We start from the raw sequence: 57,671 nt of genomic DNA on the forward strand, positions 1-57,671 counted from the left end.
AAGATTTCATGGCTTCGTTTGGTAATAGAGCCCGAAAGTCGAGGATCAAAAAACCGACACCCGCTAGAGCCTAAAACACCATAAAAACTGTTCATAATAATTTTAATGGCTTGTGATAAAGCGGCATTTTTTTGTAATTTAGCTTTATCTCGCTCTAACCAAAGGGTCTCGATGATATCAGGTAAAAAGTGCGCGTCTCTGGAAAAATAAGCGCCATCAAAGCCCTTGATAACATGAAGACGGTTATCTTGATGCCAATGCCCGTCCTTGTCTTTCACTGACTTCAGCGCACGAACCTCTTCAAGACCTTCAATTAAGCCCATGGGATCAATTTTAAAGGTACGTATTATAGAGGGATATAACGACTTGAAATCCAGTACCAAAACATTTTCATACAGGCCCGGTATTGAATCCATAACATAGCCACCAGGAGATACTAGACCAGAGTCACCATCCCCCATATTAGGGGCGATATACCCACTGCGATGCAACTTAGGTAAGTATAGATTGGTAAATGCCGCCACAGAGCCACCTATTCTATCAATGGCTAAACCCGTAAGTTGCGCCCTTAGCTGGGCAAAAGCCAGTAACTGAGTTTTTTCAAAAATAAGCCAAACTAAGCGGCAATCTTCTAAGTTATAAGCGGCCAGTGCTGGTTTGTTATGGTTAAAATTGTCGGTGATCTCTTCTACTCTATTATCAACATCAACCACCTTTTTGCCCAAGCCAAGTAGCTTATGGGCGACATTATCAAGTGAAAAACTAGCAAAACTATAAGTAGCACTTTTCAACAAATCGATACCATCAAGGACAACACGACCTGCTATTTCAATAAAATTTTGCTCAGGGTTATTGGCATTTTTACGCCAATTAGGACTACTACCATCACGGCCAATAGCAAACTCAATACCATATAAGTCACAACGTTTTTGTAATAAGATAAAATCAAAATTGATGACGTTCCAACCAATAAGAATATCGGCATCAAATACATTCACTGCCTCAATAAATTGCTGCAATAGCTGTTTTTCATCTTTTAGCCATTGAATATAATTTTCGCTCGTTGCTTGTGGCTCACCAATCATTAAGACCCGTTTAAATTCATCTTTACTAGCCGAGGTATTAGTATTACAGGCGTACAAACCAATGGAGTATAGCTGCCCTTGCATAGAGCATTCGATATCTATAGAGAGCATAGTAAGGCTAATGTCACTTTGTGCTGTAGCGCGCTTACACCTAGCTTGTGTTATTAATTGGTAACCCTGAGAAGCTTTATCGCTGTCATTACTTGGCTTACCATCAATATAATCACCTAGCCCTTTAGTCATAACATCACTTACATAAGTAATATCTGCAGTAATATGGCGCTCCATTAAGAATCTGTCGTCGGGGCGAATATCATCTTCATAACATTTTATTTGTTTAGCTTTTAAGGCCTCTCTAGCACGGTAAAAACTGCGCAGTGAGTTAAAATACAGGGCAGCAACCTTTTGCTGAGCAAAGGTTTTTAATGATAATTGTTGAGATTTTGCTAAAGGAATATCTTGGGCAGTCAATATACCTTGAGCAATCTCTAATTGATGATGTTCAACAAAAAAAACAGCAAGTTCATGCTTTATTTGCAGTTTAACTGGGCCAGAGCTACTTTTCAGCCAAAGGGTAACTTGCAAACCACTGGCGCTATCTTGCACTTGGCGGGTAAGTAGAAAGCCGCTATTGATATTGATGTTGTTAAAAGTTGCCATTTTATGGTGTTTTTTTCGTGTGAAGCGCTTAAACCTGTTAATATATACAGCAGTGTAACCGATATCCTGTTTTTTGGAAACTAGTAACAATGTTATCTGATAAGTTAAAACAAGCTATTCGTCAGGCCTATAAAGCCATCGGCGAGAACTTACCTCACTTTAATCCTCGTAAACAACAAACTTTACTGATTGCCGAAATAGCTAAAACTCTAGCAGGTGAATACAGTAAAGATAGAAAGATAATTACTATTGAAGCTGGCACAGGTACAGGAAAATCCCTCGCTTATTGCCTAGGCGCAATTCCCCTAGCGCTTGATCGAGATAAAAAGGTTTGTATTTCAACGGCCACTGTCGCCTTACAAGAACAATTAGTCGACAAAGATCTGCCTTTTTTTAAAAAACACTCGGGCTTAAATTTTGAATTTACTTTAGTCAAGGGCAGACAACGCTATGTCTGTCGACAAAAATTAAGCCAAGCGGTGACCACTGGCTCAGATAATGAAGCCGCTCAAGTTGGTTTTACTTTTGCAGAAAAGCCCGATGCAAAAGATGTTCGCACACTCAATGCCATGCACAAGGCCCTTGTTGATGGCTCCTGGTTAGGCGATATTGACTCTTGGAAAACCCAGCTACCTCAACATATTTGGCAGCAGGTACAAAGTGATAAACATAGCTGTTTAAAACATTTAGCTGAGCATAGTCACTGTCCTTTTCACAAAGCACGTGAAACGATGGACCAAGCTCATGTTTTAGTTATCAATCATAGTTTATTATTAGCCGATCTTGAGCTCGGTGGCGGTAGAATACTGTCATCACCAGAAGATACCTATTATATCATTGACGAAGCGCACCACCTAGCCAAGGTAACCCGTGATTTTTCCAGTGCCAGTATTAGCCTAAAAGGCTCAATTGAGTGGTTAACTAAACTCGGAGAAACTGGCGATAAAATGGCTAAATTGATTAAGTCAAAAAGTGCTATTTCTCCGGCAACTAAATTAGGCGATGACTGCCAAGATTTACTCATGGAAATGCAAAAAGTAGTTAATTTCATTGACGCTAATGCCAATACTTATTTTCAAGAAAATGATTCATTATCCCAGAACAATAAATTTACTAAGAAATCTCAACATGATGAACAAGTGTATCGATTTGAAAATGGCATCATCCCACCAACATTAAAAACCTGGGCTGAAGATTTACAAGGCTTAAGTAAAAAATCATTAGCCCATTTAAATAAACTCTATAACGGACTTATTGAATCGGTAAAAGATGGCGATACCCAACTGTATTTAGCCGAGCCATTACTGGCTGAAGCTGGCTTTATGTTGCAACGTTTAGACAATTTACAAGCCCTATGGTTTATGTATGCTAAAACTGATAGTGAAAAAGCAGCCCCTATGGCTCGTTGGTTACAGAAACTGACCTCTAAGCGTCATGATTACCTATTAAGCGCATCCCCTATCGAAGTAGGTTTTGCCTTAGAAGATATGCTGTGGAGCAAATGTGAAGGTGCCGTATTATGCTCAGCAACCTTACGGGCCTTAAATTCCTTCGACCACTTTCGCTTTCAGGTGGGTTTAAAAAATAATGATGGCAGTCAATATCAATACGTTGACTCCCCTTTTGATTACCAGCATAACGCGAAATTAGTTATAGCTAATATGGAAAATGAAGCCAGCGCACAAGAGTTCACTGATGAATTAATTGCTAAATTACCAAAATACCTTGCCCAAGGAAGTGCCAGCTTGGTGCTATTCTCTTCCTATTGGCAAATGAATAAGGTCGCACAAGCACTCAGGGATGAAAGTGATATTGAAATCATGGTGCAAGGCGAATTATCGCGACAACAAATAATAACACAGCATAAAAAACGTTGCGATAATAACAAAGAAAGTATTATTTTTGGTACACAAAGCTTTTCAGAGGGGCTAGATTTACCTGGAAACTACCTTACTAACTTAATTATCACCAAACTGCCGTTTTCGGTGCCAACTTCGCCAGTTGAACAAGCTCAAGCTGAATATGTCACCGCTAAAGGTGGTAACCCGTTTATGACCTTATCTGTACCTGATACAGCGAAAAAATTGGTACAAGCTTGTGGTCGTTTATTACGAAATGAAAGGGATAAAGGTATTATAACCTTACTGGATAAACGTGTAGTAACCAAACGCTATGGTAAGCAAATACTCGACTCTTTGCCGCCTTTTAGCCGAGTGTATGAAAAATAATTTAAGCTGGTTTGACTGTTGCTTTAATAAACTGTCCTGTACGCCATAAAAAGGCTTAAATAAAGTTTTAAGCCTTTAACGGGTATTTAATACGCTTTCTTACCTCGAGCATATTCTAATGCTTTAGCATAAGCCTTTGTTGTCGCTCTAATATCGACTTGTTTAGTAAAGTCAATATTCACTCCCGCTTTAACTAGCTCTTGGTAAAAATCGGCTATAGCACAACTTTTAACTTGTTGACAAACGATGGCATATTTAAATATTGCTGGCTTATAGGCCTGCAAAGAGGCTTTTTTAAACCAAACCAGCGCTGCAGGTAAACTTTTCCGTACCGCTGTGCCGGTAAGGTACATTTGAGCAAGATTGACTTGACCTTGAGCAAAGCCAAGATCTGCAGACTCTTGAACCTTCACTAATGCTATTGCTAGTGCTGATTCACTACCGCTTTCAGCAAACTTTAAATACTCTAAGCCAATAAAGTTTTCTTTTTTACCTGGAATGAATACCGAAGTCGATTCAAAATGTGAATCTGGGACAACTACATTACCGTCAAGTATATTATTTTCTGGGCGACGAGCCAAAAGGATAGCACCTGAAGTGATCATTCCTTGTAATTCTGCAGCATTATAATTATGACGTTTTTCTTGGAAAAAACTTTCGGACCTCAGTAGCGCATAACGTATTGTTTCATTCAACTCATGCTCTTGTGGATAAAAAAAGCTACTAAAGTTAAGCGTGACTACATCGCCGGTAATATCTTTAACTTTTGCCATACGAAATTTCTCCGCGGGGCGAAGGTTATCTTCAATGACTCGGAAATCGATATAATAAATATCATTCAATTGAGGCGCAGCGACAATAGCTTTTGTTTGCTCGCTTAATAGATAGTTTTTATAAAAAATACTAACCGCTAGCGCAACTGCAGCAAAAACAACCACAGCGATTATTTTACTTCTATGCTTGGTCAGCCAAGGATCGGGATCCTTAGTATCTAAAGTATAATGGTAATAGGATTCATCTTGTTTATCTTCTGCGCTTGGAGTATCGGCACTAGCTAATGTTTCTTCAGATTCTGCTTCTGATACAGCCTGTTGCTCAACTTCTGCTTCGGGCAAAGCTCCATCTTCCTCATATTGGCGAACTGCTGCTTGTGGCATAACCGCTCCTTATTTTTATTTTCATAATTAATACCATTTGAACATAAATTAAACAAGCGTTAATTTTATGTTACTTTGATTTAACATTTGTATTGCTACACTAAAACCACTTCAACATGACACTAAGATGCCCAGTAGCAATGGCTTTAATTCACATCGCAAGCATCTGAGTTTATTAAAATTATTTAAATTGTTTAGACGAATATTTTAATGGTTTTAAGTATACATTTTTATAGCAATTAAAACAATCGTTTGATTATTGTGCCAAAAATAGCCTTTTACCTGACAAATTTTCTCTCTTTGTTAACGTAGCGGCTATTATTTTGTATTAGCCTAACTTGACTTATCAGGATAAGATGCCAAGTACCTCACTTGTCTTATTTACAGTTTACACATGAAAAAAACAATTAAAGTTACCTTATTATCATTACTTATATTCCCGGGCGTTGGACATTTACTATTAAAAAAATATGCAATAGCCTTAGGGTTTATCGCTAGCTTTGCCTACCTACTATTGGGTTTTGTCAATGACTTGTTGACTAAGAGTCAACAAGTCATTGACAGTATTATGCGAGGGGACGTTTCTCTTGATGTTGCTGCAATCCGACAAGCATTGATTGAGCAAGGCGTATTAGAAAATCCTCAGCTAACAACTGTAGGTTATGTAATGCTAGCTATCTGGGGACTTTCCGCTTTTGACGCCTATCGAATTGCAAAAAAAAGCAAAGCAGATAATATCAGCGAATAAAACCAGTAAAGTAAATTTCAGCTGCTTTTTACTTTTAAGGTATCAGTAGCGACAAAATGGCCAGTTACAACATCAACGGGTTATTTTGCAGCTAGCAAGTTGTTATTTAGGCTAAATTCTTATCTGCATATTAGAAAAGTGATAAACGCTACACATTTGCCTCAGCATCCCCTCGCGCAAGCGTTAATGTACCCTAGACCATGACTATTATTCGGCCATTGAGACACCTGACAATATGTTACTTTATCTAGCGCTTTTTTATTTCGCTATTGCTGGGTATAATTACCTTGTTTCCCTTTTTGAGTATTGTTAATGAATTACCTGCCACTAGAAAGTTTAAAAAATGCTTGGATTTTCAAGCATAAGAGTTTACCTATTGCTGAATCGGATCTAGCAAAAATAAAACCTCTGAGTATCGAACGTGCCAATATAGTATGGGACACCTTTATTTCTCGCCAAGTAGATCACCCAGACTTTTTCAAAAAAGGCGATTGGCCCTCAGATAATAGCAACTGGTTAGAGCAAGGAAAGTGGGAGGGGCTATGGGACAGCAATGAAGCCGCACTACCTGAGTTAATCGACCAACATCTAGACTGGGATCAAAATACCGTGGTCTACTACTGTAATTCCCGAGATAATGTCATAGAGACAAATTGGTTAATATTCAAACGTTGTTGGAAAAACTTTTTGTTTATGGATGATGGCCCTATTTTGCTGGGTAAAAAACGTCAACAAGTGGTGCAATTTACCAGTAATGGCTATTTTAAAGTTGGCCAAAAACCAAACAATTCTTAAGCAATCCGCTATTCAAATCAACTTTTTATTCTAACGGTCCTACTTTGCATAAAAACAATCGCCATAAACAAGGTTATAACTTTACGGTTTTAGTTAAAAAACATCCTGAATTATCACCTTTTATTATAAAAAATAAATATAATAACCAAGATACCATCGATTTTGCTAATCCATTGGCAATTAAAGTACTTAATGCCGCTTTATTAAAAAGTGACTATCATATCAGCTTCTGGGATATACCTGATGGTTACCTATGTCCCGCTGTCCCGGGAAGAGTTGACTATATTCACCATCTCCATGACTTACTCACGGCAACGGCAACAACACGGTTAGTTGCGAAGAAACCCGTTAAAGTGCTCGATATAGGCACAGGAGCCAGTTGCATTTACCCTATTTTAGGGCAAAGAGCATACGGCTGGCATTTTGTCGCCTCTGATATTGACCCCATTTCAATCAAGGTGGCAAAACAGATAATATCAGCTGATAAAACACTCAACCAAGCGATTAGCTGTCGTTTACAACCCAATAGCAATCATATCTTTAATGGTATTATCGCTGAAGATGAATTTTATCATCTAACCCTATGTAACCCGCCATTTCATCGTTCTTTAGCAGAGGCAAGTCAAGGCACTAGGCGAAAATGGCAAAATTTGAATAAAGCTAGCACCCCCTCGAAAAAGCAAACAGAAAAACTAAATTTTGGCGGACAAAAAGCTGAACTATGGTGTCCAGGTGGTGAATTAGCCTTTATTGATAAAATGATTAAGGAAAGTAAGAATTATCAGCAACAGGTACTTTGGTTTACCTGTTTAGTCTCGAAAAAAGAGCACCTGTCAAAACTAAAATTCTATTTAAAAAAAGCGCAAGTAAAACAAATCAAAGTGATTAAAATGGCTCAAGGGCAAAAGATAAGTCGCTTTATTGCTTGGAGTTTTTATGATATTAGTTAACCTAATAAGACACTTATACCTCTTTTATTAAGTTTTTGGTCTTGTTGTGCACAGGAAAAATAAATCAGGGCAAGACGCTCGATTGAGCAATAGCGAGCTATTGGGATTGAGAGCAACGCTGACATGGAGTATTTTAACCCGCACAAGTGAGCGATAATTTAAGATATGCGGCCATTTAGGGACATTAAAGCCCCTAAGCGTTTTCGTTATCTGTACTAGCAAGACCACCCGTAACCAACTCTCCCAAGCGAAATAACTGCCATTGCCCTGGCGCCATTTTATGCCAGGTTTCATCACCGGTGAGCGGTTTTGTCGCAATAACAGTGACAATATCATTACTGGTGGTTTCTTTTTGAAAATCGACCGCCATTTCTGCATCAATAAGACTTGCTTGACCAAAGGGGGCTTTACGAGTGAGCCAATGCAAGTTAGTAGAGCAATACACGAACATGTATTCACCATCAGTAATAATAATATTGGCAACGCCAAGCTTATCAATTTTTGCCGTAAGTGCCGCGATAAAGCCAAATAATGTTTTAGCCTCTACCTGCTTAGCGCCAAACTCTAAGTGTAATTGATCAAGTATCCAACAAAAAGCATGTTCACTATCCGTGGTACCAATGGGTAAATGAAAGTGAATAGGTAGCTCACTATTAAAGTCTTTTAACTGACCATTATGTGCATAAGTCCAATTTTTACCCCACATTTGACGAACAAACGGGTGGGTATTTTCAAGACATACCGCGCCAGAATTAGCTTGTCTGATATGGCAAACTACCGCTTCACTCTTCATCGGGTATTTAGTAACCAGCTCGGCGATAGGCGAATGTGCACTAGGCATGGGATCTTTAAAGCTTCGACACCCCTTGCCTTCATAAAAGGTAACGCCCCAACCATCACTGTGTGGCCCAGTATTACCACCACGCTGCATTAAACCACTAAAACTAAAACAGATATCTGTTGGCACATTGGCACTCATCGCTAAGAGCTCACACATAAATCAATTAATCCTTTTAAAACAAGTAACTTAATCGAACTGGCAACCTTGGAAATTCAGTGCAGTGTCAGTAAGGGGGTCACTATAGAAAATAAAAAGCTAAACAGATCAAAAATCCGTTTAGCTTTAATTAATATTAAGCTGTAATTGGCGTTAAGTCACTAGATAACTTAACCACACTTTCTTTTAGTGTAGTAAAAGCTGGGGCTTGTTGTGATGGGCCAACACCTAGGTGAGGGTGAGTACTTAAGGTAGGCGGATTAAATACCACCAGCGCCATCATTAGGAGTTACTGCTTCATCTCCCTTTTTTATCGTGAGTTTTTGAGCAGCACGTTGAAGTTTAGTCATGTTTACACTGGATAATTCCAACATCATTGAATCTTTAAAATTTAAAGTTAATTAAAAAAAACAGTTAATAACTTACCGGTTTTAACAAAACCTTCAATTATTAACTGTAAAAACCAGTACATTTGACCTGGTACACTTTAAAAACAAATACAACAATGAAAATTGTAACTCCTTGTTACGAATAAAAACATTACATTACATTACACGCTATTGTATACCGTAGCTTTATCGTGTTGTATGCCACTGTGTTGTTGCATTTATTATATTTTTATTTATTACCTTTTTCATTAAAAATACTATCCACATATTCCCGCCGGCGATTTTCTCACTTACCTAGCTATATCTATCATAATGAATGATTGATACGCCTGATTTAGCATGCGGCTACAATAATGGCGCATATTTCCTTACTAGTACCCGCCGCATCCTTGAAAATTTCACCCGTACACCTAAAGTGACATGGGTAAAAAATGGCCATCTCATATTTTTACAGCAACATTGATATAGACAGCAGGTTACCATTTGATGGTACTAATTCTGATAGTGCTAATTCTGATGGTGCTAAAAAATATTTCTTACATGACAATGTGCCATTGATAGCACTTAATACATAGTTAACCTCTTAACTTAAAAGTAAAATATGCTTGGCTAAAGCAACAATTTATTCTATAAATAGAGTACATCGTTGACAAAAAATTATTTTAAATTCAAATACTTTTTCTTATATTAAGCATCACATCAAAAAACACTAAAAGGGATTCCTGTGGATATTATTATTTGGTTATTTGTCGCATTTTCGCTTACTTGGTTTATGAGCTATGCCAGAACAACATTATCTAGTTTTACCTTAGCCTTTGCCGCACTGATGGCCTTAGGGTCTTTTTTCAACATAATAGGTATAGTATCTTGGTTACTCTTTGCTGTAATCGCACTACCACTGAATATAGATAATATCCGCCAACAGTTTATTAGTATGCCCTTGTTGGCTCTTTTCAAGAAAATAATGCCACGAATGTCCTCAACAGAACAACAAGCCATTGATGCCGGTACCACATGGTTTGATGCTGATTTATTTCGCGGTGACCCTGATTGGGAAAAATTACATAATTACCCTCGACCGCGACTGAGCCCCCAAGAGCAAGCATTCATCGATGGACCTGTTGAGCAGGTTTGCGCCATGGTTAACGATTGGCATATTACTCATGAAATTGCCGATCTACCACCAGAGATATGGAAATTTTTAAAAGAAAACAAATTTTTTGCCATGATCATTAAAAAAAAATATGGCGGCCTAGAGTTCTCCGCTTTTGCCCAATCTCGTGTCTTACAAAAACTTACTGGGGTGAGTTCCGTGCTTGCCAGTACTGTAGGAGTTCCTAACTCATTAGGTCCAGGTGAATTATTACAAGAATATGGTACTAAAGAGCAACAAGACTATTACTTACCACGTTTAGCCTCAGGTAAAGAAATCCCTTGTTTTGCCCTTACCAGTCCAGAGGCAGGATCTGATGCGGGTGCTATTCCAGATTACGGCATTATTTGTCATGGCCAGTTTGAAGGCAAAGATGTCTTAGGTATGAAACTCACTTGGGATAAACGCTATATCACTTTAGCCCCTATTGCGACAGTGTTAGGCTTAGCATTTAAATTACAAGACCCGGACCAACTGCTCTCAGATAAAAAAGAGTGGGGCATCACCTGTGCCCTTATTCCAACCAATTTACCTAATATTATTATTGGCCGTAGACATTTCCCTTTAAATATTCCCTTTCAAAATGGTCCAACACAAGGTACTGATGTTTTTGTGCCACTTGACTTTATCATTGGTGGCTCTGCTATGGCTGGACAAGGCTGGCGTATGGTGGTTGAATGCCTTTCTATAGGTCGTGCTATTACCTTACCGTCAAATAGTGCCGGTGGTATTAAAACCGTGGCTTTAGCTACTGGAGCCTATAGCAGGATAAGACGACAATTTAAAATGCCCATTGGTAAAATGGAGGGTATTGAAGAGCCACTTGCTCGCATAGGCGCAAATGCCTATCTCATGGACGCCGTCACCACGATGTCAACCGGAGCCATAGATCTGGGTGAAAAGCCGTCTGTTATTTCAGCCATAGCCAAATATCACCTAACCGAAAAGATGCGTTCGTCCATTATCGATGCCATGGATATTCACGGTGGTAAAGGTATTTGCCTGGGACCGAACAACTATTTAGCACGCGGCTATCAAGGGGCACCTATCGCCGTCACCGTTGAAGGGGCTAATATTTTAACCCGCAGTCTAATTATTTACGGTCAAGGCGCCATTCGTTGTCATCCCTATGTGCTGGCAGAGTTAGAAGCTGCCAATAATAGTGATAGTGAACAAGCGCTTAATGACTTTGATCATGCGATTTTTGGACATATAGGTTTTACTATCAGTAATATTAGCCGTAGTTTATGGTGCTCAATTACCGGTTCACGCTTCTTGAATAGCCCATTTAATGACGAAACTCACCGTTACTATCAATTACTTACTCGCTTTAGTGCCAACCTAGCGATGCTTTCGGATATTTCCATGCTTATACTGGGTGCGGAGCTTAAACGTAAAGAACGTATTTCTGCGCGGTTAGGAGATGTACTTAGCCAGCTATATTTAGCGAGTGCCACCTTAAAACGATACAATGATGAGGGCCGAAAAACTGCTGATCTGCCCTTTGTTCAGCATGCCGTTGAAGATTGTCTCTATAGTATACAACATGCCATTGACGAGCTTATTAGTAATTTTCCGAACAAGGTGGTGGCAAAACTTTTACGGCTGATAATATTCCCTCTAGGTATGTGGCTGAAAAAACCAAGTGATGAAATAGCGCAAAAGGTAGCAAGAATACTACAAACACCTGGTGCAAGTCGTACTCGCTTAGGTCAAGGGCAATATTTAACTCGCGATGGCAATAATATTTTTGGTAAATTAGAACAAGTACTTGAGGATATTATCAATTGTGAAGCAATTCATGAAAAAATCTGTCGTGCTTTAAATAAAACATTACCATTTTATCAACTAGATAAAGTAGCCGAGCTTGGGCTGTCTGAAAACATTATTTCTAAAGATGAAGCAGAGTTATTAACGACTGCAGAGACTGGGCGACAATGGGTTATTGCCGTAGACGACTTTGATAGTAAAGAATTATCTGCATTTAAGCCCAAAATTTAGATAAATAATGTACTAAAATCCACCTTAGTAACTGTGCTAATTTGTAGTATGGATATATAAAGTGCCTTTTAAATATTATCAGTTGCAAGAAACGATGTTAACATAAGGTAAATATAATGATAAAACTAATACTTTAACTGAGCTGAACATGCCCGTAAAAGAGATAATGCCCCAAGAGCAGACGAATATGCCGGTAAAACGTCGCTCAAAAGGGCAAAGAACACGCGAGAAAATTCTGATTGCTGCGATTGAGGTTTTAGCGCTCAATGGTATAAAAGGGACTACCCACCGTGCCATTGCCAGCCATGCACAACTACAGCTTTCTTTAACGACTTATTATTTTAAAGATATTCAAGAACTTATTAATCAAGCATTTAAATTGAATGCAGAACATATCACCTCGCGTGCTGATACAAACTTAGCCGCCGCTTGTATCCTTATTACTAAAATAGAGAAGAAAGAACTAAGAAAGACAGCAGTTAAGGAAGCATTGTGTCTACAATTGAGTGAAATGACATCTCAGCATTTAATTGACAACATCAAACACCAAGCTATATCTCTTGCTGTCGAACAATTAATGTTAACCGAGATCCAAGTAACGCCAGAGTTACGCTTGCTTGCCCAAGAACATCAATTAGCTCAGTTAGTACCTTATGAGCAGCTATGTCGATTTTTTAACAAAGTGAATCCTGAACTCGATGCTAAAATAATGTACACGGTTTTCTCTCAACTGCAATATGCTCAACTTGCCATGCAAGTAAACATTGATAGCGAGTTAATTGCACAGACAACTCGCAGGATTATTGCTTGGATTATGTCACTAAAATAATTGATAAATGGTTAATAAAAAAGGCCCGCTAACTATAATATATAGTTACCGGGCCTTTTTTTGTACTAAAGACTAAAACTTAGTTTAGTTTACTTTAGTTATGAATTAAAGAAACGACATCAATTCTTGATCAAGTTGCATTATGCTTTTTGGATCTGTCATCATAGTTTTAGCTAAAGACTTAGTTCTAGGTAACATTCTCTCAAAATAAAACTCAGCTGATTTGATTTTTGCTCGGTAGAAGTCACGATTTTCAACATCTCCAGCTAATTTTTCATAAGCAGATTGCGCCATTTGAGCCCAAAAATAAGCCATGACGATATAGCCAGAATACATCAAGAAGTCGACTGATGCTGAGCCAACAATATCACGATTCGATTTAGCCTTGAGTGCTAAGCGTATTGAATACTGTTGCCAGTTAGCGATAGCCTTACCCAATGGCCAGATAAAGCGATTCATTTTACGTTTATGTGGATTACTTGAAATTAAACTGTTGTTTTTACAAAAGCCAAGGACCTCTTTAGAGAAATCATTTAAAGACTTACCACGAGTCATTAATATTTTACGACCTAATAAATCGAGTGCCTGAATACCTGTGGTGCCTTCATAAAGCGTAGAAATTCTTACGTCTCGTACTATTTGTTCCATGCCCCACTCTTTAATATAACCGTGGCCACCAAAAATTTGTAAACCATGATTGGCACTTTCAGTGCCAAGTTCAGTTAAAAAAGCTTTTAAGATAGGCGTGATAAAACCTAAACGATCATCTGCTGCTTGACGCTCTGCTTCGGTTTTTGCCATAGAAATATCATCAACAATTTTAGCTGTATAATAAATCATTGCCCTGCCGCCTTCAGAAATCACTTTTTGTGTCATCAGCATCTTACGCACATCAGGATGAACGATAATAGGGTCAGCAACTTGATCAGGATATTTTTTTCCTGTTAAAGAGCGCATAGATAAACGTTCTTTGGCATAAATTAATGAGTTTTGAAAAGCTAGCTCTGCGGCACAAACGCCTTGTAACGCTGTACCGATACGCGCAGTATTCATAAAGGTGAACATACATTCTAAACCTTTATTCTCTGGACCTATTAGCGTACCAACGGCATTGTCAAAATTAATAACCGCTGTCGCAGAAGCTTTAATACCCATTTTGTCTTCTATTGAGCCACAAGTAACATTATTTGCCTCACCTAGGGTACCGTCTTGATCCGTTTTTATTTTTGGTACAATAAATAAGGAAATGCCACGAGTGCCTTTTGGCGCGTCTGGTAATCTTGCTAGGACGATATGGATAATATTATCCGTCAAGTCATGATCACCTGCAGAAATAAATATTTTAGTGCCGGTGATATTGTAAGTGCCATCGCCATTTGGCTCGGCTTTCGTTGTCACTTGCCCTAAATCAGTACCACATTGCGCCTCGGTTAGACACATGGTACCGGTCCAAGTACCCTGAATTAAGCGTGTTAAATACAACTCTTTTTGCTTATCATTACCATGGGTAGTAATAGTATTCATGGCACCATGGCTAAGGCCTGGATACATTGCCCAAGACCAGTTGGCTGTGCCTGTCAATTCTGATTGCACCATGCCTAATGAAGGTGGTAAACCTTGTCCACCATATTCCAATGAATGCGATAACGAAGACCAGCCGCCATCAATGTACTGTTGATAAGCTGCTTTAAAGCCTTTAGGTGTTGTTACCTTGCCATTATCATAGTGACAACCTTCTTTATCACCACTTTGATACAAAGGCAGTAATTCATTTTCACAAAATTTTGCACATTCTTGCAGAATTGCATCCACTAAGTCAGGCGTTGCTTCTTCAAATTCTTCATATTTTTTATAATGATCATAATAATTGAATACGTCTTCAAGCAAAAATTTAATATCTGCTATGGGTGCTTTATAAGTTAGCATTAACTTTCTCCGACAAATTTAGTGAACTATTTATAATTTTATAGCTAGATTAAAGCACTGGTCGTACCACTAATTCAAGCTTTTTTTAGTTTTTTATTAATAATGACAATAGACAACAAATATTTGCCAGCAAAATAACCCGCTATATAAAAGCATAAACCTAGGCTTAACTACGCAAAGCGCTATAAAAATCAATTATAAAGATGAAGAAATTAAGTGCTAATGCAAATAAAAATAACAAGGTAAGTAATTGATAATCAATTATCTTTGGTAAATGTTTAAGATAAAGCTGCGGCTAGTTAATGCTATAGAAGGAAAATATGGGATGTTATTCCGTATTAGCAGACATTCTGTGTTTAACTGTGTGTTTATATCAAGGGGGGATATGCTAGATGATCAACAAAATTGGTGGCGCGGATGGGACTCGAACCTGGGAAGAACCATTCGGTGTGACAGACCGCCTACCTTATAAAAAGATAACCAACTGAACTGCCGATTCGCTGTATTTCATTTTAAGATTTTAACGACTCTTATGACGCAGCAACTATGATGATTTTAAAAAAATTTGATGGAGTGGACGGGACTCGAACCTGGGAAGAACCATTCGGTGTGACAGACCGCCTACCTTATAAAAAGCTAACCAACTGAACTACCGATTCGCTGTATTTCGTTTTAAGATTTTAATGACTGTTAGATCGCAGTAACTATGATGATTTCAACAAAATTGGCGGAGTGGACGGGACTCGAACCTGGGAAGAACCATTCGGTGTGACAGACCGCCTACCTTATAAAAAGCTAACCAACTGAACTACCGATTCGCTGTATTTCGTTTTAAGATTTTAACGACTCTTATGTCGCTTCAACTATGATGATTTCAACAAAATTGGCGGAGTGGACGGGACTCGAACCCGCGACCCCCGGCGTGACAGGCCGGTATTCTAACCAACTGAACTACCACTCCGCATATCTTGTTATCTCGAGTTTATCACCAGGATAAGTGAACGGTACTCGAACCCGCGAAAGACATCCGCTGTGACAGGCCGCTATCTTATAAAAAGCTAACTGACTGAACTTCCACTGCGCTGTATTTCGTTTTAAGATTTTAACGACTCTTATGTCGCAGCAACTATGATGATTTCAACAAAATTGGCGGAGTGGACGGGACTCGAACCCGCGACCCCCGGCGTGACAGGCCGGTATTCTAACCAACTGAACTACCACTCCGCATATCTTGTTATCTCGAGTTTATCACCAGGGTAAGTGAACGGTACTCGAACCCGCGAAAGACATCCGCTGTGACAGGCCGCTATCTTATAAAAAGCTAACTGACTGAACTTCCACTGCGCTGTATTTCGTTTTAAGATTTTAACGACTCTTATGTCGCAGCAACTATGATGATTTCAACAAAATTGGCGGAGTGGACGGGACTCGAACCCGCGACCCCCGGCGTGACAGGCCGGTATTCTAACCAACTGAACTACCACTCCGCATATCTTGTTATCTCGAGTTTATCACCAGGGTAAGTGAACGGTACTCGAACCCGCGAAAGACATCCGCTGTGACAGGCCGCTATCTTATAAAAAGCTAACTGACTGAACTTCCACTGCGCTGTATTTCGTTTTAAGATTTTAACGACTCTTATGTCGCAGCAACTATGATGATTTCAACAAAATTGGCGGAGTGGACGGGACTCGAACCCGCGACCCCCGGCGTGACAGGCCGGTATTCTAACCAACTGAACTACCACTCCGCATATCTTGTTATCTCGAGTTTATCACCAGGGTAAGTGAACGGTACTCGAACCCGCGAAAGACATCCGCTGTGACAGGCCGCTATCTTATAAAAAGCTAACTGACTGAACTTCCACTGCGCTGTATTTCGTTTTAAGATTTTAACGACTCTTATGTCGCAGCAACTATGATGATTTCAACAAAATTGGCGGAGTGGACGGGACTCGAACCCGCGACCCCCGGCGTGACAGGCCGGTATTCTAACCAACTGAACTACCACTCCGCATATCTTGTTTATCTTGAGTTTTTCACTAGGGGAAGTGAACGGTACTCAAACCCGATAAAAGATCACTGGTCGTAACAGGCCGCTTACCTAATAAAAGTTAACCGACTGAGCTACTACTTTACAATCTTTAGCTATAGCTTACTCAACTGACCTTAATCAATCATTGCAAGCTATGGCCGCATTCAACAACATGTCGTTGAATGCGGCGAGATAATACGGTTATGGCGCGGTGCAGTCAACCACTTTTTTAATAAAATTGACTGCATGTGCATTTGACGAGCAATCTGCTGAAAATCAAAGCATATTCCATCACTATACCCAGTGATAAATTAAAAATCGTCTTAGTTTTGCTTATTTTTTACTTTCTTTCTACGTAAAGAAAAAAATAGTACCACCGCAATAAGTATAATTACCCCATTGCCAGCGACAATAAGTAATATAGTTTCTTGCTCATCTTTCGCTTGTTGCTGGTTTAATAAAGCCAACTCTTTTTCTTGTGCTGTTTTAGCCAGAAAATCTGCGGTAATAGCCTCAGCGCCCTCCGAGTTGGCTTTATCACCAACTCTAACCATCAGCTGGTTAGTTGCCTCAATATTAAAGGTGAACTCTGGCAACACTAAACGAAATTCTCGGCCAGTAATTGTTTTACCAAAAGCACTGACATTGATCCGATAAAGACCAGGTTCAGTATTGGCCATAGTTATACTTCTCGTCTTGCCATGACTTTCCATAATGGAAAAAGGCTCAACTTGACGGTCAGGAAAAGTAAATTTCCCCTGAAAGACAAGGCTATCAGGGTCAACATAACTAGGGTCTATCGTAAGCAGTATCTGGTGGGGTTTATCAGCGACTTGTGATTTAACCACACTCACTGCTACCGGTGTTTTTTGTAATAATATAGTCGATTGTCTTAGCTCTCGCGTTACCATGGGTAATTTGACCAAGTAAACTGGTTGCCATTCTCCTGGAGCAAAATCTAGGATAAACTCACCAGTAAAGATATTGTCATTAGCATATTCATCTAAACCATAACCGTCATCACGAAAGGACGTCACTTTAATGGCATCTGCACCAAAGTTTTCATAGGCAGAGTTATTAGTACTGTAAAAATTAACATCTAATTTAACAACATTTTTAAAATGGAGGCTATCTATTGCCTCGTCACCATTAAATAAGCGCCCTTCTACTTTAAGGGTCTCCCCAGAAAAAGCAATTTCGGGTAATGGCTCTACGACAATTTTAATATCTGAAACAACCAGTATTTGACTATGAGGTAAGATATCGCCTACGGCTTGCCAAGGCCCCGGCATAGGTTTTTTTATCTTAATCATGTCAAAAGTCCGGTCATCAAACCATTGTACTTTTTTATGATCAAAGTCATTAACCCTTATTTTACTGCCATCAGGTCTAATAAGAATAATAGGTTTACTACCACTTTTACGATAAAAAATTAACGTTATTTCATCTAAGTTTGCATCGAGACGAAAACGATTATCAAAATAGGGTACCTGGTTGGTTATATTATCATTTTGATAATATTCAACTTTCGTTTTATTAAGCTTACCTGCTTTTTTGTTTTTTTCTATATCACTCGTCATGAAAGCCCCAGCACTAAAGGAGGCAACCACAAAAAGAAAAACAGCAGACCAGCTTGCTACTTTATTTTTTTTAGGCTTAAAACAATAATGCTTATTTATTTCCAAAGTGGCTCTCCTCCTTTTGTCGCGATGACAGCAATGCGATCTGCATGTGCCTCTAATTCATCGGTCGAAGCCGTTATAACCTTTAATTTATTACGTGAGGCTGATAAACGCCTGATGGCATTCGCGTCAGCATTACTGCCGTCACCTACCGACAAGTTTAAACTAGACTGCTTGCGTGTCATTTCAATATAGACAAAAGCAAGTAGTTGCGCATCAATTAAAGCGCCGTGATAAGTACGGTCTATTAATTTATCTACTCGATAAAAACGTGCTAAATAATCTAAGGTTTTTGGGGAGCCTAATTCATCTTTTGATAGTTTCAAGGTATCGGTAATGGTACAGAACTCTGCCGTCATCGGTACTTTATCTTGGCCCCGCGCTCTGGCATTAAACAATGCAAATTCATGGTCCATAAAGCCAACATCAAATTTTGCATTATGTATAACCAACTCTGCACCGCGGATAAAATCAATAAACTCATGAATAACTTGGGAAAATATAGGTTTGTCATTAAGGAATTCATTGGTTAAACCATGAATATTAATAACCTCTTTATCCATCTCAAATACCTGGCCACGATGATCAAGGGGTTTTACATAGGCATGATAGGTTCGACCTGTTAATTGGCGGTTCACCATTTCAACACAACCAATTTCTACAATTCTGTGCCCTTCCCTAGGGTTGATACCAGTAGTTTCAGTATCCAAAATGATTAAGCGCTGGTCTTTGTCTGAAATTTGCTGATCGGGGACATTATTCACTTGCGGGCCTTATATTTAAAGTTTAATACGATGACTATTTATCTGGTAGTGTTTGGGGAAATTCAATTAAATTAATGTGCATACGTTTACTGGTAAAGCATAGAGTAATTAAAGCAAAGACAATCAATGCTTGGCAAATTAGCCATGGCATTGAAGTCAATTGCCAGTAAAAAAAACTAATAAGGTTAATGGTGAAGTCAAAAATTAGCGCCACTATCAACAATGCTCGGCAATGAGGCCAAAGCATTTTTACCCAGTTTGGCGCATTGGGGCGACGTAGACTAATAATCAGGACCACAAATAAACCAATGACGCCGGAGAGCAAGCTTAGCAAGAATACATTGGTGTCTGGATAAACCCACTGCATGGTTGACACCCTATCTTGCATATTAGTTACCGACATAAGCCAAACGAGATAACCACGTAAAACAAACAGCAAGACCAGATAAAAACGTTTTGATAACTTTAAGCAGTCAAACTTATCAAAATCTTCAATGGAATACTGTTGATATTGTTTAGGCACCAGGTGTTTGCTCATTTTTTAATTGACGCTCTTGATGCAATAAATGTTGAGCGGTAGTAATGGCTTTAACGGCTTTAGATTTAAATTCACGGGTATATAAGGTGTAAACGACCCATAAACTCACCAAGACAAATAAAAACGGGTGAAAAAACCAACATATTGCGGCTAAGGCAAAGTAATACGACCGCAAGCCATAGTTATAAGAATGGGCGGCTTGATCTTGTACTATCGCCATTTGTTTTGCATAAGCCAGTAAATTCTCATTTTTACCCGACTGTTGATAGGGCGTCGCCCCTATCATTACATTCAAAAAACCGTATTGGCGCATAGACCAAGTAAACTGAAAAAAAGAAATAACAAATATAAAGGCTAATAAACTGAGTTTTAATTGTATGGCTAAGTGGTTAACCTCAGCGGCAAAGGGTAATGATGAAATCACTACCCCCAAGGTATCGACTTTGGCAAATAAAGTAAAAATACCGGCAAGAATCAACAAGGTGCTAGAAGCAAAAAAAGCAATATTACGTTCCAAGTTGGCGAGTAAAGCCGCGTCTGATACTCTAATTTCACGGGAAATAAGTTCATACATCCAATGAATTCGGTGTTGATGTAAAGATCTTGCGATACAATCGGTATTTTTCGCCTTTCTTCGTGCAAATACGGTATAACCATACCAAGCGGCAATAAAAACAGATAACGCTAAAATATCGATTAGGGTAAAAGGCAAGATTAATTCCTTAATAGGTAATTGGGATAATAAAAATATGATTATACGTCAACAACTTTTATTGACCAACAACTTCATTTAATAGATAAAAAAGTATTTTCGATTACGACAAGTAATTTGGCCGGCTAAAAAATACCGAATAAAAGTGTTAGTCTGCATAAAAATTGCGCCTTAAAAGCAAGTTGCTCATTTAGTTTTTTATAATGTATGAACTAAACATTTCAATTTTATATATATTACAATCACACTGACGTTATTATAATTCACCGCGTTTTGGCCTTGAAGTACATATAACGCAAGCAAGGAATTTCTATGAAAAACATCAAACGACTGGCCTTATTAGTGGCTATTTCAACTACACTGGCTGCTTGTAATAGCTCCCCTGCCGTGCCTAGCCAAGAAACATTACCTGGCAGCTGGCTCGTTCAGTCAATCCAAGATAAAGCGGTTATGATGCAAAATATTGCTCGCTTAAACTTTGATCAAACAAACGGCTTAAGCGGCTCGGCATCGTGTAATAATATATCATCACGCTATAGTATACAGAACAACTCGCTAAACATTGGCCCTATAGCCACGACTCGGAAAATGTGTGCACCGGCGTTAATGGCACAAGAGTCTCGATTATTACAAGCACTTGCTAAAGTAAAACGCTTTCAATTACATAATGGTGAGCTATTAATGTACGACCAACAAGGCGGCTTACAAATAAAAGCAAAAAGAGCAAAGCCAGAGCCTAGCACTTAATTAATATCAAAAAACAAGCTACCTATACTTTTTTGCTATATAGGAATATAAGTTATAACAAAATATCACTTCTTTTTTTATAACAAAAAGCTACTCTTAGTCAGTTAATATAACTAATTCACAGGATCCAATATGTCTAAAATTTTCAAAGACAACACCACCACCATAGGTAACACTCCTCTGGTGAAGCTAAACCGAGTAATTAATGCTGAAAATAGCGCAAATGTTTACGCTAAAATAGAAGCTAGAAATCCAAGCTTCAGCGTTAAGTGTCGTATCGGCGCGAGTATGGTGTGGGATGCTGAAGAAAAAGGCTTATTAGGCCCAGGAAAAGAAATTGTTGAGCCAACAAGTGGCAATACCGGTATCGCATTAGCGTTTGTTGCTGCAGCGCGTGGCTACGCCATTACCCTAACCATGCCTAGCACCATGAGCTTAGAACGTCGTAAATTACTGATTGCGTTAGGTGCAAAAGTTGAACTTACTGACGGCGCTAAAGGTATGGGTGGCGCAATTGCTAAAGCCCAAGAGATAAAAGATTCTGACCCAGAAAAATATGTATTATTAGGTCAGTTTGATAATCCAGCGAACCCCAAGATTCATGAAGAAACCACTGGACCAGAAATCTGGAATGATACCGAGGGTAATATAGATATCTTTGTTTCTGGTGTTGGTACTGGTGGTACCCTTACCGGTACCAGTCGCTATATTAAACTAACCAAAGGTAAAGCCATTATTACGGTTGCAGTTGAGCCAGTAGACTCCCCGGTAATCACTCAAGCTCTTGCGGGTGAAGAGTTAACACCAGGCCCTCATAAAATTCAAGGTATAGGTGCCGGCTTTATTCCTGGTAACTTAGATCTTGAAATGGTAGATGCCGTTGAACTCGTTTCAAATGAGGATGCTTTTGCTATGACACACCGTTTAATGAAAGAAGAAGGTATTCTTGCTGGTATTTCATCAGGCGCCGCAGTTGTTGCTGCGAAACGTATAGCTGAACGTCCTGAAAATAAAGGTAAAAATATTGTCGTTATTTTACCAAGCTCTGCGGAACGTTATTTATCAAGTGCGCTTTTTAGTGACAGCTTTAGCGATAAAGAACTTGTTCAATAAATAGGACTAGATGAACTTAATGTTGACTAAAGGCACTTCGGTGCCTTTTTCTTTTTAACCATTCACCTAGATATTTCACTTCACTTTAACGAAGTAATTACGTTAGTATTAACCATGATGCTTTTACTTTGACTTACTTTAATGCGCTATCTAAAAACCCTTATATCTGCTTTGTTATTAAGCTCAATCTTTTTATTAACTGCTTGTGATAACAATGACTCAAAAAAAATCACCACGGTTGATGACCCAGAAATTGTTGCCATTGCGTTTTTTGATGCACTTTATAATGAAAAAAATATTGAAAAAGCCGCTTCGGTTTGTAATCCTAAGTTAGCCCGACTTATTCTTCATTATCGCTCACCTCAAGCGGTAGCCCGTCACTTGTTTAATATGTCATACGATAAAGTTACAATTACGCCCGATAGCTCAGGGGTAAAAGTGAGAGAACAATTTAAAGGTAGTGCTAGAATTACCGTATATTTTGATGGCTATTACCAAGAAAACCGAGTTAAAGACATTAAACGCCTCGCGATTGTCCAGCGTGACGGCAAGTGGTTTATTGATAAAATATTAAAAGACCCGTTTTAACACCTCCTCTACAATAATTACCAATAAGATAAAATAATGTTAAAAACAGGTACCTACCAGCACTTTAAAGGCAACTACTACCAAGTACTTCATATTGGTCGACATAGTGAAACCGAAGAATATATGGTGGTTTACCACCCTGCTGATAATAAAGAAGATATATGGCTGCGCCCTTTAACTATGTTTGATGAAACGATCGAGCGAGACGGTAAAATGCTAAAACGTTTTAGCTTTGTTAAGCCATAACACTTTTACCGTTATCAATATAATGATTCTTAACAGCGGACTTATCCAATAGAAAAAAAGTTATGTTCTTGCCATGGCACTTTTTTATGCTGTATTTCGGTCACTTTTGCTTTATCTGGGCCATGGGCCAGCCATACTAGCATTTTGTCAATATTAACCTGCTCACCACAAAGTAGCACTTCGACATCACCATCGGCTAAATTACGCGCATAGCCACTTAAGCTATATTCAATAGCTTGTTGCTGAGATGAGGCTCGAAAATAAACCCCTTGCACCCTACCGGAAATATGCGCAATATAACTAACATTCATACCTGTTTCTCTTATTAAATCACTATTATTATCAGTAAAGTTTGCACCTGGGACCGTCATTGTCTAAAATCGGCACAAATATCTCTTTCACCGAATAAAACCTCGTTTCACACTAGGTATTTTATTCATTAAAAATAAGTATAGACCTATGTCAGCAAGAATTTCTTTAAATGTTGGTCGTGAAAAATCTTTATTACGTAAACACCCGTGGATTTTTTCGAAAGCTATCAATAAAATCAAAGGTAAACCTATGCTTGGGGATACTGTTGATGTATTCGATAGTAAAGGTAATTGGTTAGCTAAAGGTGCTTATTCACCTGAATCTCAAATTAGAATAAGAGTCTGGAGCTTTGATGAGAATGAAGAAATTGATCGTGATTTTTTCTTTAATAAATTACAAAAGGCGCAACTTAGGCGTGATTGGTTTATCGCTCAGGGAAAATTAACTGGCTATCGCTTGATTGCTGGTGAGTCCGATGGCCTACCTGGCGTCACTATTGATAAATATGATAATTTTATAGTGTGTCAGTTACTTAGCGCTGGCGCAGATTTCCATCGCTACACCATAGTTAGCTGTTTAACCGAGCTTTATCCTAATTGTCATATCTATGAGCGCTCTGATGTTGATGTCCGTAAGAAAGAAGGCTTAGAGCCGGTAACCGGTTGGTTAACTGAGCCACAAGAGTCAACCGAATGTATTATTGAAGAGTACGGTATCAAAATTTACGTTGATATCGCTACTGGCCACAAAACAGGTTTTTATCTCGACCAACGAGACTCTCGACTTACTGCGGGTAAGTTTGCCAAAGGAAAGACTATTTTAAATTGTTTTTCCTATACCAGTAGTTTTGCACTACATTGCGCGGCGAACAATGCCAAAGAAGTCATTAATGTCGATGTGTCGCAAGCGGCTCTTGATATGGGTAAACGTAACCTGGCCTTAAATGGTTTGACTGACGCCAACGTTTCTTTTGTTAAAGATGATGTTTTTAAGTTATTACGAAAATACCGCGAAGAAAAACGTCGCTTTGATATGATTATCCTTGACCCGCCTAAATTTGTTGAATCAAAAGCACAGTTAACGGGCGCTTGTCGTGGTTATAAAGACATCAACATGATTGCTATGCAGTTATTAAACCCTAATGGCATATTGCTGACATTTTCGTGCTCAGGCTTACTCGATGCAAGTTTATTTCAAAAAGTAGTTGCCGATGCCGCATTAGATGCCAAAAGAAAGGTTTATTTTGTCGAACGATTACAACAAGCTGCAGATCACCCTATTTCATCTAATTACCCTGAAGGCTATTATCTAAAAGGTTTAGTTTGCCAGGTTGAGTAGTTAACATATCAGCAAAAACATCTCATTGTAGTGATGGCTATGGATGGCCATCTCAATAAAAATTAGCCAATGTTGATAAATTTCAGGTTAAAGCGCTTAAATAAGCGATACTCTGCTTAATATATGTTGTTCTAGCAACTATTTTACCGGCGCCTGCGTAAATTCACTGGCAATAGGTTGTTATTGTCGGCTCAACTTGCCTTGCAGTAAAAAATATCAAGTAGAGATATTGGCATCACTTAACTATTACAATTCAATAGCTAACGTTATATTGCACAAACTTCAGCTTAAACAGCTTCGAAATTAAAATTTATTTTCTTTAAATAACCCACCAAAATCGCTAATTCTTGCCCCTAATTATTACGACGATAATATTTAATCCTCCTTTACATTGCTGTTAATTTACAATGTGTTAACAAGATAGTTCATTAATATTAACCTCAATTCAAACCAGTATTATCAAGGTAAGCAATGCTTAGGGTACAGTTTGCGCTTAAAAATTGATCAACTTTTATATTGTATACGGTATAAAGTATATGGTAGATTTTGTTTGCCTCATGGATGTGGCTTTTACATGAATAATTCATGACTTAGGGAAGACAAAATAATACTAACAAGAAAAAGGAAGATAAACATGAAGCTTAACAAGCTCTTTATTGCTAGCTGTACTTTGCTAACAATGGCCTCGGCACAAGCAGCACACATACCGCAAGCGCCCCAACAAGCAAGCGTGCCAAGCCTCGAATTACACAGTGGTCATGCACATGAAAACACCCTAGATATTAAAGCACCTACGCCCCAAAGGGATAAGCAAACAACGGCAAAGCCATTAACAAGTATAAATAGCCAAGCTATGCAGCCCATGTCATTACAAGTCGCTGCCGCAGCGCCTTGTAACGTTAATGCATTTGCTACATCAAACGCATCAACCTTGATCAATGAAATTAAAGCTCAAGGTCCGAATTGTGTTAATGAATTGTTTAACGCCTCAGCTAGCATTCAAACAAGTGCCTATAGCTCAGACAACATGTACTCAGTGGCTAATCATTTAAAAAGCTTATCTCAATCGTATGCCGGTGGTGGTGACGTAGATATTGAAGCCATGTTTCTTTATCTACGCGCTGGCTATTATGTCGAGTTTTACAATAATGGCGTAACGTTTGTCTCTTGGGTAAAACCTGCGGTTAAAGGTGCTATTGATGCTTTTGTTAACAATGCCAACTTTTACCAAGATAACGACGGCCATGGTAAAACCTTAGCTGAAGTTATCATCACTATGGATAGCTCTGAGCAACAAGATATATATTTACCTGTTGTTAAAGAATGGTTAAGCCGCTGGAATCAAAGTTACGCCAATAAATGGAATATACGTAGTGCCGTTAATGGTATCTTCACTATTTTATTTCGCGGCCAATACAATACTAATTTTAAAAACTTAGTAAATAATGACACCACGTTAATAAGTCGCTTAAATAACTTTACTCAACAAAGTTGGATGCTTAACAGTGAGTCTGAATATCTTATCTCTAATGCGGCCCGTGAATTAGGTCGAATGAAGATGTACGGTACGGCTATTCAGTCTACTGTTGACTCAGGCCTAAATAGCATTTTTGCTAACTATGTTATGTTTGGTAATGGCGATGCTGTCTGGTTAGGCGCTGCTGATACCGCCACTTACTATGGTAACTGTGCTGATTACGGTATTTGTGGTTATGAAACGCAATTAGAAGCAAAAGCGTTAGCACAAACTTATACCTGTAGTTCAACGCTTAAAATTCGCTCGCAAAACCTAACATCGGCGCAGCAATCATCTGCTTGTTCCGTGTTAGGGGCTGAAGAAACTTATTTCCACAACAAAACACAGTCTGGCAATGTGCCAATCCCTGGTGATACCAATAATCAATTGCAAATTAATATTTTCGATAGCAGCACCGACTATGGTAAATATGCCGGTGCTATCTTTGATATAAATACCAATAATGGTGGTATGTATTTAGAAGGTGACCCATCCGTTGCCGGTAATATCCCAAACTTTGTTGCCTATGAAGCCTCTTATGCTGAAGCGCCACATTATGTTTGGAACTTAGAGCACGAGTACGTACATTACTTAGATGGGCGTTTTGATTTGTTTGGCAACTTTAACACCCCGACTGAAAAAGTTGTTTGGTGGGCTGAAGGTGTGGCCGAATACGTTGCCAATCAAAATAATAACCAAGCAGCAATTGATACCATTCATGATGGCTCAACTTATACCCTAAGTACCATATTTGAAACCACTTATGATGGTTTTGATCAGGATAGAATTTACCGCTGGGGTTATTTAGCGGTGCGCTTTATGTTTGAAAACCATTTCAGTGAAGTTAAAGCCATGATTGCAGAAACACGCGCTGGTAACTGGACTGCTTATAAAACACGTTTAAATACTTGGGTTAGCAATTACAGTAACGAATTTACCACCTGGACACAAACCGTGAAAAGTGATGGTGGCACAACACCAAATAACGCGGCACCATCAGCCAACGCGAATGGACCCTATGCAGGTCAAGTGAATGAAGTGATCAACTTTGATAGTAACGGCTCAGTAGACTCAGATGGCTCTATCGTAAGTTATAGTTGGGATTTTGGTGATGGTACAACGAGCACAGGTAGCACCACTAGCCACAGTTACGCTACGGCTAATAACTATAGGGTAACCTTAACGGTAACAGATGATAAAGGCGCTATTGGTACAGCAACTGCACCGGTGACTATTTCCTCTGGACCCAGTCTTGAAATTGCTAACGGTGGCTCAAAATCAGGCTTAAGCGCAAGTACTAATCAAACCACTGACAGTTATTATATTCATGTCCCCGTGGGCGCAACAAACTTAGTGGTAAGTATTAATGGCGGCAGTGGCGACGCTGACTTATTCCTTAAGCAAGGCACAGCGCCATCGGCTAGTAGCTATGATTGTCGTCCTTACCTGGCGGGTAATAATGAAACATGTACAGTTGCCGCTCCTGCTGCTGGGACTTGGTATATGAATGTTAATGCGTATAGTGCCTTTGTCAATGTCACCCTTACAGCCAGCTTCGATGCAGGTCAAGGAACACCAAATACAGCGCCCGTTGTTTACATCAATGGCCCGTATGTTGCGGATGAAGGTGTCGAGGTTAGCTTTAGTAGCGCCGGCAGCTATGATTCTGATGGTGCAATTGCCTCATATAGTTGGAACTTTGGTGATGGCGCGAGCAGCTCATTAGCAAACCCAAGTCATACTTATACTTCAGCAAACAATTATCCAGTAACCTTGAGCATTACCGATAATCAAGGTTTAACGGAAACAGCGACAACAACGGCTAATATTAGTGCCTCAACAACACCAGATAGTAATGTTGCTGATATGTGTGCGGTGCAAGGGCCACAGTCAAGTGGTCAAGTACAAGCAGGACAAGCCATTTGTCTTGGTAATATAAGTACTAGTTGGTTATCCATTGCCGATGTTCGTGGTCATAGCAGTATTGCTATCACTACCGGTAATGGTACTGGCGACTTAAGTATAGAGTTTAGTAATATGGGCTGGCCAAATGGTGCTAATCATCATGGTGCTTCATATAACTCAGGTAATAGTGAGTGTATTTACTTAACAAATCTGTCGGAATACTGGGGATATATTAAGGTATCAGGTGAGGCGAATAATGCTTCGTTAGTTATTGATTTTGATACTAGCGGTTGTCGTTAAGGTCATTAATATAAATCAAATGGTGAATATAAAAAAATAACCGCAAGACTAGATAAAACCAGAGTTTACTCTGGTTTTATTTTTATCGAAATGGAAAAAGTAAATGAATCCGCTAATCAATTTCTTCGATAGTAATGCCAATGAGGTAACAATTTTTACTTTCTTCTTCAATGCGCACCACACGACCACTGACATCCAGTGCTTGAACTTGACTGCTAGCTGAATCAATTTTCACTCTAACATGGGTCGAAATAGCTAATGGATGTTCAATTTCAAACGCCATACCCGTGGCACTTAAATCCCGGCAGGTAGCAAGAAAATGACTGTTTACTTCGTCATCTATAACAGTGACATAAACTTCACTATTTAACATCATGCGGTAAAAATCACGTTTATCATCAAAACCTTTCATTCGCTCTCCCAAACAAACTGTTTATTACCTTATTATTTATACTGAGCAAAAGCCGAAGTGTCAACTAACCGTCATAAAAAAGTACATTAACGGTTAACTACGAAAAGTCCTTTAAATAATTAAGAATACGTTTTACTGATACCGGCGCGGCAGTGCCAAGGTTTTGTGCAAACAATGAAATACGCAGCTCTTCAATCAACCAACGAGTGTTAAGTAACTCACTTTCAACGGGTTTATCTTTGCGCTGTTTACCTATGATGACTTGATAGGCGTCATTCACTTTATTCACATCAATAAGTTTTAATCTATCTTGATTAGGGTCAATGGGTAGCTTCTCTAAACGACGTAACATGCCTTGTAAATAGCGAGTAATATCATCGAGTCTACTTAAGCCAGAGTCACTGACAAAACCTTTGAACACTAATTTTTCACATTGCTGTTTAATATCACCATGAGATTGGATAACATTTAACGGCACGCTACCCTTCATCTTTTTGGCCACTTCATAACGTAAACTTAAGGCACGCTCCACTTTAATGGCGGCCGCTAATACACATTCAGCTATTTCAGCCCTAACATAATCACTACATTGAGCAAACTGTAGTTCATCACGCGGAAGTTGGCCAGCATTTTTCTGTTGAGCAAACTCTTGCACCAAAGACAAACAAGCACCTTGAATACAGTCTTGTAGTAGCTCATTGATTGTGCCAAAAGGGTTAAAATATAAACCAAGCTTGGCTTTATTCGGCAGTTTTTCCTGTAAATATTTTACTGGTGTCGGGATATTCAACAAAATAAGTCGGCTGATACCTTTTAACATGGCATCTTGTGCATGTTGCTCTTGCTCAAAAAGCTCGATGGCGACACTGCTTTTATGGTCAACTAACGCAGGAAAGGCCTTAATCGTTATATTGGCAATTTTCTTTTCATAACCTTTAGGTAATTTACCAAAGTTCCACTGAGTTAAATCGGTTTGCTCTATGCCTTTTTCTGCTACTTTTTTTATCGAGGCTTTAACTTTACCTTGTAGCTCAGCTTTAAGCTCGTTAAGGTCTCGGCCCTGCTTTAATAACTTACCTTTATCATCTACTATTTGAAAATTCATCGTTAAATGTACTGGCAGTGAAATATCATGCCAAGCATCTTCGGGTAAACGTACCCCAGTCATGCGTAATAGATGTTTTGCCAGTGCCGGTTGTAAATCACCTTGCTCGCTCGGCATTGCCGCTAAACAAGCTTGAGCATAGTTAGGTGCTGGAACAAAGTTACGCCTTAATGTTTTAGGCAGTGCTTTAATCAAAGCGATAACGAGCTCATGGTGTAATGCGGGGATCAACCAATCAAAACCAACATCCTGTACTTGGTTCAATAAGGCAATAGGAATAATAAGGCTAATGCCATCATCAATATCACCTGGCGTAAAATGATAGCTTAGCGGCAAGGTAATATTATCTTGATGCCACAGATCTGGATAGTCTGCTTCACTCAGTTCAGCCGAGGATTCATTTAATAAAAAGGCTTTACTAAAGTCTAATAAATGACCATTAACTTGCTTGGCTTTTTTCCACCAAGCAAGAAAGCTACGTTGGCAAATAACCGTTTCAGGTAACTTATCACGGTAAAAATCTACCAAGTGCTGTTCATCAATCAAGAAATCTTTCCGGCGAGCTTTTTGCTCCAAGGCTTCAATACTTTCGACTAATTGTTGGTTTTTACTTAAGAATTTTTCTTTAATAACACAATCGCCATGAACTAACGCTTCGCGAATAAATAGTTCACGACAAGTAGCAGGCTCGATAGTATTAAAGTTAATCTTACGTTTATTGACGATAGTTAACCCATAGAGTGTCACTTGCTCAAAGGCCATCACCGCACCTTGCTTTTTCTCCCAGTGCGGCTCACTGTAATTGCGCTTAACGAGATGCTGTGCCAGCGGTTCAAGCCACAAGGGATCTATCTTGGCATTCATACGGGCAAATAATCGACTGGTTTCCACTAATTCAGCCGACATTAACCACTTAGGCGACTTTTTAGTTAATGCTGAGCCAGGGAAAATAAAAAACTTCATGCCGCGCGCCCCCTTATACTCGCGGTTTTCATCTTGTTGACCGATATGACTCAACAAGCCAGATAATAATGCTTGGTGGATAGGTGTTAACGCTGAGTCTTGCTCACTCTCTTTGCTTTTATCGTTTGCTTGACCTTGCTCAATACTGGGTAAGATAAAACGGTAATCAACGGATGTTAACGCTATTTTTTGCTCTTTTAGCGTCATCTTTAATTGACTAAAGATATCTTGCCATTCACGTAAACGCACATAAGAAAGAAACTCACGCTGGCAGAGCTTTCTAAACTGGCTTTGTGTTAAGTCTTTTTGTTGGGTGTTAAAATACTGCCAAAGATTCAATAAACTGACAAAATCAGATTGCTTATTTTTAAAACGATTATGTTTTTCATCACTAAGCTGTTTTTTTTCATAAGGTCTTTCACGCGGATCTTGAATGCTTAACGCGCTAACGATAATAAGTATTTGTTCTATACAGCCAAACTCAATGGCGGTGATAACCATTTTGGCCAAACGTGGGTCTATGGGGAACTTTGCTAATAAACGCCCTGACTTGGTCAGTTGTGTTGCCGTACTTAGCTGTTTACCTTGGGCTGATTTACCGTCCTTATCGACACTTTCAATGGCGGCGATTTCTTCCAATAAACGCACACCGTCGGAGATATTACGATGATCTGGTGCCTCAACAAACGGGAAGTTAGCAATGTCGCCTAAGTCTAGGGCATGCATTTGTAGAATAACCGTGGCTAAGTTAGTGCGTAAAATTTCTGGCTCGGTAAATTCAACCCGATTATTATAATCGTCTTCGGCATATAAGCGAATACAAATACCATCAGAGACACGACCACAGCGGCCTGCACGTTGATTAGCACTTGCCTGTGAAATAGCTTCAATGGGTAAACGCTGAACTTTAGTGCGATAACTATAACGGGAAATACGCGCGGTACCAGGATCAATAACGTATTTAATGCCCGGTATGGTTAAGCTCGTTTCGGCGACGTTAGTAGCCAAAATCAAGTTACGACCACTATGAGGTTTAAATATCTGGTTTTGCTCACTAATGGTTAAACGGGCATACAAGGGTAATATATGGGTATCGCGTAAATTTGCATTATTGAGCGCGGCCGCAGTATCACGTATTTCTCGCTCGCCGTTAAGAAACACTAGAATATCGCCTTGGCTACACTCACTGAGTTCATCAACAGCAGATAAAATGCCACTGATAATATCGACATCTTGGCTGGATTGCGCCTCACCGTCATCAACGGGCCTATCATTTAAAGGTCTATAGCGAATTTCAACCGGAAAAGTTCGGCCCGATACTTCGATAATTGGCGCTAATACACCTGTTTTACTGGCAAAATGTTTGGCAAAACGTTGCGGGTCAATGGTTGCTGAGGTAATAATAACCTTAAGATCAGGTCGTTTAACCAGTATTTGTTTTAAATAACCTAAAATAAAATCGATATTTAAACTACGCTCATGGGCTTCATCAATAATAATGGTGTCGTATTGACGCAGTAAACGGTCTTTTTGCATTTCCGCCAGCAAAATACCATCGGTCATTAATTTAATATAGCTACGGTCACTGACTTGATCATTAAAACGAACTTTATAACCGACCTCGTCGCCTAGTTTGGTACCCAGTTCTTCGGCAATTCGGTTGGCAACGGTTCTCGCAGCAATACGCCTAGGTTGAGTATGACCAATAAGGCCATCAACACCACGACCTAGCTCTAGACAAATTTTAGGGATTTGCGTGGTTTTTCCTGAGCCCGTTTCACCGGAAATAATAACCACTTGGTTAGCTTGAATAGCTTGGGCAATTTGCTTGGCATTATCCGCTATGGGTAAACCTTCAGGATAGCTAATTTTTGGTAAATTATTTATTTTATATTGTTTATCTTTAATTGATTTAACAATGTGGCATTGCAACTGCTCAACTAAGTTTATTTGCTTAGCTGATAACGCCAATGTTGCTAATTCGGTCGCTGACTTTTGCCCAGCCTCCTTAGCAATTGTTTTTTTAAGGTTGCTTAATCTTTTTTTAAAACGTGGCACATCACAATGTTTTGCTTGTGGCAATAATTCAAAAAGATTTTGTAGATGGGAAAATGAAGTGATAGCAGACTCAATCGAAACAGACAAAACGGACTCGGATAGAAAATCAAAAGAGCATTTTAGCAGTAATACTTCGTAATTACAGCGAGTAAAGTATTAAAAAGAGTAAGGACAAGGCAGTAAATGAGCTTTGCGCGCCTATTTACCGGTGCTACTTGCCGCCTACAGCTGCAAGTAGCACCGGTCTATCAGGAATATCACCTTGAGTAGCGATATTTTTCATCAAACAGCAGCATGCTCTTTTTCAATGGATAGCCTTGCTCGGCCATGCTGATAACAAGCTTGTAATACTTCATTACGAGAGATAGTACCCAGTAAATTGTCATCATCATCAATCACTGGGTATACCTTAGGTTTATTTTCTCGCATGCTTTGTCCCAGCTCAATAATACTGGCATAGGGTTTTACTGATAAAACATCTTTACGCATAATATCTTTGATCATGGCAACATGTTCATTAAAATAAAGGCTTTCTAACATAATAGCCAAAACATCACCTTCAGAAATAAAGCCTAACAATTTATAGTTTTCATCAATCACTGGCCCGCCAATTTGCTTGGTTTTTAAAAAACGTAAGACCGCTTCTTCAACAGACATATTCTCGGTAAAAGTGACTGGGTAGTGATTCATATATTCTTGTACTTTTAATGATTCCATTTTAACCCCTAACTAAATAGTAATGTAGACTTTTCATTGTTATTAAATCGAGCGTTTACTTAATACTAACTCTAGCTAAGCCTTTGCCATAAAACCACTTTTTACTTATTTTTATTACCTTTATTAGTAGACTCAGGTACTTTATTGAACAATAATTTGCCAAGTGAGATGAAATATTTTATAGGGTTAAAATGTCAGACAAGTTATTGTGTTTTTTCTCATAACAATGAACAAGCCCAATTAGAGTAGGCTTATCAAACAGACCGCAAGTTGCACTAAAATAGTCACATTAAACGCTTAAATCCACAGAGCGACCTTTTCTATCATCAGCAGAGCTTCGACTTGATTCAGCAGCGCTTCTTGCTTGCGCTTGGCGATTAACCTCTTCTTGCTGATCTTTAATGCGCTGATCTTCTTGTTGACTTGCAATGTGTTGCTGCTGTTGTTGCAGCACTTTGGCTACAGAGCCATTACCTTCGATTGACGAAACCATCTCAACCTCCATAAATAGTTGATACACCAAAATATCATGATGCTCTCTATGTCTATTATTATAGCAGCCCAGGTAAACAAAACTAACGTCAGGAATAGCGCCAGTATTCGGTGCACAGTAAAATTTCTGGCACCAGGTAGCTTAACTAAGTCTTATTTATCTTGGATAAATGTTTGTTGACAACATTCTACCGCTTAGATAAATTTACCTTGTTGCTCATTAGCTGAGGCTAATATCCCCATAGCAGTGTTTTTATTAGCATTATCAAAGAGTAACTACTTTCACGGTTCATTATTCATCGAAAAAAATAGTGATTAAGCACAATAAAGTTTACGAACAAACTAAGGCTTTTAATTCTCGCTAAATGAGCAATAAATCAGTCCGATTGGTATTAGTTATAACCCAAAATATAAAAAGGATTGTCATCCTTATCGAGCAATTTCTTCGTAGTTTGCTCAATGTTTTGCTCATTAAAATTATCACTATGCTTATCAACCTGAGGTGTTACCTTGGCATTTTGTTGATATAAATCCAGCAAAGCTGCTGACATTATTATCCGTCTATGATTACTATTACTTGACATACAACTACCCTCAACTTAGTAAAATTACGCGACACGTTTTACTTATTACCTCTATGATTAATAAAAGATAAGCATCATTAGTGCCAAATTTAATATTTTATTAGTTATTGATGTTGTAGATATTTTTTCACTCCTGAGCAAGCTGACGGTTAATTTTATCTTATTGCAACCAATGAATCGCAGTTTGCAAAACTGCTTTTCAACTTACCATAAAAAAACGCTAGCCATAGGGGATTGATAAGCCCTTTAGCTAGCGTTTATCGGCAATGGAAGCTCAAGGGCCTAACCACAGATTAGCTTAATTGATGGTTAGTTATGCTCGTTGGCAAGTTTTGCTTCTGTCGACTTTAAGGCATTTTCATGCCAATATTGCCAGTGCATATGTAAGTGATCTTCGACTAAATGTGCCGGCTGTAAGTAGTCTTTATAAGTATAGCGATAAAATTGACGTGGCTTGTGTGGATTATTTTCATCTGCTTCAGCGACATAGTTTGCATTATGCTCAACAAGCCAGTGAGTAAATTCATCCTTAAACTGTTCTCCTGACTCAGCTAATAATTTTTTATAGCCGGCAAAGAAATCAGTCTTTAACAAGTGTGCCATTTTTCTATAATCAACTTGATGGCGTTCATTCATAAAACGCACCGCTAAATAGCCCCAGCGATACACTCGGTCGGTACCATCTTTATATTCGGTATTAAAAACATCCGTTAAACTCAGCCAATCTTGCGCTTGAGTATCATTGAGCAATTTAAAGGCTTTAGGATTATTATCTTGCTTAGCTACATATTCAGCCAACCCTTCAGACCACCACACCATATGACTAGGAAAGTGATTAAAGGTGTCGTATTTTACGAAGCGACCATCTAAGTAATGGACAAACTCATGATTTAGGTTCCACACGGCAAATTCAGGTCTAAGCCAAAAGTGTTCGAATGAATAGAAAGTAGCAATATTATCGGGATCTTGTGGGCTGCCCTCTATGTACATGCCGCCATTATCGGTATTAATATCAAAAACCAGTTGACCGTATTTATTATATTCTGCGTGATTATCAAAAATGACCACACGTAATTTATCGTTAAAATCATTGGCTACTGGCTGATTATTAGTGGCTAAGATGTTATGAAAATTACTTTCTTGAGAAATTAATTGTTGGCAAGAGTCATTTAACTGGGCGAGTGACATAGCTTGGCTAAGAATATAAATTCGGTCTGAACACTCATGATTGCTAGGTAATGCTTGTTCAATCGTAGGTGTAATGCAGCGATCGGCTAATGTCCCCTCTTCACATGCTGATTTTCCTCGAAAAGTGTTGACCACATACGGCACACTAAAAAGCGTTTTACTTTGCTGGGCTGATACTTGGTCATTTATAGTTAACGCAGCCCAAACACTGTTATCAAGGGCAGCCATTTTAGCTTCGACTTGCAGTGTTAGCTTGTCATCATCTAAGCGTTTTTGCTCGTCACTGGTACGCTGATAATATTCATTCCAATATTCTTTATTATATAAATTATAATATTGGGCCAAGGCCCAAAGTGCGTGTTGCCTAGGCCAATCATTATCGGCTAAGGTATTATTTTTACCGCTAATAAATTCGGTTAGCGCCTGTGGTAACTCATCCGCACCTAATACCGCTTGGGTAAAGACACTGTTATTTTTTCTTCGTGCTTCGTAAGGTAAAATGGCACTCGCACGAAGAATTTCCCATAAAGCATAATCAATGGCTTTATCATTTATGCGCTCCGCATCCGCTAAATCGGCGCTGGCATAAAGATCTATTAACTGAGTTAACGGTTTTACTTGCTCAGCAGTAAAAGGCTGTAATGGTGCTAAAAAATACAAACGGTATAGGGCCACAGCATAATTTTCATGCAAACGCGCCGTAGTTTGATTTACTTGAAAGAATCCCGGCATATTGTACAAATGGGTCAAGGCATTGTTAACAGATTCAGCCGTATCTGCAGGCCAGTCTTTATCGCTACCAAAACTACTGTAGATACGTAAATAGAAAGTTAGCTTGGCCAAGTTATCATTATTTAACTCACCTTTTAATGCTTCAAGTGAAATTGCATCGGCAACCGCTTTGAGCAAACCCGCTTGATAATGGTTAAAGTCTTGACTCCACAATTGCTCAACATCTGTCGCTAATATTTGGGCAACCATAGGATCAATTGCTACCGTGGTCATGCTGGTGTTTGCTTGCTGCGCTATTGTGTTATGAGTGCTGGAGCCACAAGCGGCAAGGAGCGAAGTAATAGCAACGGCGGCAAGTGTCATTGAAAATTTATGCATCTAGATATTTTTGTTGTTTGAATGATAAAATATTATTGCATACAATATACCAGCGGTACACTGACTATTTAGTTAAGGCGGTTACTTACCGACAAACGTGTAAGAATGACCATAAGCATTCATATTGACACACTTTGCTTATCAACAAAGAGCCAGCGTCGATAGTTATTAACAGTTTCCTGCTAATCAGGTAATATTCAACAAATTGACCTCTAAAGAAAGTGACACCTAACGTATGAATATAGTATGTGCCAACTGTTTTACTACCAATCACATTCCTGATGATAAAGACCATAACAAGGGAAAGTGCGGTAAATGTCAGCAAGGCGTTTATTCAGCTAAACCTGTTGAGTTAACAAGTAATAATTTTTATGCCTTTATTGAACGTAACGATTTACCGGTAGTTGTTGATTTTTGGGCAAGCTGGTGTGGCCCATGCCAAAACATGGCGCCAGTATTTAGTAAAGTGTCACAAGACTCCCCGACATTACTTTTTGCCAAAGTAAACACTGAGCAAATACAGCAGATAGCAGCTAAGGCTAATATTCGCAGCTTACCTACTCTAGTCTTTTTTCATAAGGGCGAAGAAATCGACCGTATTTCCGGTGGCCTTAATGAAATACAAATGAAGCAGTGGCTAGGGCAAAGTTTGCAAAAAATTTCTAAGTAGATTTGCCTCGCCAGCATAAATCACCGATAAAAAAAGCCACAAGTGCGGCTTTTAAATATTCATTTATTAAGATAATAAATAGCAAGGGCAACTAGCCTAGCGACGAAAAACTCTCTTAGAGGATTTAACTAAACCCTTTAAGAGAGATATGAGCAGCACTATAGTTTATCCATATAATAAATTGGTTGCAACTTTCTCAGTGCACTTGAATTTAATCTATAGAGATTGTGATTTTTTATTTTATTTTATTTTATTTTATTTTATTTTATTTTATTTTAGCAATAGTAGCGGTTACCCGGTCTTTATTCATCACTACACCCGCCTGTAATGTTTGCCACTGAGTTTTAACATCAGCTAGGTTTACCGCATTACCTACCTGGATAACGCCAACCATACCAAGGGCGAAATGCGGTAGACATTTATAGAGAAAAACCCCCTCTTGCTTGAATTCGACTACTGCAACTTTCCCCATAGGCGTATTGAACGTAATACCACCTTTTGGGCTGAGCAAAGATTGTGCATTATGGGAAGCATCAGACGGAATAAAGCGCACGCTATCACCGGGTGAAATTTTCAAAAAATCAGGCTCCATGATCATAGTTTGACCACTAGCATTGGCGGTTAATAACTTAACTTGGTGCTCTTTTGCCACAAGTAAAGTCGGTAGTAATAATACCAAGGTAATAATTAATCGTTTCATCTTTTACTTCTGTAGGTTATTTATAAAAAATCATGTTAACAATTCTCATTTAGATTATCAATGGTAATGTAGTTGCAACACAGCCAGATATATTTCTATCACTAAAAATTCAAAGTAAAGGCCTTGGCAATGTTTTTATCGGTAAAACAGCACAAAAAAATAGCGCATACCAGAGCTAACTACTGATTTTAGCAGCAATAGAGTCACTTTTTTCAGCACTTAAATCTAATGGGATTTCAACAATAAACAGGGTTTGTTTTATTTTCGACTGACTATTTTTATCTGAGCCTAGTCTGATTTTACCTTTGAGTAACTGATGCACTAAGTTATAACTAATATGTAAACCTAAACCCATCGCCCCTGCATTTCTATTCGTAGTGACGAAGGGATCAAAAATAGTACTCACTATCTTGGTGTTCACACCACAACCATTGTCACTGTATGTTAAGCGCAACATTTGTTTATCGACTTGTGCAGATATATGTATTTCACCGTCACTTTGGCCGGCAAAAGCATGTTCTAGTGAATTAGTGACGAAACTTGTCAGTACTTGGAAGATAGCATTTTCATAACTAAATAAGGTTATATTGGTAGGAATATCGGTATTGATACTAATGTTCTGCTTTTTAGCGACTTGTTGCCAAATGGGCATCATCTTAAGAAAGCTTTTATCTAGCTGAAATTTAAGCTTATCTTCCATTTGCTGATCGACGGAAATATAACGAAATTGCTGTATTAAATTTGCTACTCGCTCAAAATTAGACATTGCTAAGCTTTCAAACTTATAAATGGAATCTAAGTTATTGTCCAACTTAGATTTTGTTAGCTTACCGCTATTAATTGTTTTTTGTAAATTTTCTATAATATCTTTGATAGATGAAAGTGCGGTGATGCCCACACCTAAAGGCGTATTGAGTTCATGAGCCACCCCAGTCACTACACTGGCTAAAGATGCCATTTTCTTCGCTTCAACTAATTCATCTTGTGTACTTTTTAAATTTTCTATCGATTCAAAAGCAGTATTTTTAGCGGCTATCAATTCTTGCTCTTGACTAGTTTGTTCAGTGATATCAGTCCATGTTTGAATCAGTGATTTAGCAAAAGTTTTATTCTGCCTTAACAACCACCAACCGCCGTCTTTAGTCTGCACTTTTAACGATATTGAATGATCTCTGCTGTGGTTGATTAACTCTAATACCTGCATACGCTCGGCATCATTGGAAAATTCAAAATAAAGAGTCGCGATACGTTGATACATGCTGGCAATATTTTCTCCCACCCCGACAAATTTAGGATCTGAATGAGCAAAAGTTTTAATAAACTTTGTATTTACTAAAATAACGATGCCATTTTCATCACTTAATACAAAGCCGTCTTGCATGTTATCTATGGTTTCAATAACCCGTTTGTGATGAGTAGAAGCCAGTTCAAGTAATTGTTTTATTTTTTGTTTATAAAAAAGCACCGCCATTAATAATGCCATTAACAGCACCACACTAATGATAATGCCATAACCAATTGCATGGTTATCTATGCCCGAAGTATGTATCGTATTATCGGGAAAAAACAAGGTAGCAGCCATGGCTAAATAATGCATAGTTGCTACAGAAAAACCAAAAAACAAACCTGCTAAAATATCTATTCCTCGGCCACTTAAATTAAAAATACCGATACGCCTGGACTTGATAAGTAGGGTGGTTACCGCTAAAAACCAGGAAGTTAACACGGATAAACTAACAAATACCACATCATGGCTCATATAGGCTTGCATCGACATGGCACTCATGCCGATAAAATGCATTGATGCGATACCTAGGGCAAGCAGTAAAGCGGTAAAGATAATATTGGTATAACTGATGTCAGGTTTGCTGATGTTATGTAGTACAACAATAGCTGCGAATATGGCCGGTAAAATTGAAATCAAGGTAATGGTTAAATCATAAAATACAGGAATAGGCAAGGAAAAAGCCAGCATGCCCATAAAGTGCATACTCCAAACGCCTAAACCTAAGATTGCACCACCACATACTTTTAATAAGTAATGATTCGAGCCTACCTTAGTACGGATAAAGTTAATGATATTAAGCGCGCAAAACCCAGCAATTGCGGCGACAATATACGATAAAAGTACCAATAGCGGATCATAACTACCTATCAGCGAAGTACTAGCATCTACTCCCCAGCTAAAAAAATGCTTGTGATCCATGATTGTGGATACCTATCGAAATTATTGGACTTTTAACTATTCATCAAAGTATAGACAAGGCCAGTTAGTTTGCTATAACGGCTAGTTTCAGGAGAATCGATTACCTCCTCTCACACTTCGTGAACAATACCGCTGTTATGCAGGTGAACCGTAAAGCTTGAGCTTTATTCTCCAGCTTGGTGTCGCGGTGGCGACAACACAGAAAGGGGAACGACCGCTCTGCTCCCCTTTCCAATCCCCAGAGCGCCCAGCTCAGCAGAACATTCAATAACACACTAGCGCAAACCACGATTCCTGCCGATTTATCATCCCTGAACAACGGCAGCCATCGACATCCTATCTCAGGTCGAGGGCTGCTAACTGCTAGTCTGTCATTTCATTGCTGAGATGGGGTTGGAGTGTTTGGCACGGGTAGCTCACATAGCAACTGTCATCTTCGTGGTGGCTTAGTCGAAGATCCAGAACTTAGTGCTCTGGATTCCCGATCAGAAACTTCGGGAATGACGACTTTAAGTGCCAGTGGAATAACAACACCATTACCTAGCCTATCAACACGCACTAAGTCTGCTTGAATCAAGTGCCGAAAAGAAAGGCAATATTCACGTATTACCATCAGGGATGATGGGAAAAGTAATGCGGCACATGACGGTACAGGATGTACCTTATTAGACAATGCAGGAGCACATTGTCCTGATGTGCCATCATTACTGTTACGTCGAAGATATTGCCTTGAATGGAGGATTACACTTGATTAGCAGCGCCGGGAGATTCCAAAGGGGGTTCGGCGTTTAGCCCCTTTTGGGTGTCGTCGCCACCGCGACAATAATATCAACTAACTCTGACCTTGTTGATATAAAATCAACTGGTCTGGCTCCTTGATATCAACTAACTCTGACCTTGTTGATATCAAATCAACTGTTCTGACCCCTTGATACTGAGATGGGGTTGGAGTGTTTGGCACGGATAGCTCACATAACAACTGTCATCTTCGTGGTGGTTTAATCGTGGATTCAGACCTTAGTGAACTGGATTCCCGATCATAAACTTCGGGAATGACGACTTTAAGTGCCGATGGAATAACAACACCATCACCTACCCTATCAATACACACCAAGTCTGCTTGAATCAAGTGCCGAAATTAAAGGAAATATTCACGTATTACCATCAGCGATGATGGCAAAAGTAATGCGGCACATGACGGTACAGGATGTACCTTATTAGACAATGCAGGAGCACATTGTCCTGATGTGCCATCATTACTGTTACGTCGAAAACACTTTTATAAATGTAAGGTCACGTTTGGACCGCAGCGCTGGGAGATTCCAAAGAGGGCTCGGCGTTTAGCCCCCTTTGGGGTGTCGTCGCCACCGCGACAATAATATCAACTAACTCTGACCTTGTTGATATCAAATCAACTGTTCTGACCCCTTGATACGGATAGCTCACATAACAACTGTCATCTTCGTGGTGGTTTAATCGTGGATTCAGACCTTAGTGAACTGGATTCCCGATCATAAACTTCGGGAATGACGACTTTAAGTGCCGATGGAATAACAACACCATCACCTACCCTATCAATACACACCAAGTCTGCTTGAATCAAGTGCCGAAAAGAAAGGCAATATCACGTATTACCATCAGGGATGATGGCAAAAGTAATGCGGCACATTACGGTACAGGATGTACCTTATTAGACAATGCAGGACGCATATTGTCCTGATGTGCCATCAGCGCTGTTACGTCGAAAACACTTTTATAAATGTAAGGTCACGTTTGGACCGCAGCGCTGGGGGATTCCAAAGGGGGGCTCGACGTTTAGCCCCCTTTGGGTGTCGTCGCCACCGCGACAATAATATCAACTAACTCTGACCTTGTTGATATCAAATCAACTGTTCTGACCCCTTGATAACCGAATAACAACACAATCCCCTCAACTATCAACATGCACCAAGTCTGCTTGAATCAAGTACCGAAAAGAAAGGTAATATTCACGTATTACCATCATGGATGATGGCAAAAGTAATGCGGCACATGGATGTGCCATCATTACTGTTACGTCGAATATATTGCCTTGAATGGAGGATTACACTTGATTAGCAGCGCCGGGGGATTCCAAAGGGGGCTCGGCGTTTAGCCCTCTTTGGGTGTCGTCGCCACCGCGACTTTTAATTATGTAATTAATAACAATAAGTTGTTAAAATATATACAGGAAAGTTTAAACAAAGAGTAAAATTAAAAATGACTAATAAACCTAGAATTTTTATAGGATCTTCAAGCGATAGCTTAGATATAGCAAACGCATGTAATGTAGCGTTAGATCATACTGCTGAAGTTTCTGTCTGGCCAAATGTTTTTGATAAAGCAGGCAGCGATACATTAAGTTCTTTAATGACTAAAGCTAATAATGTTGATTTTGCTTTATTTGTTTTTTCTCCTGATGACATAACTTGTATCCGAGGAAGTGATCATCAAACAGTAAGAGATAATGTTCTTTTTGAATTAGGCCTATTCATTGGCTCGCTTGGTAAGGAACGTTGTTTCATACTTAAACCAAGAAATAAAGAACTATACATCGCTTCAGATTTAGCCGGTATTAATACGTTAGATTTTGATTCAGATAGAAGTGATACAAACCTAGATTGTGCTGTAAATGCGGCTTGTATAAAAATTACAACACAAATGAATCAACAGGGACTGTTTCGCGGGAGTGTAACTAAAGAAAAAATTACATCCCTTAAAATATCAAAAGATGAATATTCAATAAGTGACAAATCGCTACGTTTACTATCTGAATTGCTTTCAACTCATACAACATCCGTAAATGGTATGTTCTTTTGGGATATTGAACAGAAGGCACTTCCTTTTTCAGAATCTCAACTACAAATAGCATTGATAAGATTGACACGAATAGGCTATATAAACAGAGCAATAACAGAAGACTATAACGGTAATACTGGATATGGTTTCTCTATCACGAATAGCGGAATAGAATATTTATTAGAAAATGAAAAAAGGTTAGACAGCATAAAAATCGCTGAAGAAAGTGCAAAACAGAGCTTACAACAACCTCAGCAACAATATCAGGGTTATAGACCAAGATAGAGCTATTAGCTAAATAATAGAAACAAAAAACCCGCACTCTCTATTAGAAAATGCGGGTTTTTATTAAGAATTACAAGCTGTAAGCGTTAGCTTACCATCCTGTTTTCTCTTTAAGTGCTTTACCAATATCAGCTAAAGAACGAACAGTTTTAACACCGGCCGCTTCTAATGCTTTAAATTTCTCTTCAGCAGTACCTTTACCGCCGGCGATAATTGCGCCAGCATGACCCATACGCTTACCTTCTGGTGCAGTAACACCAGCAATGTAAGCAACAACAGGTTTAGTAACGTGTGCTTTAATGTACTCAGCTGCTTCTTCTTCAGCAGTACCACCGATTTCACCAATCATTACGATTGCTTCAGTCTGTGGATCGTTTTGGAACATTTCCAAAATATCGATGAAGTTAGAACCTGGGATTGGATCACCACCGATGCCAACACATGTAGATTGGCCGAAACCAAAATCAGTTGTTTGCTTCACTGCTTCATAAGTAAGAGTACCTGAACGCGATACGATTCCTACTTTACCAGGCAAGTGGATGTGACCAGGCATGATACCAATCTTAGTTTCGCCAGGAGTGATAACACCCGGACAGTTAGGACCGATCATACGCACGCCAGTTTGCTCAAGCTTAACTTTAACGTCAACCATGTCTAAAGTTGGGATACCTTCAGTGATGGTGATGATTAGCTCGATGCCAGCATCGATAGCTTCTAAGATAGCATCTTTACAAAATGGTGCTGGTACGTAGATAACTGTTGCCGTTGCGCCAGTAGCTGATACAGCTTCACGAACTGTGTTAAATACAGGTAGACCAAGGTGCGTTTGACCGCCTTTACCTGGGCTTACGCCGCCAACCATTTGTGTACCGTAATCAATCGCTTGCTCTGAGTGGAATGTACCTTGTCCACCGGTGAAACCTTGACAGATTACTTTAGTATCTTTGTTAATTAAGATAGACATTATGCATTGCCCTCCGCAGCTTTAACAACTTGAATAGCAGCATCTGTTAATGATGTTGCTGCAATAATGTCTAGACCAGATTTTTTCAATACTTCACGACCTAGTTCAGCATTAGTACCTTCAAGACGTACAATTACAGGCACTTTAACGCCTACTTCTTTAACCGCGCCGATGATACCTTCAGCAATCATGTCACAACGAACGATGCCGCCGAAGATGTTTACTAGTACCGCTTTCACGTTCTCGTCAGACAAGATAATCTTGAATGCTTCAGTAACGCGTTCTTTGTTAGCACCGCCGCCAACATCCAAGAAGTTTGCTGGTCGGCCACCGTGTAAGTTAACGATATCCATAGTACCCATTGCTAGGCCTGCTCCGTTAACCATACAACCAACAGTACCGTCAAGAGCTACGTAGTTTAGCTCCCACTGTGCTGCATGAGCTTCGCGCTCGTCTTCTTGTGATGGATCGTGCATTTCACGGATTTTTGGCTGACGGTATAACGCGTTGCCATCGATAGTGATTTTGCCGTCTAGACAGTGAAGGTTACCTTCGTCTGTAATAACAAGCGGGTTGATTTCTAGTAAGGCGAAATCAAAATCGGTAAACATTTTTGCTAGACCTAAGAAAATCTTAACAAATTGCTTCATTTGTGTTGGGTTTAGACCCAATTTGAAACCAAGTTCACGACCCTGGAAAGCTTGTGCGCCTACTAGTGGATCGATAGTTACTTTGTGGATCAATTCTGGTGTATTTTCCGCAACAGTTTCAATATCTACGCCGCCTTCAGTTGACGCCATGAATACCACTTTACGGGTACCACGATCGACAACAGCGCCAAGATATAGCTCTCTAGCGATATCGGTGCAGCTTTCAACTAAAATCTTAGTTACTGGCTGACCCTTAGCATCTGTTTGGTAAGTGACAAGGTTTTTACCTAACCACTTTTGTGCAAACGATTTGATTTCTTCTTTAGTTTTAACTAGCTTAACACCGCCAGCTTTACCACGTCCGCCTGCGTGTACTTGGGTTTTAACAACCCACATATCGCCGCCAATTTTATCAGCAGCTTCGGCAGCTTCTTGAGGGGTATCGCAAGCGAAACCCTCAGAAACTGGTAAACCATATTCAGCGAATAATTGTTTCGCTTGATACTCATGCAAATTCATGGTGTTTTATCCATTTATCTGTAAATGAAAGCTACCGTTTTATTCTTTTAATAAAAATGTAACGGTAGCCAATGAAAAGTCGACAAATTATAGTATAAAGGCTCTAATAACGGTAGTCAAAAGAGCTAAATGTAGGCCGGAATTTATTCCCGCTTAGCGCGAACAAGTTGCCGCCTACAATCTATTTGAAACTATATATCTGAAAACTATATATCTAAAAACTATATATCTAAAAGAAGACGTGTAGGATCTTCTAACAAGTCTTTAATGGTTACTAAGAAACCAACAGACTCTTTGCCGTCAACTAAACGATGATCGTAAGAAAGTGCTAAATACATCATAGGAAGTATTACCACGTTACCATCAACAGCCATTGGACGGTCTTGTATCTTATGCATACCTAAAATTGCCGCTTGCGGTAGGTTTAAGATAGGCGTTGAAAGCAATGAGCCAAAAACACCACCGTTAGTGATAGTGAAGGTACCACCCGTCATTTCAGCAAGTGAAAGTTTACCATCACGACCTTTAAGTGCTAAGGCACGAATACCATTTTCAATACCCGCCATGCTTAATTGATCGGTATCACGAAGTACTGGTGTAACTAAACCACGCGGCGTAGAAACAGCAATAGAGATATCGAAGAAGTTATGATAAACAATATCATCGCCATCAATCGAAGCATTAATCGCTGGGTAACGTTTTAAAGCTTCGGTGACCGCTTTCACGTAAAAAGACATGAAACCTAGGCGCGTATCATGAGTCTTCTCGAATAAGTCTTTATATTTTTTGCGAAGATCCATAATTGGCTTCATGTTAACTTCATTAAAGGTAGTTAACATGGCCGTTTCATTTTTTGCTGCTAATAAACGAGTAGCAATGGTTTTACGTAAACGCGTCATAGGTACACGTTTCTGTGTACGCTCACCTAAGTCTTCAACAGCAGGCACTGCAGCTTTTGCTACCGGAGCTGCTGCTGGCTTTCCTTTTGGAGAGTTAGCCGCTGCGGCAACGTCTTCTTTCGAAATACGACCGCCTTTACCTGTGCCAACAACGTCGCTAGCAGTTAAACCTTTTTCAGTCATTAAACGACGTACTGACGGGCTAGCAAGTTCATCGCTGCTTACCGCTTCTTCAGACGTTGCAGTCGCCGTAGTATTCGCTGTAGCACCGGCGTTAAGCTCACCAATTTTTTGAGCGCCTAACACAGTATCGCCTTCAACATGGATTATTTTACCAATCACACCATTCTCTTGAGCAACAACTTCAAGTACTACTTTATCTGTTTCGATATCAACTAAGTTTTGATCAACTGATACCGTATCGCCTGTCGCAACATGCCATGTAGCAACAGTCGCATCAGCAACTGATTCAGGTAATACCGGTACCACGATATCAATAACGTTAACAGCACTTGTTGCTGCCACTGCTACCGGTGCCGCTGCAGGTGCTGCAACAGCAACTGAGCCTTCAGCATAGGTACCAATTACTTGGTCGCCTAATACAGTAGCGCCATCGCTTTGACTAATATCAGTCATCACACCATCACAAGTCGCTGGTACTTCTAATACCACTTTATCGGTTTCAATATCGACAAGTACTTGATCACGAGTAAATTTTTCACCAACTTGTACATGCCAAGTTGCTACTGTTGCATCTGCAACTGATTCTGGTAATACCGGAACTTTGATTTCGGTTGTCATTTTTATAATTCCTTACAAACTTTTAGCACTTTCTTCTCATCATATTGATGAGAAGAAGTGCACTCAATAGTTAAGCTAATCTTATCTAACATTAGCGCTTGAGTGACAAGCGCTTGTGGTACTTTTCATGTTAGTCCAATGTTAACGCTTGAGTGACAAGCGCTTGTTGTTCTTTCACATGAACTGACATATAACCCACAGCAGGAGCTGCAGAGGCTTTACGGCCAGCATAAGTCAAATACGTACCTTCAGGGATTGCCGCTCTAAAATGATGCTGAGAACAATACCAAGCACCTTGATTTTGCGGCTCTTCCTGACACCAAACAAATTGCTTCACATGTTGATACTGTTTAATAGCATCTTGAAACTCTTTCTCTGGGAAAGGGTATAACTGCTCAATACGAATAATGGCCACGTTATTAAGTTCATTTTTACGACGTTGCTCAACTAATTCGTAGTAAACTTTACCACTACAAAATACTACCCGCTCAACCGCGCTATGATCTAAGTCATCCGTTTCGCCAATGACATTATGAAAGATACCAGTAGCCATTTCTTCTAATGAAGAAACCGCTAACGGGTGACGTAATAATGATTTAGGTGACATAACAATTAATGGCCGACGCATTGGTCGAATTACTTGACGACGTAACATGTTGAATACTTGCGCTGGTGTTGATGGTACACACACTTGCATATTGTGATCGGCACAAAGTTGCAAAAAGCGCTCTAACCGAGCAGATGAATGCTCTGGCCCTTGCCCTTCATAACCGTGGGGCAATAACATGGTTAAGCCACATAAACGGCCCCATTTTTGTTCGCCGGAGCTAATGAACTGATCAAATACTACTTGCGCACAGTTAGCAAAATCACCAAATTGTGCTTCCCACAGAGTTAAACCTGCGGGCTCAGCTGTGGTATAACCGTATTCAAATGCCACAACAGACACTTCAGATAATACTGAATCATGAACATCAAAAGGACCTTGTCCTTCACGTATGTTTTTTAAAGGGGTATAAGTACTACCATCATCTTGGTTATGTAAAACCGCATGACGATGGAAGAAGGTGCCACGAGCGGAATCTTGCCCGGTAAGACGAACACGTTTGCCTATGTCAACAATAGTCGCATAAGCTAAGTTTTCCGCCATACCCCAATCAAGTAGCTTTTCACCCTTAGCCATTTTCATGCGATCATCATAGATCTTCTTAACACGAGAATGTACTGGGTGGTTTTCTGGAATAGTAGCGATTTTAGTCGCTAACTCTTTAAGTTTATCAAACGAAATTTCTTTGTCGTAATCATCATCCCAGTCATGACCAAGATAAGGGGTCCAGTCAACAGAATGTTCTGTCATTGGACGCCATTGCTCAACAGTGCACTGACCTTCATCAAGTAATTTACGGTAATAAGCGGTTAACTCGTCGGTTGTTGCTTTAGTTAAACTGCCTTCTGCGACTAATTTATCTGCGTATAATTGACGCGGTGTTGGATGATTTCTAACAATTTTGTACATTAACGGCTGCGTAGCACTTGGCTCATCAGCTTCATTATGGCCATGGCGACGGTAACAAACTAAGTCGATAACCACATCACGTTTAAATTCGTTGCGGTAATCAATAGCGATTTGCGTGACTAAAATCACCGCTTCAGGATCATCACCATTGACATGAAAGATTGGCGCCTGGACCATTTTAGCAATTTCAGTACAATATTCACCTGAGCGCATATCTTCTGGAATAGAGGTAGTAAAACCAACTTGATTATTCACCACTATGCGTACTGTACCACCTACTTTAAACGCACGGGCTTGTGACATGTTAAAGGTTTCTTGTACTACACCTTGACCAGCAATTGCTGAATCACCATGAATAGTAATAGGTAAGACTAAATCACCTTGATCACCTTCAACACCACCGCGTCTATCTTGTCTCGCTCTTACCGAGCCAATCACCACAGGGTTAACGATTTCAAGATGCGAAGGGTTAAACGCCAGGGCTAGATGAACATTGCCGCCAGGAGTAACAAAATCTGAAGAATAACCTTGATGGTATTTCACATCACCCGAGCTTGAAATTTCATCATGCTTACCGGCAAATTCATCAAATAATTTTGAAGGGTTTTTACCCATCACATTAACCAGCACATTTAAACGACCGCGGTGAGCCATGCCCATAACCACTTCTTTAATACCAGCAGCACCGGCACGAGTGATTAATTCTTTGAGCATAGGAACTAAAGCATCACCACCTTCTAATGAAAAGCGTTTTGCACCGGGGAATTTCGCGCCAAGATATTTCTCTAGACCATCAGCAGCAATTAAGCCTTTAAAAATCTCGGTCTTTTCTTCAACGCTAAAATCAGCTTTTGACTGAACTGACTCAAGACGTTGTTGTATCCAACGTTTCTCATCAGTTGAGGTCATGTGCATATATTCAGCGCCAATTGAACCACAATAGGTAGCTTTTAAAGTTTTATATAACTCACCTAACTTCATGGTCTCTTTGCCAACAGCAAATGAGCCTAAGTTAAATTCTTTATCAAAGTCATTTTCTGATAAGTCATGATGTGACAATTGTAAATCACGCACTTTATCACGCTGCCATAAACCCAAGGGGTCTAAATTAGCATTTTGATGACCACGAAACCTAAAAGCATTTATAAGCTGTAAGACTTTAACCTGTTTAGCATCACCACCCGAAACAACAACTTGTTTTTGGGTTTGTTTTGCTAAAGTTTTAAATTCATCACGGATGACACTGTGGCGGTATTCCACCTCACTGCCTTCGACTTTAGGGAGTTGACCAAAGATTTCTTGCCATTCTGTAGTTACAGAGGCGGAGTTATCTAAGTATGATTCGTACAATTCTTCGATATAAACGATGTTACCACCGTTTAAATGGGAAGACTCGAGCCAAGCCTTCATTACACCTTCTGGCATTGCCTTGTTCCTTTGCTGGGGGTAAAGCAATTAAAATTTATAACCATTGTAAGTATAAATACCCAAACGATTACGCTAATAAACATTTTTAATTTAACAGAGTATTACATTAAAAAGCTAAACGGGAAGTTTAACTAAAAAGTATAATACCCTGTTTATTCTTGCATATAAATCAATAACGTAAACTTAGACCAAATCAGTACCTAAGGTAACTTTAACTAAGCTTACTTTTAACCTTAAACCGCGCGGTTTAATAACATTGATTTAATATGGCCGATGGCTTTGGTTGGGTTTAATCCTTTTGGACAAACATCAACACAGTTCATGATGCCATGACAACGAAATACGCTGTAAGCATCTTGTAAATCATCTAAACGCTCTTCTGTTGCGGTATCACGACTATCAATTAAGAAGCGATAAGCATGCAACAAACCTGCTGGCCCGATAAATTTATCAGGATTCCACCAGAAAGACGGACAAGAAGTAGAACAACAAGCACATAAAATACACTCATAAAGACCGTCTAATTTTTCACGCTCTTCAATTGATTGTATATTTTCACGAGCAGCGGGTTGTGCATCGTTGATCAAGTATGGCTTAATTTTTTCATATTGTTGATAAAATTGGGTCATATCAATAATCAAGTCTCGCACTACCGGTAAACCAGGTAATGGGCGTAAGACAATCGTTTTCGCTTTCAACTGGGATAATGGTGTGATACAAGCCAAACCATTTTTACCATTCATGTTTAAACCGTCAGAGCCACATACACCCTCACGACATGAACGACGGAATGATAACGTAGCGTCTTCTTCTTTCAAAAGAATAAGCGCATCAAGAACCATCATATCAGAGCCTTCTGGCACGTCTAATTGATAGTCTTTCATGTAAGGTTTAGCGTCTACATCAGGATTGTAGCGGTAAATCGAAAAATTTTGTTTCATCGTATATTTCCTACAATTAAGTCCTTAGTAAACACGTGCTTTCGGTGGGAAAGCTTCGCGGTGAATTGGTTTCATATTCACTGGACGTTTAGACATTGCTTCGGTCTCAGGTGTGTAGATTGAGTGGCATAACCAGTTAACATCATCACGTTCGGTAAAATCTTGACGGGCATGAGCACCACGAGATTCAGTGCGGAAGTTTGCTGCCTTGGCACTACAGTAAGCCGTTTCCATCAAGTTATCTAATTCTAAACATTCAATACGCTGAGTGTTAAATTCCGAAGACTTGTCATCTAAGCGGGCAACTTTAAGACGTTCACGAATTTCAGTTAATTCTTTCATGCCTTTAGCCATGGCTTCGCCTTCGCGGAAAACCCCAAAGTTCATTTGCATACACTGTTGTAAGTCTTTACGAATTTGTACTGGGTCTTCACCTTTAGTCGATGATTCCCAACGGTTCATGCGAACTAAGGAAGTCTCGATATCAGACGCTGACGCATCGAGGGCCGATTCTGAATCGGATAAGTGTTCACCTAAGAACTTACCTGCTGCCCGGCCAAACACCACTAAATCAAGTAATGAATTACCACCAAGGCGGTTAGCGCCATGCACAGATACACAGGCAATTTCACCTACCGCGAATAAACCTTCAACGATAGTTTCTTTACCTTCTGGACTGATATTAAGGGCTTGACCGTTAACATTACAAGGCACGCCACCCATTTGATAATGGCAAGTTGGAATAACAGGAATAGGTTCAACCGCAGGATCAATATGAGCAAAAGTTTTTGATAATTCACAAACACCTGGCAAACGTTTCTCGAGCGTTTCACGACCTAAATGGTCAAGCTTTAATTTAAGATGAGGACCTAGAGGACCGTCAAAACCACGACCTTCACGGATCTCGGTCATCATCGAACGAGCAACAACGTCACGACCCGCTAAATCTTTAGCGTTAGGCGCATAACGTTCCATAAAACGTTCACCATCTTTATTTAATAAATAACCACCTTCGCCACGACAACCTTCAGTGACCAGTACCCCAGAACCAGCAATACCGGTTGGATGGAACTGCCACATTTCCATGTCTTGCATTTGAATGCCAGCTCGAAGTGACATACCAACACCGTCACCGGTATTGATATGGGCATTAGTGGTCGATGCAAAAATACGCCCTGCTCCGCCAGTAGCCAGTACCGTTGCGCGCGCTTTAAAATAAACCACTTCACCAGTTTCAATGCAAATAGCGGTGGTACCAACAATAACTCCTGCACTATTTTTAACTAAATCTAAGGCATACCATTCGCTAAAAACGTTGGTTTTGTTTTTAACGTTTTGTTGGTACAAACAATGTAATAAGGCATGACCAGTACGATCAGCAGCGGCTGCAGTACGTGCGGCTTGTTCACCACCAAAATTTCTCGACTGACCACCAAAAGGACGTTGGTAAATTTTACCGTCTTCGGTACGAGAAAAAGGTAAACCCATTTTCTCTAATTCAATCACAGCTTCAGGACCTACTTTACACATATATTCGATAGCGTCTTGGTCACCGATATAATCAGAGCCTTTCACCGTATCATACATATGCTCTTCCCAATGATCTTCATGGGCATTACCTAACGCAACAGTAATACCACCTTGCGCAGATACAGTATGAGAACGAGTTGGAAATACTTTAGAAATCAAGGCACAAGATTTGCCTGATTCGGTAATTGCTAATGCAGCACGCATACCTGCGCCGCCTGCGCCAATAACAATGGCGTCAAATTCACGAATTGGAACGTTCACTTATACACCCCACACGGTTAAGAAGCCAAACACTAGGTAGGCTAATAAGATAACTGAAAAGACAAATTGCAAAGCACCGCGTAAAAACGCTGGTTTAATATAATCTGACAAGATTTGCCATACACCAATTTTTGCGTGAGTCAGCAAAGCCAACAACGCTAAAACGGTTGCCACTTTAACGCTAGTACAGGCAAAAAAACCGTGCCATTGTTCAAAGGTAACGGTCGGTGTGACCGCAAAGAAACCAGCAATAAGTATGGTATAGAGAGCAAGAATGATGGCACTCGCTCTTAATAGAATAAAATCATGTACGCCATTACGGCCTACTGATGCGACGACGTTTACCATAACCATACTCCTATTACCACTGATACGACTAACCAAATAGCCATGATTACTTTGGCACTGGTATTACCTGAAGCTAATTCTTCAAAATGACCCATATCCATACACAAGTGACGAATACCTGCTAATAAATGATAAGTCAATGCTGAAAGACAGCCAAAGATAATGAAGCTAAAGAATAAGCCATCAAGATAACCTTGAATTTGACTAAATCCTTGTGCAGAGGAAAGAGAGATGGAAAGGGTCCACAATAAAATGCCAATAGCAAATACCATAATTACACCAGAAATACGGTGAAGAATTGAGGCATGTGCTGCCGGGTGCATCTTTATTGTAGATAGATCTAGGTTTACAGGACGTTGTTTTTTCACAATTGTTGCCTAAAGAGCTCGAAAGCCTTCAACTTTTATTATTGTTACTCATGAACTACCTTTACCTACTGACTTAAAGCTTTAAAATCAATATAAAAAAGTAATTCCCGAAAGTGAACGGTAACTTTTACATGCTCATATTTGTAAGTGTACCCATTCGCACACAAGTCTAACCAACTTCATAACACGATTCTAGTTAGATTTTGTATTATGATACAAAAATTATAGCGTAGTTGAATCTATAAACAGTAAGTAATAAGCTACAGGACGAAGTGATTATATAATCGTTAACATTGAATTACAATTTTAGCGAACGTCAAGATCAAAGCAAATTAACGAAGGCTGCTTTTTTAAGCAATATATTGAGCTGTGTTGAACTTTAGTATAATTACTCTTACATTTTAAATTCATTTCAGGGTAGAATGTCGGCAGTTTGATAAACCCAAGAAAAGTAACAAAAACTGACTATTTATTCACTAAGCTTAGTATGGGAATTAAGCAATTTAGTAGAATGTTGGTAAATGTAAATAAATTATAATTGATAGGGGAAAAATATTATGGCTGAATCAAAAGCCTCTCTGAGTATTGATGGCATAGAAATTGGACAGTTTCCAATTTTAAAAGGTACTGCAGGTACTGACGTAATTGATATTAGAACTTTAGGAAGCTATGGCTATTTTACCTATGACCCCGGCTTTTTAGCTACGGCATCTTGTGAATCATCTATTACTTTCATTGATGGCGATAAAGGCATATTGCAACATCGTGGTTACGCTATAGATGACTTAGCAAAAAAAGCTGATTACTTAGAAGTTTGTTATATCTTATTAAATGGTGATGCTCCAACGCAATCTGAATATGATGAATTTAAAGCCATCATCACTAACCATACAATGGTGCATGAGAAGTTAGCCCACTTCTTCCAAGGATTTTTACCTGACGCACATCCTATGGCTATGGTTTGTGGTGTTGTTGGCGCTATGTCCTCTTTCTATCACAGTGACTTAGATATCACTGACCCGGCACAGCGTAAACGTAGTGCTCATCGATTAATTGCTAAAATGCCAACTATTGCGGCTATGGCTTATAAATACAGTGTTGGTCAACCTTTTGTTTACCCCCGTAATGACCTAAGTTACGCAGAAAACTTCCTGCACATGATGTTCTCAGTACCCGCAGAAGAATATAAAGTAAATCCTATCATAGCGAGTGCTATGGATAGAATCTTTACCTTACATGCTGACCATGAACAAAATGCTTCTACCTCTACGGTACGTTTAGCTGGCTCATCTGGCGCTAACCCTTATGCTTGTATTGCCGCAGGTGTAGCTTCTTTGTGGGGACCTGCACATGGTGGTGCTAATGAAGCCTGTTTAACTATGCTTGAAGAGATAGGCACTTTAGACAGAGTTGATGAATTTGTTGCTAAAGCTAAAGATAAAAGTGACCCATTCCGTTTAATGGGCTTTGGTCACCGTGTCTATAAAAACTTCGATCCACGTGCAACGGTAATGCGCGAAACATGTCACAAAGTATTAAAAGAGTTAGGTATCAACGACCCATTGCTTGATGTTGCTATGGCATTAGAGAAAGTTGCTCTTGAAGACCCATACTTTATTGAAAAGAAACTTTACCCTAATGTAGACTTCTATTCAGGCATCATCCTTAAAGCTATTGGTATCCCAACAAGTATGTTCACAGTAATTTTTGCTATGTCTAGAACCGTTGGTTGGATTTCTCATTGGGATGAAATGTTATCTCAACCGGGTCAAAAAATTGGTCGTCCTCGCCAAAAATATACCGGTAAAATTGACCGTGAATTTGTGCCATTGAACAAAAGATAATGATTTAGTTAAAAAATTAACTTGAAAAGGCAGCGTTAGCTGCCTTTTTTATGTTTATTTTCCAATAATTAACCGAAAAAAACATAAATACACTTGATACTTACTATTCATATAAAAAATATTAACGGCCGAATTTTTCGCCTTTACTCTATTAAAAAATGTAATCAATATGAATTATACTGCCGTTATTTTTATTTAATTCCAAACAACTAATCGTTATAATAGTGATCTTTAACCTTTCCTTTCACATAAAAACTCAATAAATTGATTATGTCTGATTATTCTTTAAGATTTGGTGGTATTAGCCGTTTATATGGCGAACAGGGCGCAAGCATCATAAAAGAAGCCCATTTTTGTGTTATTGGTATAGGTGGTGTTGGCTCTTGGGTAGCGGAAGCGCTCGCCCGTAATGGTATAGGTCAAATTACCTTGATCGACTTAGATGATATTTGTACCACCAATATTAACCGTCAAATCCACGCATTAACGGATACTGTTGGCCACAGTAAAGTTGAGGTTATGAGTGATCGAATTAAACAAATCAACCCTGACTGTCAGGTGCAACTCATTGAGGACTTTGTTACTACCGAAAATTTACCCTCGTTACTAAGCCAATCTTTCGACTTTGTTATTGATGCTATCGACTCTGTCGATATTAAAACCCGGATAATTGCTTATTGTAAGCGTAATAAATTACCTATAATTACTATTGGTGGTGCCGGTGGTCAAGTTGATCCCAGTCAAATAGCCATTACAGACTTAAGTAAAACCTATCAAGATCCCCTGCTCGCTAAAGTGAAAAACCAATTACGCCGGGAATTTAATTTTCCACGTGCAGATATTGCTAAAGCGAGCAAAAGAAAATTTTCAATAGATGCGGTATTTTCTACCGAGCAACTACGCTACCCTGCTGATAATAAAGCTGGAGAAGTTTGTTTAGCGAAACCCGATGCAAGTAATGGTGAACAGCGCAGTACGCGATTAGATTGTCGCACTGGTTTTGGTGCGACCACACATGTGACGGCAACGTTTGCATTTTTTGCTGTTGGTAAAGCAATTGATAAACTGTTAAAAAAGCAGCTGAAGTAATCAATAAACCAGCTAAGCTCTACTAAATAATCCTGTACTAGCCGTTGTTTTACTCAGCCCGCGCTCAATTCACTGGCAATAGCAGAATATTGCCACGAATTTTACCCTTCAATTAACAAAACTATCAAACTGGTGCGATAAAGTAATTAAAATACTAGATTTAAAGAGGGTAGCTAGCACTTAAATACAGTTTAAATGTGGCTCTGTTGTAGTGTTAGTGTTGCTGAGTAAACAAGCGAGACACGTAAAACCATCCATGGGGCTCTACACAAGCATCCATGCTTGTGAAGCTCGCTTTATCACTTCAGCAATACTCACCATAAAATCATAGAGTTACAATGTAGACAACAGTATTATGGAACACAGCCTTAAATGTAGTTTAAATGTAGTAAAATAGAATAATTATTCACTATCCTTGTTTATACTGTGCTTAATACAAGCAAGTAGTTATTGTGCCAATAATTTTATTTTATCAACAATAGCTAATAAACCA

Annotated in this window: 44 protein-coding genes and 5 tRNA genes (2 of these 49 only partly in view); 17 read left to right on the forward strand and 32 right to left on the reverse strand. The window is 39.3% G+C overall.

The window, feature by feature from the left end:
* On the reverse strand, positions 1-1,745 hold the 5' portion of the coding sequence (locus tag CMT41_RS09895) for a DNA polymerase II (protein WP_083494259.1). The gene continues 793 nt to the left of window position 1, outside the view; the window shows 1,745 of its 2,538 coding nt (coding positions 1-1,745); it begins with the start codon at positions 1,743-1,745; its stop codon lies off the left edge, out of view.
* Between the two features lie 89 nt (positions 1,746-1,834).
* Between CMT41_RS09895 and dinG the strand changes: the two genes are divergently transcribed.
* A complete protein-coding gene (gene dinG, locus CMT41_RS09900) occupies positions 1,835-3,973 on the forward strand; it encodes an ATP-dependent DNA helicase DinG (RefSeq protein WP_058027165.1) in 2,139 nt (712 codons plus the stop codon).
* Between the two features lie 86 nt (positions 3,974-4,059).
* Here the strand turns inward: dinG and CMT41_RS09905 are convergent, their stop codons facing one another.
* The gene (locus CMT41_RS09905) at positions 4,060-5,130 is read right to left on the reverse strand and encodes a sel1 repeat family protein (protein WP_058027166.1); all 1,071 of its coding nucleotides are present in this window, start codon (positions 5,128-5,130) and stop codon (positions 4,060-4,062) included.
* A 394-nt stretch (positions 5,131-5,524) separates the two neighbouring features.
* Here CMT41_RS09905 and CMT41_RS09910 point away from each other — a divergent pair, with 394 nt between their 5' ends.
* The 3 genes from CMT41_RS09910 to rlmF all read left to right on the forward strand — a co-directional run bounded on the left by CMT41_RS09910 (position 5,525) and on the right by rlmF (position 7,623).
* Positions 5,525-5,878: a hypothetical protein gene (locus tag CMT41_RS09910; RefSeq protein WP_058027167.1), complete on the forward strand. Its 354-nt coding sequence runs from the start codon at positions 5,525-5,527 to the stop codon at positions 5,876-5,878.
* Between the two features lie 312 nt (positions 5,879-6,190).
* The gene (locus CMT41_RS09915) at positions 6,191-6,673 is read left to right on the forward strand and encodes a DUF2947 domain-containing protein (RefSeq protein WP_057181149.1); all 483 of its coding nucleotides are present in this window, start codon (positions 6,191-6,193) and stop codon (positions 6,671-6,673) included.
* A gap of 44 nt (positions 6,674-6,717) precedes the next feature.
* Complete coding sequence (rlmF, locus tag CMT41_RS09920) at positions 6,718-7,623, forward strand: 23S rRNA (adenine(1618)-N(6))-methyltransferase RlmF (protein ID WP_057181150.1); 906 nt, start codon at positions 6,718-6,720, stop codon at positions 7,621-7,623.
* A gap of 193 nt (positions 7,624-7,816) precedes the next feature.
* On the opposite strand, the gene CMT41_RS09925 is transcribed toward rlmF, so the two are convergent.
* Positions 7,817-8,620: a class II glutamine amidotransferase gene (locus CMT41_RS09925; RefSeq protein WP_057181151.1), complete on the reverse strand. Its 804-nt coding sequence runs from the start codon at positions 8,618-8,620 to the stop codon at positions 7,817-7,819.
* An 820-nt stretch (positions 8,621-9,440) separates the two neighbouring features.
* Between CMT41_RS09925 and CMT41_RS19125 the strand changes: the two genes are divergently transcribed.
* From CMT41_RS19125 to CMT41_RS09935, 3 genes are all read left to right on the forward strand, one after another.
* Positions 9,441-9,584, forward strand: coding sequence for a hypothetical protein (locus tag CMT41_RS19125; RefSeq protein WP_157466351.1), 144 nt, complete (start codon positions 9,441-9,443; stop codon positions 9,582-9,584).
* Positions 9,585-9,733: 149 nt separating this feature from the next.
* Complete coding sequence (gene fadE, locus CMT41_RS09930) at positions 9,734-12,163, forward strand: acyl-CoA dehydrogenase FadE (RefSeq protein ID WP_083494260.1); 2,430 nt, start codon at positions 9,734-9,736, stop codon at positions 12,161-12,163.
* Between the two features lie 148 nt (positions 12,164-12,311).
* Positions 12,312-12,992 (forward strand): TetR/AcrR family transcriptional regulator, encoded by a 681-nt coding sequence (locus CMT41_RS09935; RefSeq protein WP_083494261.1) that lies wholly within the window; start codon positions 12,312-12,314, stop codon positions 12,990-12,992.
* Positions 12,993-13,097: 105 nt separating this feature from the next.
* Here CMT41_RS09935 and CMT41_RS09940 read toward each other — a convergent pair whose 3' ends face one another.
* The 10 genes from CMT41_RS09940 to CMT41_RS09985 all read right to left on the reverse strand — a co-directional run bounded on the left by CMT41_RS09940 (position 13,098) and on the right by CMT41_RS09985 (position 20,648).
* Positions 13,098-14,918 carry an acyl-CoA dehydrogenase C-terminal domain-containing protein gene (locus CMT41_RS09940; RefSeq protein ID WP_058027169.1) on the reverse strand — a complete coding sequence of 607 codons (1,821 nt, stop codon included), beginning with the start codon at positions 14,916-14,918 and terminating at the stop codon, positions 13,098-13,100.
* An 884-nt stretch (positions 14,919-15,802) separates the two neighbouring features.
* Positions 15,803-15,879: transfer RNA gene (locus CMT41_RS09945), tRNA-Asp, on the reverse strand.
* Between the two features lie 186 nt (positions 15,880-16,065).
* Positions 16,066-16,142, reverse strand: a tRNA-Asp gene (locus CMT41_RS09950).
* Between the two features lie 186 nt (positions 16,143-16,328).
* Positions 16,329-16,405: transfer RNA gene (locus tag CMT41_RS09955), tRNA-Asp, on the reverse strand.
* Between the two features lie 186 nt (positions 16,406-16,591).
* Positions 16,592-16,668, reverse strand: a tRNA-Asp gene (locus CMT41_RS09960).
* Between the two features lie 186 nt (positions 16,669-16,854).
* Positions 16,855-16,931 (reverse strand) — tRNA-Asp (locus tag CMT41_RS09965).
* Positions 16,932-17,275: 344 nt separating this feature from the next.
* Entirely contained in the window at positions 17,276-18,637 is a 1,362-nt protein-coding gene (locus CMT41_RS09970; RefSeq protein WP_058027170.1) for a TIGR03503 family protein, read from the reverse strand.
* Complete coding sequence (gene dnaQ / locus CMT41_RS09975; protein WP_083494262.1) at positions 18,628-19,398, reverse strand: DNA polymerase III subunit epsilon; 771 nt, start codon at positions 19,396-19,398, stop codon at positions 18,628-18,630. Before dnaQ ends, CMT41_RS09970 begins: the two co-directional genes overlap by 10 nt.
* A 34-nt stretch (positions 19,399-19,432) precedes the next feature.
* Positions 19,433-19,936 carry a DUF2919 family protein gene (locus CMT41_RS09980; protein ID WP_057181155.1) on the reverse strand — a complete coding sequence of 168 codons (504 nt, stop codon included), beginning with the start codon at positions 19,934-19,936 and terminating at the stop codon, positions 19,433-19,435.
* On the reverse strand, positions 19,914-20,648 hold the full coding sequence (locus CMT41_RS09985; protein WP_057181156.1) for a DUF599 domain-containing protein: 735 nt from the start codon (positions 20,646-20,648) through the stop codon (positions 19,914-19,916). Before CMT41_RS09985 ends, CMT41_RS09980 begins: the two co-directional genes overlap by 23 nt.
* 312 nt (positions 20,649-20,960) lie before the next feature.
* Between CMT41_RS09985 and CMT41_RS09990 the strand changes: the two genes are divergently transcribed.
* The 4 genes from CMT41_RS09990 to CMT41_RS10005 all read left to right on the forward strand — a co-directional run bounded on the left by CMT41_RS09990 (position 20,961) and on the right by CMT41_RS10005 (position 23,342).
* Positions 20,961-21,395 (forward strand): META domain-containing protein, encoded by a 435-nt coding sequence (locus tag CMT41_RS09990; protein WP_057181157.1) that lies wholly within the window; start codon positions 20,961-20,963, stop codon positions 21,393-21,395.
* A 132-nt stretch (positions 21,396-21,527) separates the two neighbouring features.
* Positions 21,528-22,508 carry a cysteine synthase A gene (gene cysK / locus CMT41_RS09995; protein WP_057181158.1) on the forward strand — a complete coding sequence of 327 codons (981 nt, stop codon included), beginning with the start codon at positions 21,528-21,530 and terminating at the stop codon, positions 22,506-22,508.
* Between the two features lie 141 nt (positions 22,509-22,649).
* Entirely contained in the window at positions 22,650-23,096 is a 447-nt protein-coding gene (locus tag CMT41_RS10000) for a hypothetical protein (RefSeq protein ID WP_057181159.1), read from the forward strand.
* 36 nt (positions 23,097-23,132) lie between these two features.
* Positions 23,133-23,342, forward strand: coding sequence for a DUF1653 domain-containing protein (locus tag CMT41_RS10005; RefSeq protein WP_057181160.1), 210 nt, complete (start codon positions 23,133-23,135; stop codon positions 23,340-23,342).
* Between the two features lie 41 nt (positions 23,343-23,383).
* On the opposite strand, the gene CMT41_RS10010 is transcribed toward CMT41_RS10005, so the two are convergent.
* On the reverse strand, positions 23,384-23,653 hold the full coding sequence (locus CMT41_RS10010) for an acylphosphatase (RefSeq protein WP_057181345.1): 270 nt from the start codon (positions 23,651-23,653) through the stop codon (positions 23,384-23,386).
* 148 nt (positions 23,654-23,801) lie between these two features.
* Here CMT41_RS10010 and CMT41_RS10015 point away from each other — a divergent pair, with 148 nt between their 5' ends.
* Entirely contained in the window at positions 23,802-24,992 is a 1,191-nt protein-coding gene (locus CMT41_RS10015) for a class I SAM-dependent methyltransferase (RefSeq protein WP_057181161.1), read from the forward strand.
* A 634-nt stretch (positions 24,993-25,626) separates the two neighbouring features.
* The gene (locus CMT41_RS10020; RefSeq protein WP_058027172.1) at positions 25,627-28,713 is read left to right on the forward strand and encodes a collagenase; all 3,087 of its coding nucleotides are present in this window, start codon (positions 25,627-25,629) and stop codon (positions 28,711-28,713) included.
* A 112-nt stretch (positions 28,714-28,825) separates the two neighbouring features.
* Here the strand turns inward: CMT41_RS10020 and CMT41_RS10025 are convergent, their stop codons facing one another.
* From CMT41_RS10025 to CMT41_RS10045, 6 genes are all read right to left on the reverse strand, one after another.
* Positions 28,826-29,125 carry a PilZ domain-containing protein gene (locus tag CMT41_RS10025; protein ID WP_057181163.1) on the reverse strand — a complete coding sequence of 100 codons (300 nt, stop codon included), beginning with the start codon at positions 29,123-29,125 and terminating at the stop codon, positions 28,826-28,828.
* Positions 29,126-29,222: 97 nt separating this feature from the next.
* Positions 29,223-33,338 carry an ATP-dependent RNA helicase HrpA gene (hrpA, locus tag CMT41_RS10030; protein WP_232299943.1) on the reverse strand — a complete coding sequence of 1,372 codons (4,116 nt, stop codon included), beginning with the start codon at positions 33,336-33,338 and terminating at the stop codon, positions 29,223-29,225.
* A 195-nt stretch (positions 33,339-33,533) separates the two neighbouring features.
* Complete coding sequence (locus CMT41_RS10035; RefSeq protein ID WP_057181164.1) at positions 33,534-33,968, reverse strand: CBS domain-containing protein; 435 nt, start codon at positions 33,966-33,968, stop codon at positions 33,534-33,536.
* A 289-nt stretch (positions 33,969-34,257) separates the two neighbouring features.
* Positions 34,258-34,461 (reverse strand): hypothetical protein, encoded by a 204-nt coding sequence (locus CMT41_RS10040; protein ID WP_057181165.1) that lies wholly within the window; start codon positions 34,459-34,461, stop codon positions 34,258-34,260.
* Positions 34,462-34,852: 391 nt separating this feature from the next.
* Positions 34,853-35,044, reverse strand: coding sequence for a hypothetical protein (locus CMT41_RS19130; RefSeq protein ID WP_157466353.1), 192 nt, complete (start codon positions 35,042-35,044; stop codon positions 34,853-34,855).
* Between the two features lie 309 nt (positions 35,045-35,353).
* Entirely contained in the window at positions 35,354-37,342 is a 1,989-nt protein-coding gene (locus tag CMT41_RS10045; protein ID WP_057181166.1) for a collagenase, read from the reverse strand.
* Positions 37,343-37,577: 235 nt separating this feature from the next.
* Here CMT41_RS10045 and trxC point away from each other — a divergent pair, with 235 nt between their 5' ends.
* Positions 37,578-38,012 (forward strand): thioredoxin TrxC, encoded by a 435-nt coding sequence (gene trxC / locus CMT41_RS10050; protein WP_057181167.1) that lies wholly within the window; start codon positions 37,578-37,580, stop codon positions 38,010-38,012.
* Between the two features lie 265 nt (positions 38,013-38,277).
* Here the strand turns inward: trxC and CMT41_RS10055 are convergent, their stop codons facing one another.
* The 3 genes from CMT41_RS10055 to CMT41_RS19135 all read right to left on the reverse strand — a co-directional run bounded on the left by CMT41_RS10055 (position 38,278) and on the right by CMT41_RS19135 (position 41,591).
* Positions 38,278-38,712 (reverse strand): plastocyanin/azurin family copper-binding protein, encoded by a 435-nt coding sequence (locus CMT41_RS10055; protein WP_058027173.1) that lies wholly within the window; start codon positions 38,710-38,712, stop codon positions 38,278-38,280.
* Positions 38,713-38,887: 175 nt separating this feature from the next.
* Positions 38,888-40,918 (reverse strand): MHYT domain-containing protein, encoded by a 2,031-nt coding sequence (locus CMT41_RS10060; RefSeq protein WP_058027174.1) that lies wholly within the window; start codon positions 40,916-40,918, stop codon positions 38,888-38,890.
* 430 nt (positions 40,919-41,348) lie between these two features.
* Positions 41,349-41,591 (reverse strand): hypothetical protein, encoded by a 243-nt coding sequence (locus tag CMT41_RS19135; RefSeq protein ID WP_143760085.1) that lies wholly within the window; start codon positions 41,589-41,591, stop codon positions 41,349-41,351.
* 1,565 nt (positions 41,592-43,156) lie between these two features.
* On the opposite strand from CMT41_RS19135, the gene CMT41_RS10065 reads away from it, so the two are divergent.
* Entirely contained in the window at positions 43,157-44,020 is an 864-nt protein-coding gene (locus CMT41_RS10065) for a TIR domain-containing protein (RefSeq protein ID WP_057181170.1), read from the forward strand.
* Between the two features lie 91 nt (positions 44,021-44,111).
* Here CMT41_RS10065 and sucD read toward each other — a convergent pair whose 3' ends face one another.
* From sucD to sdhC, 8 genes are all read right to left on the reverse strand, one after another.
* Complete coding sequence (gene sucD, locus CMT41_RS10070) at positions 44,112-44,984, reverse strand: succinate--CoA ligase subunit alpha (RefSeq protein WP_057181171.1); 873 nt, start codon at positions 44,982-44,984, stop codon at positions 44,112-44,114.
* A complete protein-coding gene (gene sucC, locus CMT41_RS10075; protein ID WP_057181172.1) occupies positions 44,984-46,153 on the reverse strand; it encodes an ADP-forming succinate--CoA ligase subunit beta in 1,170 nt (389 codons plus the stop codon). Before sucC ends, sucD begins: the two co-directional genes overlap by 1 nt.
* Before the next feature lie 221 nt (positions 46,154-46,374).
* Positions 46,375-47,853 carry a 2-oxoglutarate dehydrogenase complex dihydrolipoyllysine-residue succinyltransferase gene (gene odhB, locus CMT41_RS10080; RefSeq protein WP_058027175.1) on the reverse strand — a complete coding sequence of 493 codons (1,479 nt, stop codon included), beginning with the start codon at positions 47,851-47,853 and terminating at the stop codon, positions 46,375-46,377.
* Positions 47,854-47,983: 130 nt separating this feature from the next.
* Positions 47,984-50,794, reverse strand: coding sequence for a 2-oxoglutarate dehydrogenase E1 component (locus CMT41_RS10085; RefSeq protein ID WP_057181174.1), 2,811 nt, complete (start codon positions 50,792-50,794; stop codon positions 47,984-47,986).
* Positions 50,795-51,030: 236 nt separating this feature from the next.
* A complete protein-coding gene (locus CMT41_RS10090; RefSeq protein ID WP_057181175.1) occupies positions 51,031-51,738 on the reverse strand; it encodes a succinate dehydrogenase iron-sulfur subunit in 708 nt (235 codons plus the stop codon).
* A gap of 24 nt (positions 51,739-51,762) precedes the next feature.
* A complete protein-coding gene (gene sdhA, locus CMT41_RS10095; RefSeq protein WP_057181176.1) occupies positions 51,763-53,529 on the reverse strand; it encodes a succinate dehydrogenase flavoprotein subunit in 1,767 nt (588 codons plus the stop codon).
* Positions 53,530-53,877 (reverse strand): succinate dehydrogenase, hydrophobic membrane anchor protein, encoded by a 348-nt coding sequence (gene sdhD / locus CMT41_RS10100; protein ID WP_058027176.1) that lies wholly within the window; start codon positions 53,875-53,877, stop codon positions 53,530-53,532. It lies immediately after the preceding gene.
* Positions 53,871-54,245 carry a succinate dehydrogenase, cytochrome b556 subunit gene (gene sdhC / locus CMT41_RS10105; RefSeq protein WP_057181178.1) on the reverse strand — a complete coding sequence of 125 codons (375 nt, stop codon included), beginning with the start codon at positions 54,243-54,245 and terminating at the stop codon, positions 53,871-53,873. Before sdhC ends, sdhD begins: the two co-directional genes overlap by 7 nt.
* Before the next feature lie 557 nt (positions 54,246-54,802).
* On the opposite strand from sdhC, the gene CMT41_RS10110 reads away from it, so the two are divergent.
* Complete coding sequence (locus CMT41_RS10110; RefSeq protein WP_058027177.1) at positions 54,803-56,089, forward strand: citrate synthase; 1,287 nt, start codon at positions 54,803-54,805, stop codon at positions 56,087-56,089.
* A gap of 270 nt (positions 56,090-56,359) precedes the next feature.
* The gene (gene tcdA, locus CMT41_RS10115; protein WP_058027178.1) at positions 56,360-57,178 is read left to right on the forward strand and encodes a tRNA cyclic N6-threonylcarbamoyladenosine(37) synthase TcdA; all 819 of its coding nucleotides are present in this window, start codon (positions 56,360-56,362) and stop codon (positions 57,176-57,178) included.
* Between the two features lie 447 nt (positions 57,179-57,625).
* On the opposite strand, the gene CMT41_RS10120 is transcribed toward tcdA, so the two are convergent.
* Positions 57,626-57,671: the 3' portion of a SufS family cysteine desulfurase gene (locus tag CMT41_RS10120; RefSeq protein WP_058027179.1), read on the reverse strand. 1,658 nt of this gene lie beyond the right edge of the window; the window shows 46 of its 1,704 coding nt (coding positions 1,659-1,704); its start codon lies beyond the right edge, outside the window; its stop codon occupies positions 57,626-57,628.

The sequence above is a fragment of the Colwellia sp. MT41 genome, from assembly GCF_001444365.1.
In the GTDB taxonomy this organism is placed as follows: domain Bacteria; phylum Pseudomonadota; class Gammaproteobacteria; order Enterobacterales; family Alteromonadaceae; genus Colwellia; species Colwellia marinimaniae.

Bases quoted from the DNA above. Each gene is read 5' to 3' on its own strand.
- CMT41_RS10045 (WP_057181166.1), bottom strand. From the start codon at position 37,342: ATGCATAAATTTTCAATGACACTTGCCGCCGTTGCTATTACTTCGCTC.
- CMT41_RS09915 (WP_057181149.1), top strand. From the start codon at position 6,191: ATGAATTACCTGCCACTAGAAAGTTTAAAAAATGCTTGGATTTTCAAG.
- CMT41_RS10010 (WP_057181345.1), bottom strand. From the start codon at position 23,653: ATGAATGTTAGTTATATTGCGCATATTTCCGGTAGGGTGCAAGGGGTT.
- sucD (WP_057181171.1), bottom strand. From the start codon at position 44,984: ATGTCTATCTTAATTAACAAAGATACTAAAGTAATCTGTCAAGGTTTC.
- tcdA (WP_058027178.1), top strand. From the start codon at position 56,360: ATGTCTGATTATTCTTTAAGATTTGGTGGTATTAGCCGTTTATATGGC.
- trxC (WP_057181167.1), top strand. From the start codon at position 37,578: ATGAATATAGTATGTGCCAACTGTTTTACTACCAATCACATTCCTGAT.
- CMT41_RS09990 (WP_057181157.1), top strand. From the start codon at position 20,961: ATGAAAAACATCAAACGACTGGCCTTATTAGTGGCTATTTCAACTACA.
- CMT41_RS09980 (WP_057181155.1), bottom strand. From the start codon at position 19,936: ATGAGCAAACACCTGGTGCCTAAACAATATCAACAGTATTCCATTGAA.
- CMT41_RS09940 (WP_058027169.1), bottom strand. From the start codon at position 14,918: ATGCTAACTTATAAAGCACCCATAGCAGATATTAAATTTTTGCTTGAA.
- CMT41_RS09925 (WP_057181151.1), bottom strand. From the start codon at position 8,620: ATGTGTGAGCTCTTAGCGATGAGTGCCAATGTGCCAACAGATATCTGT.
- CMT41_RS10035 (WP_057181164.1), bottom strand. From the start codon at position 33,968: ATGGAATCATTAAAAGTACAAGAATATATGAATCACTACCCAGTCACT.
- sucC (WP_057181172.1), bottom strand. From the start codon at position 46,153: ATGAATTTGCATGAGTATCAAGCGAAACAATTATTCGCTGAATATGGT.
- sdhD (WP_058027176.1), bottom strand. From the start codon at position 53,877: ATGGTAAACGTCGTCGCATCAGTAGGCCGTAATGGCGTACATGATTTT.
- CMT41_RS09905 (WP_058027166.1), bottom strand. From the start codon at position 5,130: ATGCCACAAGCAGCAGTTCGCCAATATGAGGAAGATGGAGCTTTGCCC.
- CMT41_RS10085 (WP_057181174.1), bottom strand. From the start codon at position 50,794: ATGCCAGAAGGTGTAATGAAGGCTTGGCTCGAGTCTTCCCATTTAAAC.
- CMT41_RS10060 (WP_058027174.1), bottom strand. From the start codon at position 40,918: ATGGATCACAAGCATTTTTTTAGCTGGGGAGTAGATGCTAGTACTTCG.
- CMT41_RS10040 (WP_057181165.1), bottom strand. From the start codon at position 34,461: ATGGTTTCGTCAATCGAAGGTAATGGCTCTGTAGCCAAAGTGCTGCAA.
- CMT41_RS10110 (WP_058027177.1), top strand. From the start codon at position 54,803: ATGGCTGAATCAAAAGCCTCTCTGAGTATTGATGGCATAGAAATTGGA.
- CMT41_RS10000 (WP_057181159.1), top strand. From the start codon at position 22,650: ATGCGCTATCTAAAAACCCTTATATCTGCTTTGTTATTAAGCTCAATC.
- CMT41_RS10090 (WP_057181175.1), bottom strand. From the start codon at position 51,738: ATGAAACAAAATTTTTCGATTTACCGCTACAATCCTGATGTAGACGCT.
- CMT41_RS10005 (WP_057181160.1), top strand. From the start codon at position 23,133: ATGTTAAAAACAGGTACCTACCAGCACTTTAAAGGCAACTACTACCAA.
- dinG (WP_058027165.1), top strand. From the start codon at position 1,835: ATGTTATCTGATAAGTTAAAACAAGCTATTCGTCAGGCCTATAAAGCC.
- cysK (WP_057181158.1), top strand. From the start codon at position 21,528: ATGTCTAAAATTTTCAAAGACAACACCACCACCATAGGTAACACTCCT.
- CMT41_RS19125 (WP_157466351.1), top strand. From the start codon at position 9,441: ATGGCCATCTCATATTTTTACAGCAACATTGATATAGACAGCAGGTTA.
- CMT41_RS09935 (WP_083494261.1), top strand. From the start codon at position 12,312: ATGCCCGTAAAAGAGATAATGCCCCAAGAGCAGACGAATATGCCGGTA.
- CMT41_RS10055 (WP_058027173.1), bottom strand. From the start codon at position 38,712: ATGAAACGATTAATTATTACCTTGGTATTATTACTACCGACTTTACTT.
- odhB (WP_058027175.1), bottom strand. From the start codon at position 47,853: ATGACAACCGAAATCAAAGTTCCGGTATTACCAGAATCAGTTGCAGAT.
- CMT41_RS10065 (WP_057181170.1), top strand. From the start codon at position 43,157: ATGACTAATAAACCTAGAATTTTTATAGGATCTTCAAGCGATAGCTTA.
- CMT41_RS10015 (WP_057181161.1), top strand. From the start codon at position 23,802: ATGTCAGCAAGAATTTCTTTAAATGTTGGTCGTGAAAAATCTTTATTA.
- CMT41_RS19130 (WP_157466353.1), bottom strand. From the start codon at position 35,044: ATGTCAAGTAATAGTAATCATAGACGGATAATAATGTCAGCAGCTTTG.
- CMT41_RS10020 (WP_058027172.1), top strand. From the start codon at position 25,627: ATGAAGCTTAACAAGCTCTTTATTGCTAGCTGTACTTTGCTAACAATG.
- CMT41_RS09910 (WP_058027167.1), top strand. From the start codon at position 5,525: ATGAAAAAAACAATTAAAGTTACCTTATTATCATTACTTATATTCCCG.
- CMT41_RS10025 (WP_057181163.1), bottom strand. From the start codon at position 29,125: ATGAAAGGTTTTGATGATAAACGTGATTTTTACCGCATGATGTTAAAT.